The organism is Edaphobacter sp. FHG110511_03, assembly GCF_059115365.1.
Genome location: NZ_JBZYWL010000002.1, coordinates 1 through 57,671 on the forward strand (window position 1 = coordinate 1; position 57,671 = coordinate 57,671).

At 52.9% G+C, this 57,671-nt stretch carries 57 protein-coding genes, 1 tRNA gene and 2 pseudogenes (1 of these 60 running past the window's edge); 31 read left to right on the top strand and 29 right to left on the bottom strand.

Translation table 11 applies throughout. The annotated features are described in order from the left end of the window. Positions 1–231: 231 nt before the first annotated feature. On the top strand, positions 232–483 hold the full coding sequence (locus AC5S26_RS09385; RefSeq protein ID WP_494184635.1) for a hypothetical protein: 252 nt from the start codon (positions 232–234) through the stop codon (positions 481–483). Positions 484–668: 185 nt separating this feature from the next. Here AC5S26_RS09385 and AC5S26_RS09390 read toward each other — a convergent pair whose 3' ends face one another. From AC5S26_RS09390 to AC5S26_RS09400, 3 genes are read right to left on the bottom strand one after another with little or no spacing between them, the layout of a single operon-like run. Beyond that, complete coding sequence (locus AC5S26_RS09390) at positions 669–1,004, bottom strand: DUF3147 family protein (protein WP_494184636.1); 336 nt, start codon at positions 1,002–1,004, stop codon at positions 669–671. A 10-nt stretch (positions 1,005–1,014) separates the two neighbouring features. Beyond that, complete coding sequence (locus AC5S26_RS09395) at positions 1,015–1,353, bottom strand: DUF3147 family protein (protein ID WP_494184637.1); 339 nt, start codon at positions 1,351–1,353, stop codon at positions 1,015–1,017. Positions 1,354–1,358: 5 nt separating this feature from the next. After that, positions 1,359–1,889 carry an inorganic diphosphatase gene (locus AC5S26_RS09400; protein WP_494184638.1) on the bottom strand — a complete coding sequence of 177 codons (531 nt, stop codon included), beginning with the start codon at positions 1,887–1,889 and terminating at the stop codon, positions 1,359–1,361. A 488-nt stretch (positions 1,890–2,377) separates the two neighbouring features. Between AC5S26_RS09400 and ku the strand changes: the two genes are divergently transcribed. After that, positions 2,378–3,217, top strand: a complete 840-nt coding sequence (gene ku, locus AC5S26_RS09405) for a non-homologous end joining protein Ku (RefSeq protein WP_494184639.1) — start codon at positions 2,378–2,380, stop codon at positions 3,215–3,217. 24 nt (positions 3,218–3,241) lie between these two features. Next, positions 3,242–4,135 (top strand): SDR family oxidoreductase, encoded by an 894-nt coding sequence (locus tag AC5S26_RS09410; protein ID WP_494184640.1) that lies wholly within the window; start codon positions 3,242–3,244, stop codon positions 4,133–4,135. Between the two features lie 483 nt (positions 4,136–4,618). Here the strand turns inward: AC5S26_RS09410 and AC5S26_RS09415 are convergent, their stop codons facing one another. Further along, positions 4,619–4,774 (bottom strand): hypothetical protein, encoded by a 156-nt coding sequence (locus AC5S26_RS09415; protein ID WP_494184641.1) that lies wholly within the window; start codon positions 4,772–4,774, stop codon positions 4,619–4,621. A gap of 11 nt (positions 4,775–4,785) precedes the next feature. Next, positions 4,786–4,968 carry a DUF3606 domain-containing protein gene (locus tag AC5S26_RS09420; RefSeq protein WP_494184642.1) on the bottom strand — a complete coding sequence of 61 codons (183 nt, stop codon included), beginning with the start codon at positions 4,966–4,968 and terminating at the stop codon, positions 4,786–4,788. Positions 4,969–5,058: 90 nt separating this feature from the next. Here AC5S26_RS09420 and AC5S26_RS09425 point away from each other — a divergent pair, with 90 nt between their 5' ends. Both AC5S26_RS09425 and AC5S26_RS09430 read left to right on the top strand, forming a co-directional pair. After that, on the top strand, positions 5,059–5,652 hold the full coding sequence (locus tag AC5S26_RS09425; RefSeq protein WP_494184643.1) for an ATP-dependent DNA ligase: 594 nt from the start codon (positions 5,059–5,061) through the stop codon (positions 5,650–5,652). Further along, positions 5,649–6,020 (top strand): ATP dependent DNA ligase, encoded by a 372-nt coding sequence (locus AC5S26_RS09430; RefSeq protein WP_494184644.1) that lies wholly within the window; start codon positions 5,649–5,651, stop codon positions 6,018–6,020. Before AC5S26_RS09425 ends, AC5S26_RS09430 begins: the two co-directional genes overlap by 4 nt. A 61-nt stretch (positions 6,021–6,081) precedes the next feature. Here the strand turns inward: AC5S26_RS09430 and AC5S26_RS09435 are convergent, their stop codons facing one another. Beyond that, positions 6,082–6,852 carry a sensor histidine kinase gene (locus AC5S26_RS09435; protein WP_494184645.1) on the bottom strand — a complete coding sequence of 257 codons (771 nt, stop codon included), beginning with the start codon at positions 6,850–6,852 and terminating at the stop codon, positions 6,082–6,084. 111 nt (positions 6,853–6,963) lie between these two features. Here AC5S26_RS09435 and AC5S26_RS09440 point away from each other — a divergent pair, with 111 nt between their 5' ends. Beyond that, positions 6,964–7,275, top strand: coding sequence for a hypothetical protein (locus AC5S26_RS09440; RefSeq protein ID WP_494184646.1), 312 nt, complete (start codon positions 6,964–6,966; stop codon positions 7,273–7,275). On the opposite strand, the gene AC5S26_RS09445 is transcribed toward AC5S26_RS09440, so the two are convergent. The 14 genes from AC5S26_RS09445 to AC5S26_RS09510 form a co-directional block, all read right to left on the bottom strand. Continuing rightward, entirely contained in the window at positions 7,272–7,901 is a 630-nt protein-coding gene (locus AC5S26_RS09445; RefSeq protein ID WP_494184647.1) for an SOS response-associated peptidase, read from the bottom strand. The two genes, AC5S26_RS09440 and AC5S26_RS09445, sit on opposite strands and share 4 nt — an antisense overlap. After that, positions 7,901–8,110, bottom strand: coding sequence for a hypothetical protein (locus AC5S26_RS09450; protein ID WP_494184648.1), 210 nt, complete (start codon positions 8,108–8,110; stop codon positions 7,901–7,903). The genes AC5S26_RS09445 and AC5S26_RS09450 overlap by 1 nt, the downstream gene beginning before the upstream one ends. Before the next feature lie 112 nt (positions 8,111–8,222). Next, positions 8,223–8,690 carry a hypothetical protein gene (locus AC5S26_RS09455; RefSeq protein ID WP_494184649.1) on the bottom strand — a complete coding sequence of 156 codons (468 nt, stop codon included), beginning with the start codon at positions 8,688–8,690 and terminating at the stop codon, positions 8,223–8,225. Between the two features lie 685 nt (positions 8,691–9,375). After that, positions 9,376–10,260 (bottom strand): DUF2950 domain-containing protein, encoded by an 885-nt coding sequence (locus AC5S26_RS09460; protein ID WP_494184650.1) that lies wholly within the window; start codon positions 10,258–10,260, stop codon positions 9,376–9,378. A gap of 48 nt (positions 10,261–10,308) precedes the next feature. After that, positions 10,309–11,844 carry a DUF3300 domain-containing protein gene (locus AC5S26_RS09465; protein WP_494184651.1) on the bottom strand — a complete coding sequence of 512 codons (1,536 nt, stop codon included), beginning with the start codon at positions 11,842–11,844 and terminating at the stop codon, positions 10,309–10,311. 209 nt (positions 11,845–12,053) lie between these two features. Further along, positions 12,054–13,100, bottom strand: coding sequence for a BamA/TamA family outer membrane protein (locus tag AC5S26_RS09470; protein WP_494184652.1), 1,047 nt, complete (start codon positions 13,098–13,100; stop codon positions 12,054–12,056). Between the two features lie 235 nt (positions 13,101–13,335). After that, complete coding sequence (locus tag AC5S26_RS09475) at positions 13,336–13,698, bottom strand: YkvA family protein (protein ID WP_494184653.1); 363 nt, start codon at positions 13,696–13,698, stop codon at positions 13,336–13,338. Positions 13,699–13,770: 72 nt separating this feature from the next. Beyond that, positions 13,771–14,520: a bestrophin-like domain gene (locus tag AC5S26_RS09480; RefSeq protein ID WP_494184654.1), complete on the bottom strand. Its 750-nt coding sequence runs from the start codon at positions 14,518–14,520 to the stop codon at positions 13,771–13,773. 38 nt (positions 14,521–14,558) lie between these two features. Beyond that, entirely contained in the window at positions 14,559–15,536 is a 978-nt protein-coding gene (locus tag AC5S26_RS09485) for a formylglycine-generating enzyme family protein (RefSeq protein ID WP_494184655.1), read from the bottom strand. A 129-nt stretch (positions 15,537–15,665) separates the two neighbouring features. Then, complete coding sequence (locus tag AC5S26_RS09490; RefSeq protein WP_494184656.1) at positions 15,666–17,258, bottom strand: arylsulfatase; 1,593 nt, start codon at positions 17,256–17,258, stop codon at positions 15,666–15,668. 263 nt (positions 17,259–17,521) lie between these two features. Further along, a complete protein-coding gene (locus AC5S26_RS09495; RefSeq protein WP_494184657.1) occupies positions 17,522–17,902 on the bottom strand; it encodes a DUF1622 domain-containing protein in 381 nt (126 codons plus the stop codon). Positions 17,903–17,962: 60 nt separating this feature from the next. Beyond that, positions 17,963–18,817 (bottom strand): bile acid:sodium symporter family protein, encoded by an 855-nt coding sequence (locus tag AC5S26_RS09500; protein ID WP_494184658.1) that lies wholly within the window; start codon positions 18,815–18,817, stop codon positions 17,963–17,965. Positions 18,818–18,857: 40 nt separating this feature from the next. Beyond that, a complete protein-coding gene (locus AC5S26_RS09505) occupies positions 18,858–19,316 on the bottom strand; it encodes a YidH family protein (protein ID WP_494184659.1) in 459 nt (152 codons plus the stop codon). A 468-nt stretch (positions 19,317–19,784) separates the two neighbouring features. Further along, positions 19,785–20,201 (bottom strand): lipid-binding SYLF domain-containing protein, encoded by a 417-nt coding sequence (locus AC5S26_RS09510; protein ID WP_494184660.1) that lies wholly within the window; start codon positions 20,199–20,201, stop codon positions 19,785–19,787. A gap of 1,641 nt (positions 20,202–21,842) precedes the next feature. Here AC5S26_RS09510 and AC5S26_RS09515 point away from each other — a divergent pair. Genes AC5S26_RS09515 through AC5S26_RS09525 form a run of 3 tightly spaced genes read left to right on the top strand, consistent with a single transcriptional unit; the run spans position 21,843 to position 24,857 of the window. Further along, on the top strand, positions 21,843–23,459 hold the full coding sequence (locus AC5S26_RS09515; protein WP_494184661.1) for a sensor histidine kinase: 1,617 nt from the start codon (positions 21,843–21,845) through the stop codon (positions 23,457–23,459). Between the two features lie 8 nt (positions 23,460–23,467). Continuing rightward, positions 23,468–24,118, top strand: coding sequence for a response regulator (locus AC5S26_RS09520; protein ID WP_494184662.1), 651 nt, complete (start codon positions 23,468–23,470; stop codon positions 24,116–24,118). 34 nt (positions 24,119–24,152) lie between these two features. Continuing rightward, entirely contained in the window at positions 24,153–24,857 is a 705-nt protein-coding gene (locus AC5S26_RS09525; protein WP_494184663.1) for a hypothetical protein, read from the top strand. A 58-nt stretch (positions 24,858–24,915) separates the two neighbouring features. Here the strand turns inward: AC5S26_RS09525 and AC5S26_RS09530 are convergent, their stop codons facing one another. Beyond that, positions 24,916–25,863 (bottom strand): DUF481 domain-containing protein, encoded by a 948-nt coding sequence (locus AC5S26_RS09530; RefSeq protein WP_494184664.1) that lies wholly within the window; start codon positions 25,861–25,863, stop codon positions 24,916–24,918. Positions 25,864–26,951: 1,088 nt separating this feature from the next. On the opposite strand from AC5S26_RS09530, the gene AC5S26_RS09535 reads away from it, so the two are divergent. From AC5S26_RS09535 to AC5S26_RS09565, 7 genes are all read left to right on the top strand, one after another. Then, on the top strand, positions 26,952–28,388 hold the full coding sequence (locus AC5S26_RS09535; RefSeq protein WP_494184665.1) for a hypothetical protein: 1,437 nt from the start codon (positions 26,952–26,954) through the stop codon (positions 28,386–28,388). A gap of 9 nt (positions 28,389–28,397) precedes the next feature. Continuing rightward, a complete protein-coding gene (locus AC5S26_RS09540) occupies positions 28,398–28,784 on the top strand; it encodes a hypothetical protein (protein WP_494184666.1) in 387 nt (128 codons plus the stop codon). Between the two features lie 301 nt (positions 28,785–29,085). After that, the gene (locus AC5S26_RS09545; RefSeq protein ID WP_494184667.1) at positions 29,086–30,282 is read left to right on the top strand and encodes a hypothetical protein; all 1,197 of its coding nucleotides are present in this window, start codon (positions 29,086–29,088) and stop codon (positions 30,280–30,282) included. 172 nt (positions 30,283–30,454) lie between these two features. Continuing rightward, a complete protein-coding gene (locus tag AC5S26_RS09550; protein ID WP_494184668.1) occupies positions 30,455–31,078 on the top strand; it encodes a recombinase family protein in 624 nt (207 codons plus the stop codon). A 377-nt stretch (positions 31,079–31,455) separates the two neighbouring features. Beyond that, complete coding sequence (locus AC5S26_RS09555; protein WP_494184669.1) at positions 31,456–31,725, top strand: hypothetical protein; 270 nt, start codon at positions 31,456–31,458, stop codon at positions 31,723–31,725. Positions 31,726–31,925: 200 nt separating this feature from the next. Further along, positions 31,926–32,282: a hypothetical protein gene (locus AC5S26_RS09560; RefSeq protein WP_494184670.1), complete on the top strand. Its 357-nt coding sequence runs from the start codon at positions 31,926–31,928 to the stop codon at positions 32,280–32,282. 26 nt (positions 32,283–32,308) lie between these two features. Continuing rightward, positions 32,309–35,572 carry a hypothetical protein gene (locus tag AC5S26_RS09565; RefSeq protein ID WP_494184671.1) on the top strand — a complete coding sequence of 1,088 codons (3,264 nt, stop codon included), beginning with the start codon at positions 32,309–32,311 and terminating at the stop codon, positions 35,570–35,572. A 303-nt stretch (positions 35,573–35,875) separates the two neighbouring features. Here AC5S26_RS09565 and AC5S26_RS09570 read toward each other — a convergent pair whose 3' ends face one another. From AC5S26_RS09570 to AC5S26_RS09580, 3 genes and pseudogenes are all read right to left on the bottom strand, one after another. After that, the gene (locus AC5S26_RS09570) at positions 35,876–38,539 is read right to left on the bottom strand and encodes an ABC transporter permease (RefSeq protein ID WP_494184672.1); all 2,664 of its coding nucleotides are present in this window, start codon (positions 38,537–38,539) and stop codon (positions 35,876–35,878) included. 9 nt (positions 38,540–38,548) lie between these two features. Next, entirely contained in the window at positions 38,549–38,899 is a 351-nt protein-coding gene (locus tag AC5S26_RS09575) for a PadR family transcriptional regulator (protein ID WP_494184673.1), read from the bottom strand. A 279-nt stretch (positions 38,900–39,178) separates the two neighbouring features. Beyond that, positions 39,179–40,466: pseudogene (locus tag AC5S26_RS09580) on the bottom strand (ISNCY family transposase); the annotation flags it as partial. 216 nt (positions 40,467–40,682) lie between these two features. Here AC5S26_RS09580 and AC5S26_RS09585 point away from each other — a divergent pair. From AC5S26_RS09585 to AC5S26_RS09615, 7 genes are all read left to right on the top strand, one after another. Next, on the top strand, positions 40,683–42,299 hold the full coding sequence (locus tag AC5S26_RS09585; protein WP_494184674.1) for a carboxypeptidase-like regulatory domain-containing protein: 1,617 nt from the start codon (positions 40,683–40,685) through the stop codon (positions 42,297–42,299). Then, positions 42,296–44,002: a carboxypeptidase-like regulatory domain-containing protein gene (locus AC5S26_RS09590; RefSeq protein WP_494184675.1), complete on the top strand. Its 1,707-nt coding sequence runs from the start codon at positions 42,296–42,298 to the stop codon at positions 44,000–44,002. The genes AC5S26_RS09585 and AC5S26_RS09590 overlap by 4 nt, the downstream gene beginning before the upstream one ends. A 45-nt stretch (positions 44,003–44,047) precedes the next feature. After that, positions 44,048–44,135, top strand: a tRNA-Ser gene (locus AC5S26_RS09595). Positions 44,136–44,471: 336 nt separating this feature from the next. Continuing rightward, positions 44,472–45,521, top strand: a complete 1,050-nt coding sequence (locus tag AC5S26_RS09600; protein ID WP_494184676.1) for a RelA/SpoT domain-containing protein — start codon at positions 44,472–44,474, stop codon at positions 45,519–45,521. Between the two features lie 186 nt (positions 45,522–45,707). Continuing rightward, entirely contained in the window at positions 45,708–45,950 is a 243-nt protein-coding gene (locus tag AC5S26_RS09605; RefSeq protein ID WP_494184677.1) for a hypothetical protein, read from the top strand. 12 nt (positions 45,951–45,962) lie between these two features. After that, positions 45,963–46,637 (top strand): SOS response-associated peptidase, encoded by a 675-nt coding sequence (locus tag AC5S26_RS09610; protein WP_494184678.1) that lies wholly within the window; start codon positions 45,963–45,965, stop codon positions 46,635–46,637. Positions 46,638–47,506: 869 nt separating this feature from the next. Further along, positions 47,507–47,743, top strand: a complete 237-nt coding sequence (locus tag AC5S26_RS09615) for an alpha-amylase family glycosyl hydrolase (RefSeq protein ID WP_494185397.1) — start codon at positions 47,507–47,509, stop codon at positions 47,741–47,743. Here AC5S26_RS09615 and AC5S26_RS09620 read toward each other — a convergent pair. Beyond that, on the bottom strand, positions 47,629–47,892 hold the full coding sequence (locus AC5S26_RS09620) for a hypothetical protein (RefSeq protein WP_494184679.1): 264 nt from the start codon (positions 47,890–47,892) through the stop codon (positions 47,629–47,631). The genes AC5S26_RS09615 and AC5S26_RS09620 overlap by 115 nt on opposite strands. Before the next feature lie 236 nt (positions 47,893–48,128). Here AC5S26_RS09620 and AC5S26_RS09625 point away from each other — a divergent pair, with 236 nt between their 5' ends. Then, complete coding sequence (locus AC5S26_RS09625; protein ID WP_494184680.1) at positions 48,129–48,392, top strand: CopG family ribbon-helix-helix protein; 264 nt, start codon at positions 48,129–48,131, stop codon at positions 48,390–48,392. 38 nt (positions 48,393–48,430) lie between these two features. Here AC5S26_RS09625 and AC5S26_RS09630 read toward each other — a convergent pair whose 3' ends face one another. Beyond that, a complete protein-coding gene (locus tag AC5S26_RS09630) occupies positions 48,431–48,688 on the bottom strand; it encodes a hypothetical protein (RefSeq protein WP_494184681.1) in 258 nt (85 codons plus the stop codon). Positions 48,689–49,901: 1,213 nt separating this feature from the next. Here AC5S26_RS09630 and AC5S26_RS09635 point away from each other — a divergent pair. Next, entirely contained in the window at positions 49,902–50,171 is a 270-nt protein-coding gene (locus AC5S26_RS09635) for a hypothetical protein (RefSeq protein WP_494184682.1), read from the top strand. A gap of 431 nt (positions 50,172–50,602) precedes the next feature. Here the strand turns inward: AC5S26_RS09635 and AC5S26_RS09640 are convergent. The 3 genes and pseudogenes from AC5S26_RS09640 to AC5S26_RS09650 all read right to left on the bottom strand — a co-directional run. Continuing rightward, a pseudogene (locus AC5S26_RS09640) lies at positions 50,603–50,839 on the bottom strand (POTRA domain-containing protein); the annotation flags it as partial. 247 nt (positions 50,840–51,086) lie between these two features. Beyond that, positions 51,087–51,956 carry an alpha/beta fold hydrolase gene (locus AC5S26_RS09645; RefSeq protein ID WP_494184683.1) on the bottom strand — a complete coding sequence of 290 codons (870 nt, stop codon included), beginning with the start codon at positions 51,954–51,956 and terminating at the stop codon, positions 51,087–51,089. Between the two features lie 858 nt (positions 51,957–52,814). Then, positions 52,815–53,015, bottom strand: coding sequence for a hypothetical protein (locus tag AC5S26_RS09650; RefSeq protein WP_494184684.1), 201 nt, complete (start codon positions 53,013–53,015; stop codon positions 52,815–52,817). A 298-nt stretch (positions 53,016–53,313) separates the two neighbouring features. On the opposite strand from AC5S26_RS09650, the gene AC5S26_RS09655 reads away from it, so the two are divergent. The 6 genes from AC5S26_RS09655 to AC5S26_RS09680 form a co-directional block, all read left to right on the top strand. Beyond that, a complete protein-coding gene (locus AC5S26_RS09655; protein ID WP_494184685.1) occupies positions 53,314–53,634 on the top strand; it encodes a DMT family transporter in 321 nt (106 codons plus the stop codon). A 496-nt stretch (positions 53,635–54,130) separates the two neighbouring features. Then, the gene (locus AC5S26_RS09660) at positions 54,131–54,889 is read left to right on the top strand and encodes an SDR family NAD(P)-dependent oxidoreductase (protein WP_494184686.1); all 759 of its coding nucleotides are present in this window, start codon (positions 54,131–54,133) and stop codon (positions 54,887–54,889) included. Between the two features lie 903 nt (positions 54,890–55,792). Next, complete coding sequence (locus AC5S26_RS09665; RefSeq protein ID WP_494184687.1) at positions 55,793–56,263, top strand: nuclear transport factor 2 family protein; 471 nt, start codon at positions 55,793–55,795, stop codon at positions 56,261–56,263. Positions 56,264–56,571: 308 nt separating this feature from the next. Further along, positions 56,572–57,135 carry a TetR/AcrR family transcriptional regulator gene (locus AC5S26_RS09670; RefSeq protein ID WP_494184688.1) on the top strand — a complete coding sequence of 188 codons (564 nt, stop codon included), beginning with the start codon at positions 56,572–56,574 and terminating at the stop codon, positions 57,133–57,135. A gap of 269 nt (positions 57,136–57,404) precedes the next feature. Further along, entirely contained in the window at positions 57,405–57,599 is a 195-nt protein-coding gene (locus AC5S26_RS09675; protein WP_494184689.1) for a hypothetical protein, read from the top strand. Next, positions 57,548–57,671, top strand: the 5' portion of a protein-coding gene (locus AC5S26_RS09680; protein WP_494185398.1) for an SDR family NAD(P)-dependent oxidoreductase. Its footprint extends 314 nt past the window's final position; only the first 124 of its 438 coding nucleotides appear in the window; it begins with the start codon at positions 57,548–57,550; its stop codon lies beyond the right edge, outside the window. Before AC5S26_RS09675 ends, AC5S26_RS09680 begins: the two co-directional genes overlap by 52 nt.

The window sequence follows — 57,671 nt, forward strand, 5'->3', positions numbered from 1 at the left end:
AACAAGGATGCGACAAAGTCGCGGAAGGGAGGAGCAACTAACTGATTGAGTTGACCTACCCTTGAATAACCCCTGTTTTGGGATGCCATCTCCAGAAACTTGGTGGTCGCCGCTGTTAGGACCCCCGAGAGCGCTAAGACTCAAAGAGCTGCGCTCCGTTTCAAGGTCTCAGACCAGCCTAAGAAACTCCCAAATAGGTGCATGATTTCGATTCCCGGAGTATACGGCGGCTTGCTGGACAAAGTACCCTTTGGCGCAGCGTTCGGGAAAGGAATCACCATGAAGATGGGCCAGACCAACATGCATAACTACATGAAGCCCCTTCTAGAAAGGATCGAGAAAGGGCAGATCGATCCTAGTTACATCATCTCCCATCGAATTACTCTCGACGAAGCTCCAGAGATGTACAAAGTGTGGCGAGACAAGAAGGACCGCGTGACAAAGATCGTGATTGATCCATGGGCTGAGAAGGCCGTCGCATAGCCAGAAGTCCCACTCCGTAGCTCGTCGAATCAACAAAAAGTGGGTCCGCACTTCTGGTGCGGACCTCAATTACAAATGCCTCCGTACACTAGAAAGCCCTAAAGATTCGATATCGTCTTAGATTCCAAAGAAGGAGTGCCAATAACACCCACGCTAGCGTTGCGGCGGCTATTGCGAAGGTTGCGTCATAAGTCTTCAAATAACCACCACGAAGCGGCAGCAAATCCCATCAAGCCAAGGGCGCCGAGAGCTGCGCCTGCCGAATCCATGCTTGCGGCCAGGCGTCCACGGGCAGCACCGTCAGCGCCGATCTTCGCTTTCTTTTCCTTCTCATGACTTTCAATCAAACTGGCTCCGGCAGGAAAGATTGCCGGAAATGCAAGAAATAGCCCTCCAATGACGGGACCGAATCGTTTCCCGACGAGACCCGCAATAACCGTGCAAAGCCCGCCGATCAGAAACCTGATTGCATACTGGTGAGGCTTCGTTTGTTTCAACGCTGCTAAATGAACAGAAATCACAGATATATCCTTACTTCAATAGCCCATACAGACCGAGTGTGCCGAGAAACCAAATTGGCAGCAAAGCCAACGTCGTCATTAGCGTTGATAAAGGCAGCCGTCGCAAAACAAAACTCGATGCGGCCGCGTAGATGAAAAAGGCACACGCACCTACGATCATGGATCGCGATTCCAGTGCAGCATACGCATTACCGTGCTGATGGACCATTAGCCCAAGCGTCGCGAGAGCAATAGATGGGGCAGCGCCAAAGAGTCCGGCAAAGCTCTTCGGACGCAGAACCTCTCCCAATACAGCGAAGAGACTGACAACGGCGCCGCCGATCAAAAACCTAAACAGAATCTCGCCCATATCGGTTATGCAGCTTTCTTAGCCTGTTTGATCAAACGCATCGCCTGCTTGGTTCCTCGACATCCTAGGAGGCGATACTCCTTGCCTTCGAGATTGTGATAGTTGACGAAGAAGATCTGAAGCTCTTTGACCCATTTGCTGGGAAGATCCGACAGCTTCCGGATTGCCGCATACATATGCGTTGCTTCGGCAACGGCGACCAGTCTGTCATTCCGAATCTTTTTCTTGCCGTCGACTTGTTCGCCTTCTATAACTCCGATCAGTCGGGCTCTCACAGCCACACCGGGAAAAGCGGGTTGATCCATAAGAAGAAGGACGTCGATGGGATCGCCATCCGGGGCTAAGGTTTGAGGCAAGAAGCCGAAATCGTAAGGAAACACCATGCCTGCGGGTAAAACTTTCTTCAAGGCGAAGACGGACTGTTTGGGATCAAACGCAAACTTGTTCCGGCTCTGTGCAGGTGTTTCGATGATGACCTGAATAAGATCGTCATCCTCAATGGGCTTTAGTGTGGTGGGGTTCGCGAGCGACTTCATGAGAGATTCCTCTTATTTTTATGAGAAATGGCATCGTCTTCTATGGAGTTTTGATGCATCCTGGACACACGCACGTGGGCCAGTCGCATCTCATTTATCGAAGACACAGAGCAGGCTTCCTAACGATTGCATCATTTCTACGCCGCTTCCGAGGGAGGCGCTTTCTATCGTCAAGCACGCCTCGGATCGGGACTGCTGCTGCTCTTGCTTCAGCCGCCCTCAATCTCATGGACGGCCTGGGCATTCGCAGGTAACCCTGGGTGGATGGCGTTTGCTTTGTTCCTCTGGCGTGCATTGCCTGGGCATAACGCCTAGCTCGTGATTTCGGTCGCTACCAGCATTGTTGTCGGCCGGGCTTTGGACACTCCGAAGGAGACGGGTCTCCTACGGTCCTCGGCCCTAATAAGAGATGCAAGCGGATGTTCCGGGCACCTCAAGCTCATTTAAGGCATCGTAAAGACTGAGGTCGTTGTTTCCAAGGAGATACGATGCCCACACGTCCAACTTGGTCCGGTTCCATTCAGATTTCACTTGTTTCGATTGCGGTTAAGATCTTCCCCGCCACCAAGCCAGAGCGGCAGGTTGAATTTCATCAGATTGACCGGAAGACCCATAAACGAGTTCATCATCGCAATGTGGATGAAAGTGGCGATGTTAAAAAGGCCGACATCGTCAAGGGCTTTGAGTATTACCGTGACAAATACATCGAGATCGATCCAGACGAACTAAAAACCTTGCGGCTTCCGACGGCGACGACGATGCAGATCAAGCAGTTCGTCAATGCAGAGGAGCTCTCGTTAGCTCTATTCGAGCGACCCTACTACGTCGTACCGAAAGATGATGCTCAGGCCAAGGCGCTCGGCGTTATGCGGAAGGCACTGGCGCAGACCGAGACCTTGGGTATAGGAGAGATCGCCTTCAGTGGACGAGAGCACCTCGTGGCAATCGGAGCCCCTCTTGACCCCAAACAGAAAGGGCTGATGCTCTACATGCTTCGCTACGCGGACGAACTTCGCGATTCTAAGTCGGCTCTCTCGGGCATAAAGGAGGCTTCTGTCGATGCTGGCGAACTCTCATTGGCGAAGCAGTTGATCAGAGGGAGCACCTCCAAGTTCGATCTGTCTTTGTACACGAATGACTATGAAGCCGCCGTGAGGAAGCTGGTTGATGCGAAGCGGAAAGGCAAGCCGTTGCCGGAACCAGAGCCGGCAACGGTCGAGAGCAAGGTCGTCAATATTATGGATGCCCTGCGCAACAGCCTTGCAGAAGGCAAAAGACCTAAGAAATCAAACATCAAAAAGATGACCCGTAGAAAGAAAGCCGCCTAACCGCTTGGCTCTGAGGAGAGTTTTATGCCGGATTTATACACGTTACAGGATCCAACCAAACAGTATCCACGCCCAAAATTTAAACATCAGCCGCAACCCGTTCCAGGTCTGGCCAGGAAGATGGTGCCTCGACCTGACCATGGGGAAGAGAGCTATCGGGGCAGCGGCCGTCTTCCGAATCGTAAGGCGCTGGTAACGGGCGGAGACTCCGGAATCGGCCGAGCCGCGGCCATCGCTTTCGCGAGAGAGGGCGCGGATGTTGCCATCAATTATCTTCCGAGCGAAGAAGCCGATGCCAAAGAGGTCATCGCGCTGATCGAAAAAGAGGGTCGCAAGGCCTTTGCGATTCCGGGCGATTTGACTAATGAGAAGTTCTGCCAAAGACTGATCAAGCAAGCTCACAAGAAGCTCGGCGGCCTGGATGTACTGGCGTTGGTAGCAGGCAAGCAACACGCCGTCGATAAAATCGAAGACATTACGACTCAGCAGATGGAACAGACGTATCGAGTGAATGTCTTCTCTTTGTACTGGCTCTGTAAGGCCGCCCTGCCCCTCATGCCCGCCGGCGGATCGATCATTACTACCGCGTCGATTCAAGCGACGCATCCAAGCCCGTCGCTTTTGGACTACGCGCCGACAAAAGCCGCAATTTTGGCTTTCACGCGCGCACTCGCGAGGCAGGTCGCCGAAAAAGGGATCCGTATTAATTGTGTTGCACCGGGCCCGGTGTGGACTCCCCTGCAAACCAGCGGCGGCCAGCCCGACAAGAAGATTCCTGAGTTTGGATCGGAGACGGCGATGAAACGCCCCGGTCAGCCAGTGGAGATGGCACCCCTCTATGTTCTGCTCGCGTCTCAGGAGTCGAGTTATGTCACGGGAGAGGTCTATGGCGCAACGGGAGGCTTGGAAGTCTCCTGATTAGAACGATGAAATCGAACGACCTAGAGCCTCCAGATCTCGTTCCGCGTGGGATTGTCTCAGGTATATTCTAGCTCCTGATACCGTCGACACACTGATGCCCGTGGACCATAGGCGCGCGGCAATCTGCGCAGAATATCCGTGCAGGATTGCTCGACAAGATGTCGTACTGTGAGTGCCCGCGTCGTGGCGATCCTTCCTTCGTTAGGGAGGGCGTCGATCTCTTCGCCGGGGGGAATCGAAGTTAGACGAGAGTGCCCATACGGAAACATGCATTGCACATAGATGGGCGATCGTGTGTGAATCTTTCCCCGATTGGCGTTCCTGATTGATGAAGGTCACAACTTTGTCGAGGAAGTTCGCCTAGACGCATGCACCAAATAAGGTGATTCCCGGAATCATCTATTTACACAAGAAACGAACCTCGGTGAGGTCCCTATTCTTTCCGAGGCTTCTATGCGCCAAGCCTAAGCGATGCAATTGCTAATGGCTTTTGTTGTTTTTCAATTTTGGTGTGCGTTCCGGTAGTTTTAGACCCTTGCTGGATTGCTCCCATTCCTTTACATCGACACCCTGCTTCTCGAGTTTTGCCTTGTTTGCTTCGAAATAACGACGCTGCGCTTCGCTTTTGAATGGCATAGGAATTCCTCCTAATCAGTGTTGTCCAGGGCTCTCCGAACAACTGCGGCCATGACGCCATGTTTGGCGACAAGCTCTTTGAGCCGATTGGCGCTGATGCCCAGTTCCTTGGTCCAGTAGACGACCTCATAATCCTCGTTGACATTGATTCGGGCGCGATCCGCAGGCCCATGATTCGACTTGTCATCTGCCATGTGTAAGTCTCCCTGCGCTCATAGTTGAGCGTCAAAGGATGAGAGCACACAAAGACGGGCTAAGGTTGTCATGGATAACTAGGGTGGATCATGGCGAAAACGACGAAAGCGGTTGGTTTCATAGAGACAATGGATTGTTTGGCGGTTCCGAAGATCCCCGAGGGTCCGGAATGGACGTATGAAATCAAACTTGATGGCTTGCGCGTGGAAGCCGTCAAGCAGCACGGAAAAGTGACTCTCTACTCGCGGCGTGGGAATATCCTGAACACGAAGTTTCCGTACATCGCCACCGCGCTAAAAGAACTGCCAGACGAGACCATTCTGGATGGGGAACTGGTCGCCTTCGATTCGAAGGGACGTTCCGTCTTCAATCTGTTGCAAAATTTTCGCTCAGCAGAGGCTCAAATCCACTATTTCGCCTTCGACATTCTCGCCCTGAAAGGCAAGGATCTGACTCAGCTTCCGCTCGCGGAGCGCCGAGTGATTCTCAACAAAATAGCTCCTGTGAATGATCATGTGAGCCTATCTGCCGTTTCGCCTGGCTCCGCGCCCGATATCCTCGACTTTGTAAAAAGCACGGACTTGAGGGTGTTGTCGGGAAGCGAGCCGATAGCGTCTATCAGCCAGGGAAGCGCACAGGCTTATGGAGAAAGCATCGCATCAATCTTGGCCAGGAATTTGTGATCGGCGGATATACGCCGGGCACCCATGGCATCGACGCCTTAATCATTGGCTTCTATCGAGGCAAAGAACTCATCTATGCAGCCCGTGTTCGTGCTGGTTTTGTCCCAGCGACTCGGCGAGAGACTTTCTCCAAAATCAAGCATCTGAAGACATCGACCTGTCCATTTGCCAATTTGCCCGAGGCAACAGCGGGGCGGTGGGGGCAAGGTCTAACCGCGACAAAGATGAAGGATTGCGTTTGGCTATGTCCTGAGACAGTAGCAAGAATTGATTTCCTCGAGTGGACGGGAGCGGACCATTTGCGACACACCAAATTCGTCGCCCTCCGTGATGACAAAGATCCTCGCAAGGTGGTTAAGGAGACATAATTGTGCACCTGAACGGACAAAAACTTCTGAGCTTTTGGGACTTGTAGATGTCAGCGTGCCATTAGTTCTTCACGAGCTTCAACCCGCTGTCAGCCGTCTTGGAGGCCGGAAGAGTCAACCTGAACGTGGTGCCACTCTTTCCTGGGACCGCAGAACTGCGACAGCCAATACAGCCTCCGTGCTTCTCCGCTATTCCGCGCGAGAGCCAAAGCCCAAGCCCTGTTCCATGAGCCTTCGAAGTGTTGTGCGGAGTAAAGATGTTCTTGTAAACGCTATCTTCCATCCCGCGACCATTGTCTGCGATTGTGACGTGAATCCGGTTACCCACATTTTTGACTCGGACACATAATACTCCGCCCTCTGAGGGGGCAGCATCGAACGAGTTCAGGATGAAGTTGGAGAGTATTTGCAGGATTTCGCTAGCAAAGACAGGCGCGAATGCGGGCCCATCAGTCTTCATGTGGACACTGATGTGCTGCTTTCGTGCGCGTTCGGCGTGTATTTTCAAGGCGGATTCGGCGATGTCGACAAGATCGAAGTCCTTGAGTTCGGATTGATTTCGATAAAAGCTGAGAGTCTTTCGAGTGATATTTCCCAGATTTGCAAGCTGTTTGTCCGCGATCGCCATATTCTCGCGAACCAATTCGGGGTCATCGGCGACTTCGCGCGTCAGAAATACTAGATTGATGAGCGCTTCGAGGGGATTGTTCACCTCGTGCATGATGGCACCGGCGTAGCGGCTCGCAACGGCAAGCCGTTCGCACCTCTTCAGCGCTTCCTCCGCAGCCTGCAGCCTTAGCTGCAGTTGCTCAATAGTGTTTCGGTCATCCAAAACGGGGCCTTCTCGAAATAAAATAGGGCGTTCAGGGTTCTTGGCCTATGTGATGAAGGTAGGGTATTTACGGGTTGCCGCCTCTTATTTTAGAGTAGGAAGAGAGCGGTCATGCCTCAATCAAAATCAGCTCGGATCCTCGTATTCGGTCTCGATGCAGACCTCGAACTTACGAGAAAACTCCTCCTGAATCATGCAGGTTACATTGTTGACGCTGCTCAGGATTGGGCGGACTACGATGCGTTCCTTATGTCGGATTGGATCCATTACCGCCTTGTCGTCCTCTGTCACACGCTGTCGGAAGAGGATCGAAAGGTGAGCGCGGTGCGCGCCCGAGAGCGGCATATTGAGGTTCTGGAATTGAACGGTCCATTCCCACCTGAGGAGTTTCTTCGCCGTGTATCGCAACTGGCTGCCCTCTAGGCGCTGTTCAGTGGCAGCTGCATACTATGCGTCTGCATCAGCTCAATCTTCATCTCATCTGCCGGCACGATGCGAAGCAAATGCACGGGCGGCCTGTCGGACGGCATAAGGCACTCGGCATAATCTCTCGGCTCAAGAATGACCGGCTGCCTGTCGTGGATCTCCGCCATTGCCTCGTTTGGCTCAGAGGTGATGACTGATACTGTGGGCAGGGAATCGCCCGTCTTGTTATTCCACATGCTCCAGATTCCCGCGAGGGCAAAGGGATGACGGCCTTTGATGGTGATCTCGTATTTCGGATTGTTCTTCTCGTGCAGGCGCTTCCATTCAAAGAAGCTGTCCGCCGGCACGATGCAGCGACGATCTTCGAAAGACTTTTTCCAAAGGCCGGGCTTCAAAATGCTATCCGAGCGAGTATTGAAAGTGAGTCGCTTCGGAAAGGTGAAGCCCCAATACATCAGCTCGAGGTCGCGCTCTCCTTCGTCGTTCGAGAAGACGACAGGCTGCATGGTTCCAGGCGTGATGTCGTCGTTAGGCATGAAGTCGATCTCATCGAGATTGGCCTTCACGTGAAAGGCCTCAGCGATCTTCTGTTTGTCAGAGCGTCTTCCGTAGCGGCCGCACATTACTCGTTGGTCTCGTCGATCTTGATTGTGGTGTTCCGGTTAAGGTCAGCTCGGCGCTTGGCGATGTACTCTTCAGAGAAATCCTGCTTCCGGAACATGTCCGCGACCTGATCCCAGTTCTTAAAGCTGCCAAGGATGTCGCCAAAGTTATCTGTCACTTCAAAGCCATGACCGGTCTTCGTGATGATTGCTGTTTCCAGTTCGTCCATTTCAGTTCCTCACATCAGTGGATGGACGGGCGCGTCGATTTCGTTGCACTTCGGACATTCTGACCGATGACCGGTAAGAAACCCGCCCACACATCTGGTCGCGTCGACGACGTTAATTATCGTGGCGTGAGTTTAGGGTTGGCTGAGCAAAAGGCCTCGGCTCTGTTGATGGAGCTTTTTGTTCGATTCGTTTGAATATCAGATTAAGGTTGGCCCATTGTTGGCCAAATGGGAGGAGGAGAGATATCCAATCGACTTTCAATCTACGAAGCTCACCAGCGTGGACGTCGGTGCGAATTGCTCCAGCCAGGTCTTCATCAAGATAGACGACCACGCCTTTATTGTCCGGACCATTGACCGAGAAGGACACGATTCTCTTACCATCAAAATCTCTCACTTGAACGTGGACTGAATGATACTTCTTCAGCCGAGGTCCGAACTGATTCCTCAACCTTTGTACAAATGCGATCTTCTCTTCCTCCAGAAGAGCTAGCTCGTCGAGACTTATTTTGGAACCATTCTTGATTGACCTCGCTAACCCGCTCACTCTCTTAGGCTTAGAAGGATTTCTTAGGGACAAAATTATCTCCAGGGTTTGACATACTCATCCTGAATTGGGACCGTGTCAACTTGTATATTCAACTTGCATATATAGATGAATAGATAATTAGACGGAACTGTAATGCCAAAAGTCGGAAATCAATGTATACGGCCACTTACGCGACCTTTTCTTGTCTCGGTCAGATCTTGATTCCGGCAAAGGCGGTCCGATTTCTGCCATATCTCGGGATCGATGGGAAGGGGAACGGAACGACCGGACTGAGCATTGTAGAAAGTTCCGTGATGGTCCAGAGTTCCGTACCGAAGCTGCCGAATGATCATCGCAAGCGCGCTTGTGGCCAAGAAGTTGTTGATGAACGGCTCTTGTTTCTCCAAAGCGTCCGCCGCGGAAAACTTGGCAATGGACCTTCACCCTGGGACGTGTCCATGAGCGGAGGAAAGAGTTCGGTCACGTACGGAGGCGTTCTTTGGTGCGGCGATTGACGTTATTCAAAGGTTACAGAGAACAAACTGAACGTTGCTGGCGCCTGAGCAGACGGTTCATTAGGGTCCGCTTCGCTTTGCCCAATACCGTTTTGGTAGTCGTTCTGAGGGGCGCCGTTGCTAGGTTGGCAAACCTGACCAATCAAAGTTCCGCTCCGATCGCGTTGGCCAGAGTGGTCATCGATTCTATTAGATTCGGACGAGGAGCCTGGTTCGAGCTTTCAAGCAACCTGTTTCCAGGTATCGTCTATCTGGTATTGCCCTATTCGCTTCACAATCTCACCGGTTTGTGAGCCTAGATCCTTTTCGAGGATCACTCCATCCTGAGTCACGACAAACGTCATCACGCCGCTCGCACGATACTGCGCTGGATACGCGATGAACGCGAATCCGCCGGGATTTCTGAGCATCCGGTAGTAATAACCATGGTAGGGCGTCTCTTTGCCCGAGGTATCGTACCCTTCGCTGCTCGCTTGGGCTAGCATCCCTCCAGCCGGACTGGTCGGCTCACCAGGCTTAGTCGCCCAGTAAATTCCATTCTGCTTTCCGGGTTGGCTTACGATGCGTTCCGCATAGGTTCCCGTCGGACGACCGTCATGCGATGTCGCAGCATAATCGCGCTGGGCCGACACAACGCCTTTGCAAACCTCGATCGCTGACAGTTCGTTACTGCCAATGCGTCTATAAAGAATCTCCTGCTCCCCAGCCGCGGTGTCAAAGAACCACTTGCCATCCTTCTCGACCAGCGGAATTGGCGTCGGCCAGTCGTCCTCCCCAACATTGAGCGTCATCTGATGCGGCCCTGAACTCGTAAGGGAATGCTTCGCGTCGTACTTCGCCACAAAGCCCTCACGCGCTGCTTTGTCCGCCACGCTATCCCCAGAGGAGAGGATGGCCTCGCTCCCTGCGCCAAGAATGCTCTGCAATGCAGCAGTGTCCCCGGCGCGAACTGCCTGGATAAAAACGGTGACTGCATCCTTCGATGAGGGAAAAGTCTTTTGGTCGGGAACCTGTGCCACGATGCCCGCAGTGGTCAGGGTCGCGATTGCGACAAAAAATGCTGCACCCTTGAAATGTTCAGCACGAACGATTGTCCGAATCTTCATTGCGTCTCCTATCGAAGCAACAATTCCTGACAAAGATATTTTTCAAAGCTAGTGGCCACGTCTCCCGCCGCCGCGACCCCCACCGCCGCCGCCACCGCCCCTCCCGGGTGCGGAAACTCCCATGCTGGATCGGCCACGACTGCTTGCCGCCCTGTCGGCTCCTCCGCTATTGCCACCGCCAAACGCTCCTCCGCCGCTGCTCGGGCGATCTGGTGCCAGGGAACGAGTCTGCATGGCTGGTTGATTCGGCATCGTCGGCCTGCTTTGCACCGCTGCCCGGTTTTGTCCGGCTCCTGCGTTGCCGAATCCCCGGTCGCCGCCAGGTGCAGCTCCAGCTCTGTTCGCGGTGTTGTATCCCCCTGCACCGCCAGGTCTATTTGCACCGGGCGAAACATTCCTCGCTGACAGGTTGCCGGTGTTTTGACGAGCGGCATTCGCTCCTCCGTTCGCGATGCGAGGATTCGCACTTGCCATCGAGGCGCCGGGCCTCTGTCCCGTCTGCGGACGAGCACCAAGATAAGTCGACGACCCTCCGGCACCTGGCCGATTGGTCACAGCCGGGCGATTGTTGTTGTTGCGAGCTCCTAGGTAAGCGTTGTTATTGTTGCCAGCAATGGTCGTGCGATTGTTGTTATTGAATTTGTTGTAATAGTTGTTGTTGTTTACGTTGACGTTGACCTGCCGGTTGACTTGGTTCCAGTGATAGTTTCCCGGCGGATTGTAACCATACGCAGGCCTGTAGCCTCCATAAACAGGCGGGCGATAGGGTGGAGGATAGTAGGGCCGCCCTCCGTAATACATACCCCCGCCACCCCAGCCAGGATAGGGATAGTAGTTGTTATTGTTGAACGCCGACCCTACAGCCATGCCAACGCCGAAGGAAAGCAATCCGATACCGATAGCCGCTCCCGTGCTCACGCCGGATTTTTCTTCTACGACCGTAGTCTGAGCAGGAGGCGGTGTCGTGTACACAGTCGTAGTGTTGTACTGCGGAACATAGACGACTTGCGGATTTGCAGGCGCAATCTCTACAACCTGCTTTCCGTTGTCGGTCTTGGTATCGACCGTCATCTGTGGGCTCGATTTCAGATTCCCCACCTGTTGCGCCTGCATACGCTTGCGCTGAATGGCATCCATCACCCCTTTTTGATCGGCCTTGAATGCCTCCCCAAGCTCTTTCGTCCAGTCCAGCTGCTGGCACATGTTGTCGACTACTTGAGGGAACGCCGCTAGATACTGTGCGCTTGTGCTGAATCCCGCTGCCTTCGCCGCTGCAGGTGCCGCGTCCGGCTTGATGTTCTGGTTCTGGATAAGCCAGTTCCCAAGATCAAGAACCTCCTGCGAGTTAACCGCGGCGAGCAACAGTTGACCCAGTAGTTGGTCGGGATAAAGAGCGATCGGTGCGACAAGATCGTCAACGTTCATCTGCGTTGCAGGTTGATCCGGAGCCGTAGCCGGTTGCGTCGTCGAAGCAGGTGGTAGAGTCTGAGGAGAGGAACCTGATTTGCACCCGTCTGCTGTGACTGTCAGGACAAGCAGAAACGCTGTAAGAGAAGCCGTAGAACTACGCATTATTCGGTGCACGGTTCACTCCTCATGACATAATTGCGTCCTCGAAAGAACATAATGAGACGCCCACAAGCTCTAAATGTCAAATTTGCTACCAAATGTTCAAGGTCAGCTCGATCTCCGTGTTGGATGTAGCGGGAAGTCTATAACTGTTGTGTCAAACTCGTTCGCGTCTCATCGCGATCGCTCTTTTCTTACGACATCGAATCTGGACCCAGTGGTAGTCAAAATGCCTCACCGAGACTGATATAGGTGGCCCTGCTTCCATTGCCCCATGCATAGTCAGCGCGTAAATTAATATGGTTCCGTTTGGCTAGAACGAAGCGTAAACCAAAACCGCCTCCAGGTTGAGGATCACTGTTTCCAAAATCGCTCCATGTATGGGCGACCGCTCCAGCCCCCGCGAAGGCAACGGCTCCAAGTCGCCAGAAGAATTCACGACGATATTCAGCCTGACCGACGATCATGCGGTTGTCTCGATAGCGTCCCAGGGGATAACCGCGAAGATCCTTAGACCGGCCAAGTTCACAGTTGTCATAGAAGGGTGCCTCTTCCGTAACAAAACAGATCGACCCATGAATAGCAAAAATGTTCTTACTTCCGACACCTAGGTATTTGTCATAGCTGACCGTTACGTTCTGATACGTTTTCTGGCCCCCGACAGCCGAGCCATAGAAGTCGACGAGCGTATCGAAGATTGATCCAGCCTTGGGATAGAAAGGATTATCACTGGAATCGCGGAGAGTTCGAATTCCAACGGCTGCGGTGCGAAGCTTCAAATCGCCGGGAAGAGGCACCGGCAGTTGCGCAAGATTGAGCCTTGGACTGTTCAGAGAGACATCATTCGAAACGATGTGGTAGCGCGGGCCAAGATACCAGGCTCCGAAGATACGAATCTTGGGTTCGAACAAAAAGGCCTTCGACCGCTGCGACAGTGGAATGCTGAGACCTGCATTTCCAGCAGCATTCCCGGTGCCGAAATAGCTGTAGTTAAACTTGCCTCCGCCTCCCCCTATCGTTATGCGATACCGATCATTCCTAAGGTTCAGCCGAGCGCCGAGCCCCAATGCCCAACTCCCGCTTCCGGTCATAAATCCGCCGGCGCCGAAAGTTGAGGGGGGAGACGTATCTTCGTCTCCTCCCAGGTGGCGGGCATACATAACTGTCAGACCACCACCATTGCCGATCGAAGGGTTCACGAGAGGAATGGGTGCAAATGCGAACTCGCCCTTATGCTTCTTTTTCGAAGGCTTCTCTTTTTTTGCCGTCACGACACCAATTTCCGAGCCGTTTGTACTCCGTGCATCGAGAAGATTTGTATTAGTTCCGAAGACTACCGGGTTTGGTTGAGAAGAATTATTTGAGGGTGCCGTTACAGTCTGCGCCCGTGCATTAACGTTCAGATAGCTTGCCCAAACAAAGAGACAGCCAAGCATGGAAAGAGAGTTTTTGTTTATAACGCGCATAGTATCCCTAGATCGATAAGGCAGCGTCGGCAACTAGACTTCATGCGGCTGGTTTGCTCGCCAAGAATTTATCGCTAAGAGGATTGCCCTTAGGCAACCCCGCGGCTTCGCGGCACTCTCGAATTATTTCTTCGCTGACAAGACGTTTCAAAAGCCGGTTCGCGATCCACAGCACAAATAGATCATCCAGCTGACCAATGAACGGAATGAAGCTAGGAAGAAACTGAATCGGTGAGCATATATAGGCGACTGGTAAAAACAGCACCGCCCTTGCGCACCATGGAGTATCAGGATGTCTCAGAGCAAGGTACAGGCATTTGACGTCTCGGAACGCCCCGGCAATCGCTTGACCGCATTTCGACCAGAACTTACCTGGCACTACGGGCCCGATCTCAATCGTCATCACGTCTCCTTCATCATTGCCCTGGACTAGATATGTTCAACTGTTTGTCTCAGAAGGCGTGCGCTTACCACTTCATCGAGCAAGGGACTTGGATAGGCTGAGGAGATTTTGGGGATTCAGGCGTATAAGTCCGCCACGAGGGCTGTCAATGTCAGCGATGAGAAAAAATGAGATGGAGACGATGAGCGGCAAAACAAAGAGCAATCCTGCCTTCGCTCTTTCAGTTCGGACACTATATCCGACCAGTATGTTTGCTGCAATCGCGATGACCACCAATAAGCACCAGGCAGAAACTGGAATGCTGTTCCACCAGGATGCCTGTGTGTATCCTTGTGAGTTCAATACATCGTTCATCCCGGACGCAACCAGCGAAGCCAAAGGCGTGGGCTCAAGTAGACCTTGTTTGCTCACCGTTGCCCACATCTTCGTTTGAAGCGCTGCGGTCTCTGCATCAACACCGCGTAGCTTCTCCTGACTCCTGGTTTGATAGAAGATTATGCGGAGATCGGTGTATCGCTTGAGATCGCCTTTGACGGATGCTGAGATCGTAGGTATCAGATCCGTTCGGACATATTCTGTCCCGATCGCATTTGCTTCCTCCTCTTCATATGTCTTGCGTTGATCGTAACGACTGATTGCCATTGAAAAGCTAAACCCGATGATGAGGCCCAGTAACGTGAGTGTGGCTCCCTGGACGATAGCAAAATCATCACGCTCCTCGTCCTTGAGCGGACGACTTGAACGTATATACAGTCCGATTCGCCCTGCCAACCAAAGTACCAATAAGGAACATAGAAAAAATACAAGGGGAAAATTCAACATCTCTTCTCCTTCCATCTGCGTTCCTGCCGTAGTCCTTCTCAGTCGGACTCTATGTCATTCAGCGCGGTGACGCACCTAAACCCCACGTGGCTTGTCGAAGTATCGATGGGCTCTGCATGACGCGCCGCAGGACGATAGCGCTGGCAGTAGTTTGGTGCACAAAGATGCGAGCCTCCCTTCAAGACCTTGCGAGGAATTCGAATACTGGGATCACTTGGGTCATAGCTTGCCATTTCTGACCCTCCACGTGGGTTCTGAGGAATGCAACAAGCTTTTTTGGCATCAACCGTATGCTTCTCGGAATACCAGTCCGAAGTCCACTCCCAGACATTGCCGATCATGTCGTGGAGACCATAAGCATTTGCCGGAAATGCTGTCACCGGCGATGTGCGTTCGTAGCCGTCTAGAAGCTCATTCTTGTGAGGGAAGTTACCCTGCCATGTATTGGCCATCTGTCTCCCCTTAGGTGCGAACTCTTCTCCCCACGCAAATTCCAAGCCATCAAGCCCGCCTCGTGCTGCGAACTCCCACTGCGCCTCAGTCGGAAGATCCTTTCCGGCCCAGTGAGCATATGCAAGCGCATCGGAATATGCGATATGCACGACTGGATGATTATCGAGATTGGCTATGGTACTCGCCGGGCCATATGGATGTCGCCAGCTTGCTCCTTTAAGAAAACTCCACCACTGTGACCAATCGTTCAAGGCCACAGGGCGGTCAGGGGACTTGAAGACGAGCGATCCCGCGTAGAGCATGTGAGGCAACGCGCCAGGGTAGTCCTTGGGATTAGGAGGGATCTCCGCGAAGGTTACATGGCCGGTGGCTTCGACAAACTCGCGAAACTCGCGGTTTGTTACCGGTGTGCGATCCATCCAGAATGCCGAGACAGTGACGCGATGCGCTGGCGCCTCCTCGGGATAATGGTTGTCCGAGCCCATGCGAAACGTGCCGCCCGGAATGAGAACCATGTTCGATGTGGTTTGATGGATGACCTTTACTTCAGGCAAGCTCGCCATTTTCCCCTCCATTGGAATCTTCAAGTGCTAGTTCATTACTTCACGATTGGCCTGATCAAACAGGACAGCAGGGTATCCGTAAGAGTCCGGGATATCTTAGGACTCTTACGGATCTGTGTGGAGGCGTGCCTAGTTGCCCGTGGGTAGCCCGATGTGGAAGCCCTCCTTGTGTAGTTGATCTCTTAAATAGCTGAATCGCTGGAATTGCGTGAGAGTAATCGGGCCGTTGTAACCTTCGCCCTGCATCTTGCGGGGTGGGTGGTCCATGTAGGTCTTCATCAGTTCCTTGATCGCGCCGTTGATGGTGACCAGCGTCCAGGTGCGCTCGGTATAGTTATTCATGAAGATGTCGTAACGTTCCTGCGGATCCTGCCAGAGATCGAAGACTTGGGGAACCATTGCGACGTAGGACTCTGGACCTTTCCAGCCTAGGTTCGAGTCGACCGCCAGACCACCGGTGGTGGCGCCATCGTCACCTCGCAGATTGAAGACGGCCTTGTAGTTGCCAACCCGGGCGGCGCCTGGAGTGAGTTCGTTCTCAGTGAAGTAAAACCAACTCTTACGTTCAGATTTGCCCTTGCCGAACAAGACCGGAGACATATCGTGGCTATCGAAGATGATGGGTTTACCCTCACGATCGTTCTCGGGCAGCTTGACGCCAGCAAGCGACGCGAAGGTGGCCATGTAGTCGAGACCGCCGAGGATATCTGAGTTTTTGGATCCGCCTTTGATGCCAGGTCCCCACGCAAGTGAAGGAACACGGTTTCCACCCTCGCGCACCGTCCCTTTGGTTCCTCGGTAGGGCGTATAACCAGCATCAGGGTAGACGTCTTGCCAGGCACCATTGTCCGTCGTCCAAAACACATAGGTATTCTTGTCTAGGCCCAGCGAACGTATCTTGTCCATGATGCGGCCGATGCGCGTATCTGCCTCGCAGATCGAATCCGCAAATTTGCTCTTTGAAAGCGATTTGCCCTGAAACTCCGGTGCAGGCATGTTCGGTTGATGCACCTTCATAAAGCTGAAGCATCCAAAGAACGGTTCCGTCGATTTGGCATTGTCGTCGAGGAATTTAAGCGCAGCGTTTTCGACGTACTGGTCGAAGAACGGAATACCGACAACACCCTTTTCCGGTGTGTCCACGTACTGCCCGTTGATCTTGAAGTCCTCCGTCACTTCTCCGCCCGCTTTGCCAGAGAGTGCGCCCTTGGTCACCTTTTCGAACATCTTCCGGAGGTCGTCGCTCATGTCTGGAAACCAGGTCGGGTCGGCATAGGTGTAGGCGTTAAGGTGATAGAGGCCACAATATCTCATCTCGTCGAAGCCATGAGCTGTGGGAAGGGCGTAGTCGGATTCGCCGAGATGCCACTTGCCAGTGAAGAACGTTTTATAGCCGCCCGTCTTAAGTACCGACGCAAGTGTCCACTCTGCAGCAGGTAGACCACCGCCCTGTCCCTGGAAGGCGACAGTCGTCATGCCGCTGCGATTTGGAATGCGGCCCGTGAGCATGGCGGCACGACCAGGTGTGCAGCTTGGCTGCCCATAGAAGGAAAAAAACTGCAAGCCTTCTGCCGCCATTCGGTCGAGATTAGGGGTCGGCATACCGCGATTTTCGCCTCCGCCATATGCACCCGCATCTCCGTAGCCGAAATCGTCTGACATGATGAAGACGATGTTTGGTTTGCTGTTGTTACTCTTCTGCTGTTCGGTGGATTTTGCCATGACAATTCTCCTATAGTGTTGTTATCCGTCCGTTTTCGAATGCGTAATCGGTGTGCGATTGTCGTCAGTGTCCGGTAGCTCTCGGAGCTTATCCGGAGAAAAAATTAGGAGATTTGACAACATGCAATCCTGCATAAAGCATGTTAGGTAAGACGCCCAGATAGTCTTTGGTCGAGAAGCGTGTTTTGCTGGTTCTTTTGGATACGTTGCTCATGAAGATCTCCGGAAATTAGATGTGGGTGTTGATCGAACTTTTCTTCCAGCTATTCGCGTACTAAGTCCGCTTCAGTTATTTCCTTCGCTTTCCTATCCCGCTCTCTAATCTCGTCCACATCGTTGTCGAGAAAGTAATTCAAGAATGTCCTGATCACTGCAATGGCACCAAGTTTTCCAATTTCTTCCCAGCTGGGCGCTATGGAAGTCTCAAGGATGTCGGCGGCAAGTTGAATGGTGAGACCTGCAATCAGCCACTGCGAAAACTGAATCCAGACTTCACGCTTCTTGTGATTGGGAGTCGATGGAATAAGCATGACTCTGAGGCCGTTGATAAAGACCTGAACCGCCCCTATAAACAGGAACGTTGTTGCAATTCCATCAATAACGAGAATTGCAATCTTCGTAATGTAAGTCAGCGACTCTTCCATACTCTTCGCCTCAGTGATCTACATTCCTGTTCGGGCAAGTCATCCGATCCACTTCAGACCTCAATTTGAGTGCAGCTTCCTGCGCCATTTCATGTAAGGGATGGCGACGATCGTGCCGGCAATGAGATGGAATAAAACCACGATCAATACCGAACCTTTACGATCGGGAAAATTCAGCCCTGCTATCGCAATTGCTATCCCGGGGTGACGTGTGCTCGTCGCGAGAGCCAGAACACTGCGGTCATCTGGGTCGGGCCCTCCTAGCAGATGTCCTACTGTGATACCGACCAACGCAAATAGAACGATTGTTACGAGAACTCCATTGCCTACCATTGCCCACATCGCACCCGAACTGATGAAGAGAATAGGAAGGACGCCAATCACCAGTAACAATGTCGCGATGAGGGATACGGGGTGTGCCCAACGGTTCGCAAGACGTGGCGCAAGACGATGGACAAGAATGCCAATGAAAAGTGGAAGAAGAATCTTAATGAACACGACCCTCAGAATTTTGCTGAGCGCGAGGTTAGCCTCAAATCCGAAGAGAGCGCCGAGCACCCCAAGCCACGCCGGAATTAAAACAAGTGAGAATATCGAAGCTGCGACCAGTAGTGCGACCGCATACGAGTCTGTTGCACCCACCTTACTTTGTTTTTTCGGGAAGAAGGGAGGGACAGGTGAAATGGCCAAAGCGATGATCGCCGTCTCAATCGCGGGATTCAGATTGAATAGCTTGGCGGCGGCAATCGCCATTACGACCATGAGCACGTTCAAGGAAAGGATCGATTTGGCGAGCAAGCGCGGCTTTCGAAATAGCCAGACAGCATCCTTGAGGCTTGAATGCAGGCCAAGCGCAAAAACGGTTAAGAAGATGCTTATTGCAATTGCTAACGGAACTAGGTTGTTGATGGTCATTCGTTCCGGCTCCCGGGCAACAGGCTGCAATGAGATGAAATTAGCTAAATGGCCCAACGTGAAATGCCATGCTCATGATCGCCGTGCCACCCAGAATCAGGAGAAGTATTGCAATGATCAGAGTGAAGGAAACTGGAAACCCACTCTCTCCATGAATCAGCCCAGCGTCGGCTAGATCCTTTCTCTCGTTACGAAGGCCCAGCATGAACTGGACGTGGTATATGATCCCGACGATCAGTATGCCTACGCCAAGAAGTACAAGGCTGAGGCCAAAATTCCGCGGGGCCTTGTCGTGCGATATGACTAAATCGCCTTTCAACTTCTCAAAGAACTGGAAGATCGTAAAGCCAAAACCGATCAAGGAGAGCGAAGTACGCATAACCGACATCAGCGTACGGTCCGCACTCATTCGAGTCCGCTGAAACGAAAGGCCGGTTCGGCGAGCCGATAGTTCAGTGCTGATCTTCGACTGGTCGTCGCTGGAATTAACCTGTTCCATCGCGTCTATCCTGGTCTCCAATTCGAGATGCTACTTCCGTTTCTCTGGAAATACTCGTCATGAATCGAAATCCCTTGCCTGTTTCTCTAATAGAAAAATCATCGTCTATTTGAATCGCTGAGCTTAAGCTAATGACACTGGCGACTGGATCTGCGAGCTGCGTAGCTGACTTTTCACCGTCCATTGCGGGTCCGGATTGTTGCCGGAGTGATCGGCAATAATCCGCAAGGATGCAGACAAATTGCCAGGCTAATGGGCCTCTGAGCCTTTGGGCTGAATATGTCACGGTGGTTTTCCTCCGTTTGTGACGAACAACTGGTTAGCATCCCAACGTTGCACTCAATGATCCATCGCGTACCTAATGGCTAGGTCAGTTCTCCTCTGGCGTCTTTTCTCTATCGCGGAAGAATGATTCGACGGAGATGGCCGCAATGCTTCGATTCAAGGCACAATTGAGCCGTTTAATGACTAAGACTTTCCACGTGAGACGTTCGATGGGGACTTTTCCTGCAACGTAGAAAGCAGTTCTTCGGCCGATGCGGGAGGTTTTACGCTGCCGGAAAAAATCTGCTCGCCAGAAGCTTTCTTCCCATATATCTTCTCGTTCGCTCCGGAATCCGGGCCTAGTGAGGTCCCCGAAAGTGAAACTCCTCCGAAAACGCCTTGGGCTCGCGAATAAGAGAGCATCTCGGCGCTCATACCTGCATTAGTGGAAGCCTCGGCATCTCGGCCTACAGGGCCGGCCGCGACACTAGCGTCGGCACCTAGTTTCGCCTTTCCATGAAGGACAGCCCGTGCCCCCTTGTCGTTCATGACCAGGATGACAAAATCCGTTGCTTGTCCACCCGCCTGAAGGCCGAAGCTACCGCCGCTCGACTGCATCATAATCGGCGCGCTCCATGATCCGTCGAAGTTCTGGCCACTCCGGCATGTCATGATCCCACGGCCGTATTGTGCGGCAATGAGAAAACCGGCTTTCTTAACTGACGGAAGAACAATAACGCATTCCGATTTGTTCAAAAGATTCAACGGAATCCCATTGGGTCCATTGAGTAGCTCTTTCAGCACGTCGCCGGATGCCTTAACCCTCTCTTCCTCAGCATTGGTGTCTGCTGCCCGTCCTAATGGCGCCATTAGAAAGCAAGGGAGGAGAGCAAGGCTTGTCGGCAAAATGAGTTTTATCAAGCGATTTTGATTCAAACGCAAATTCACAGGAATCTCCAATCGTAGCGATTTACGCTCGTAAGATTTGATATGGGCCCGGTCTCCGCGGCTTGAGATTCCGCCGGGTCAGAGACATGATTCGCTGTAAGCATAGATATCGATATTGATTGAGGGAATACGTAGAAATACCTGATTCCGTATGAGAATCTACCTGCTTCGTCTTCCGACGTTCCAAGTCATACAAATTACTGAACGATGTGGTGCGGGATTTCGGCAGATCAGGACTCTGCGAAAGAAAGTCTTTAGAAATTGCCAATCAAAACAAATATTTATCAGCACTTTACGGAAGGTAGTCGCTTTAAAGTAAGACCAAGAGACTACTGGCGAAAAACAAGTAGAAATACGTGTAGACCGCGATGATCGGGAGGATCATTAATTGACAAAATTGTTCGTTCGGAAGCCGGCCATAGCGAACGTGTAACGACGGAAACGTAGGCTGTAGATGGCCTGCTACACAGGGACTGAAATTGACAATAGTTTTCTCAAGGTTATTGCGCTTCGAACATGCAGCTAATCGGCTAGAGAATAAAAAAGTCTCACCCGACAAGAGGCTCACGTGGAAGAGCTCGTAATCATTGGATTCGCCGATCATCTTCGCGCAGTTGAGGTCCTGCCACAGCTGCAACGGCTGAAATTCGACTGGAGTGTGGATCTGCGGAAGGCGATAGCAGTACAAGTTGAGAAAGATGGACGCTTACGTTTGCATCATAGCCAGCTCCTGGATCCGGCCAATGGCTTGGATGAATCGTTCCAATGGAAGGCTATCTTGAACGTGATCGTTCCACTACCTCACATGCCTTCGGAGAGTACCCCCGAAACGGCGTTCCAGGTCCGCAGGATTCATACTGAGGGGAGCAACTGGCTTAGGGACAAGTCCTTTAACGATAATTTCATTCGAGACGCTGCCGCTGTGCTCCGCCCCGGGAATTCCGCGATTCTTGCTGTCTTGCAAGAAGCTCATTTAGCCTTGCCGGTATTGGCCGGGTACAGCTCGATAGTGCTTCACGCCAGCTTTGCAAGGTTTGTTGAGAATACCGGTCGATCGCCTGAGAAGTAGAAGTGCCGAGTTCACAAATCAAGCCGATCATTTGCGGCTGACCCTCAGGCGAACTACAATCATTGGACATTTTGGGGCTCGGCAATCTTCGGGTGATCGCTATGCTTCGTCGGCGCGTGTTAAAACGGCCAGATGTAATCCTCCTGCTGGCATTCGTGTCGCTGTATAGCGCATGTGCCGACACGATTGGTCCTCGCAAACGAGTCCTCCTGATCTATCACACCAATGGAGCCATTCCATCCAATATGGCCTTCGAACAGGTATTGACGGAGGACCTTCGAGAGAAGTTCGGCCCGACCCTGGACTTCTATCGAGAACAACTTGATTCGGATCGTTTTCCCGGGCGCATGGCAGAAAAAATCGCAAGACTTCGTTCCAAATATGCTGACCTCAAGATCGATGTCGTCATTTTCTCGGGAAATGTTCCCACGGCGATTGTTGCCGGAGTCCCTGTTGTTCAGATAGACAATGGATTGCCCGAGCCAACCTTACAAAGCGTCTACGGGGATAATTCAGTCCACGTAAGATTCGACATTGACCCTCTAAGAATTGTCGAAGTAGCCAAGCGATTGCAACCAGAAGTACGGAAGGTACTTCTGATTAGCGGAGCTTCGGAGGCCGACCGTATCTACCTCAAACAGTTTCACGATCGACTGACAACAAGCTCAAATCTCGTTATAGAAGCTATGGACAACGCATCGATCCCAGAGCTAATTGCTGTTGTTTCCCATCTGCCTCGGGACGTCATGGTGTTACCCATTTCATACTTCACAGATCCACAAGGCCAAAGCTATGTTCCTCGAGAGGTATTGGGGCGGCTCGCAGCTGTCTCTACCGTTCCAATGTACGCCGTATCGGATACCTATATCGGAAAAGGACTCCTTGGCGGTTACGTTGTGAGTTGGGTCAAAACTGGTCACTTATCGGCAGATGCTGCTTCGCAGCTTCTGGAAGGTAAACCTGCCCAAGAAGTGGTTTTAAAGGCCTCTGGTACAGGGATGTATATCTTCGATTGGCGCCAATTAAAAAGATGGGGCTTTTCTGAGAACGACCTACCGGCTGACAGCATCGTCGAATATAAGACTTTATCGATTTGGGAACAATATCGTTGGCGAATCATTGGGATCGCGGCAGTGATCGTCCTTCAATCACTGCTAATTGTCGCTCTACTCATTCATCGATATAGAAGGAAGCAGGCGGAACAGTCGCTCCGCGACATGACGGGACGATTACTTCAATCACAGGACGACGAACGTCGCCGTATTGCGCGGGATCTTCACGATGGAACCGGCCAGCAGCTTTCCGGCATTGCACTTAGCGTTGGTCAGGTCCTCGCCGATTTTCCGCAAGGTCATGACCGTCTCCGACAACTGCTTCAGGATTCCCATATAGCAACTCGACAAGCACTTGAGGAGATCCGAGCGGTATCTTATGCTCTGCATCCGCCTATCCTGGATGGCGTAGGGCTACTGCCCGCGTTGCAATGGTACTTGGACGGATTGCAGAAACGTACGGAATTCAGCATTGATCTAGATATTTCGGAAACACGGATAAAAACTCCGCCTGACGTAGAGAGAACGCTGTTTCGCATCATACAGGAAAGCGTTGCAAATGCACTCCGTCATTCAGGCGGTTCTACCTTGAAAGTGAAACTGTATGACTGTTTCGACGGTATTCATCTCCAGGTAGAAGACAACGGGCGTGGCATGGATATCCTGCGGTCGCAACAACCCGACGACCCAGTCTCGATAGGAGTCGGGATCGCGGGAATGAAAGAACGCGTACGTCAGTTCGACGGAACGATCACAATCGATTCGACCCGTAGCGGAACACGAGTATTGGTGTTCGTGCCGCTTCCATGAGGAGCACTATGTTGCGCATTCTGCTGGCAGATGATCACGACCTGACCCGCGCGGGACTCCGTTACTTATTGGAAAAACAGCAAGGTTGGAACATCTGCGGGGAGGCGGCCAACGGGAACATGGCCGTGCGACTAACGGAAGAGTGCGCACCTGACATAGTCATTCTCGATATGAGTATGCCTGAGTTGAATGGTATCGAAGCCGCGCGGCATATTTTGAAACAATCACCTCGTATAAAGATTTTGATCTATACGATGCACGAAACGGAAAGGATAATCGTGGACGCACTAAATGCGGGCGTCAGCGGTATCGTTCTCAAATCGGACGCGGGCGAGAATATAGTGTGTGCCGTGGAAAGCATAGTCAAGGGGCATCGGTTTTTTTCTTCTCACGTCACAGAGACCGTGGTGAACGCCTGTTTTTCGAAGAAAAATGGGGCGATACATCATGCCGACACTCAAGTCGCCCTTACAACTCGAGAAAAAGAGGTAATTCAACTCTTAGCCCTCGGGAAAAGCAACAAGGAGATTGCAGATCGTCTCTGCATCGCCACAAGAACCGTTGAAGGGCATCGGGCGGAGATCATGAAAAGGTTGAGGCTTGGCTCACTTGCGGAATTGATCCTCTATGCGGTCCGAAACAATATCGTTTTCCCCTGACTGCAAGCATTGGACCGCAACTCCAGTGCCCCAAATGCTAAAGACAAACGGTCTATCTACTATGCTAAAAAACCTAACAATCGGTGCGGTCTTCTTCATTAGCCTGATATCCGCGCGTGTCATGTGGAGCCAAGGGGCATCCCTTGCCGATAACAATTCAAGTCAGTTCAAGGAGATTACAAAGTTACCCGAAATCGAGTTCGTGGCCTCTCCTTCGTTCCGCGCAGGGAGCTTGATCCAAAATCTTCATGGCCATATGAATTTCGAAGGTCATTACTTCGGAGGCAGCGAGAACAATGTGGGCTATACGGCAGCCAGTTGGAGCTTTGTGCACGAACATTGGAAGCTTATCCCAAGCGTTGGTGTTAATTTTGGCGATAGTGGATATAGAACAATGCCTGCGCTGGGGCTGCGATGGGAGTACGAGCATGATTGGTTTATAAGCGAGGGCCTCCTTCTCCAAGGATTATTGCGCACTAACTTCCGCCCTCAAGAATCCGAACATCTTATGTCGGTTGCGCCGTTCATCGCCGATGGAAACCATATGAGCGCTCAGTGGAAGCGTTTCACAGCAGGCGGTACGTGGGAACATATCCACTTCCGCGAAGGGAGAGAGTGGAAAGGAGGATTACGTTTAGCGTGTCGCATCGTTTCTTCTGTATCTCTTACGATGTTCGTGATGGGGCCGGGCAAAGAGGTCCGGGGTGGGATTCTATTTCGGCCCGAGATTTCGAAGTGAAATTTCTGGGCAAAGGAGGAGCGGAGTTAATTTGTTAAGCGATTATGAACCCGGTAGCTTAGTGAAACGACCACCCAACTGTTGTCGATCCTCCAACATTGTTCGTAGGTGCACCTACGGCGGGCTGGTTGTCGTAGTTGTCATAGAAGCTCATGCGGATATAGAAGTCGCCGAGAAACTTGTAATAGATGTCCTGGTTTAGCGTAAAGCGAACTCTACCCGGCGACGTAAGGCTGGGATAGAGCCAGAACGTCGTATCGAAGGTCGTGGAGTCGAAACGAAAAGTGGAGTAGTTGACAGCAAATGCAGAGTCGAGGGCCTTTGTCCGCGCCGTGCTTTGGGAACCCTCGGCGTCTCGCTCGATCGTCATCGCTAAGCCGCCTACCGCGTTGAGATTGGTACGGTTTGTGAAGATAAGGCGTTTGTTTAAGGTACCACCCAAGGTGGAGCGGAGAGCAATCTGCTGTTCCGTGGAAGAGAGGAAGTTGCCTATGCCGCCGTAGTACCAGTTAGACCGATGCAGTTCCTTATAGAAATCAGTCTTTACATTAGTTTCATTGGTGTCATTTGTCGCTTGCTGACTGGTGAACTGTGAATTCGAGGTAAGAGAGAAAAGATATTCTTTCGACTGATAGTCTAGTCCTCCTTGTACGGAGATATTTTTTTGACTATTGGATTGAGCGAAGTTGGTGCCGAAATCAATATTGCCGCGCAGCCGCTTCCAAAAGTTGTCACCGAGTTCCTCGATTTGAACTACGGACAGATTGGGTAATCGTGTTGTATCCGAACTGACGATCGTGAGGTCTTTCGTTCTGGGATCATGCTGAATGTTCCCGCTATAGAGGGTTCCCGCTGTATCGCTGACCACGAAGCCCTGCGAGCTCTCAATATGGTCAACTTGTGTCCAGTCAAGGACGATATTCGCGTTGCTATAGTCAGGCTTGACAGTGAGCTGCCCTTTTTCGAGAGACTTAATCTCACAGGTGATCTTATCGCCATTTTTCATATAGATAACATCTGTCTTGGGTCTGCCACTGGCGAACGCGCCGGGCGGGAAGAGCAACAGAACTGCGAACAAAACAGCCAATCGTTGCAAGCTTCGGCAAGCAAGCCTGCACTGCTGAAGAAACAGATGTGCAAATAGCATCATCAGATCCTTTGTCTCCTCCATATCAGAGGAGAAGCCTGGTTCAGCCTCATATTACTAAACGGAAATCGGTGATTTTGGGGGTCGAGTGATTGATATCGAAGGTGCGACGCAGTGTTTCACGTGGCTGCCATTCATATTCATCTGCCTAGCGTCAGCTTCAGCCCAACCAGCACGCCAGCCAGGTGTTGCCCCGAGACACTGCGGTTCGCCGGAAAGTAATTATCAATGGCCTTGCGTCAAAAACGACGGTTTATGAGTTCCTCTTAATCGCTCCATAAGCTATGTCACAAACAAACAGAGTGAGAGTCGAATGCCTTCACAGACGCTACGCAGACTCATGCTCATTCGAGCCTGCCGAAGGCAGATTTCGTGATCTCCGGCTATCTCCAGACAACGCGATTGACCACCTTCACCACTTGTTACCAGTTCCAGAAGCCTGCATCACCCCGGCCAAACCAACACAGAACCGGCTCACACCCTTCCAAATTCCATAACCCACCGCATCCACCACACGAGCGGCTTCCTTCAAACGGCCCTATCAAAACTGCCCCGGAAGATACGACCTCGGATCTCCCCTCGCCTCTCTGGCCGGGGCAGCCCTGATAGGATCCTATCGTTTATCGTTACCAAACCGCATCTTGTCTGACAATGCCGACTCGGCGTCCAAATGGCAACCATTTTGACCACATCGATTAGGAGTGTAACCAGCGCGTTCTTCAGCGGATCATCAACCATAGAGGAAACTGTCGTTGAATGAGTATGGAAGACCAAGCAAACAGCTGAGCTTGTCGGCCTCCCGATGATGCAACTGATCAATCTGGTTCTCCTTCGGAGTTGATCTATCGAGAATGTGTTTGGTAATAACGCTCGGTCTCATGCTAAATTGATCGCCTACCCGATCTTGGTGCTTCTCGATCCCCAAAATGCATTTGAGGTCCACCACTATGACCACAGCGTCGCGCAAGGTATTTGCGAAACAGCGTCAGTTTCTTTCTCTGGTCTTAATCTCAGCTTCGGTACTTCCTCTTTGCTCCTGTTCCCCGCCCGCAGCAATTGGTCTGATCGGCGCTGGTGTTGGTACCAAACTACTGCTCGATAATTTGGATGACAAGGCGACGCATGTTGTGCAGAACGCTGCCGCCTCAGGTTCACTCCTGACGTCAAAGATGGCCCGGGATGCTCAAATGCTCTTAGACGCCACGAAGCAAAGCCTGGACGGCGAGCTTGATAAACAGTGGAATCAGCTCGACAAGGAGAAAATCGATGTCCTTCGGTCGATAAACACGCAGCTCGACACGATTCAGAACATCTCGAACGGTTTCGGCACGCTTGAGGACAAAGCGTATCTCGATACAGATAACCTAGTCTCAAGACTGCCGTTTGCGGAGAAGATACCACGCATTCGTAAGGTCGAAGGTTCTTCGCAGTATTATAAGACGGACGGCGATTACCAAGTTGAGATCACTTCGAATGTATTCTCGCCTTATGACCCCAACACGCACGTCTCCCTGAACGGGAAAAGTCTGCAAGTCATCAGGACCGTCGACTACTCCGGTCGCCTTGCGATTCCGAACAACATGCTGCAGTTCGACGACTTCAACACTAAGATCATTTCGCTTACTGTCGTCGCTCCAAACCCAAAGAAGAAGGGTAAGAGCCTTACGCTCACAATTCCGCTAGAACTATTTCCCAGGTATGTCGCCTACTACCAAATGGATCAGACGGTAGATAAAGACGTTCCAGACCCGACAAGCACTCCTGCGAAGCAGGACGGTCCCGGAATGCTCATTCCCGGCTGTGGCGAATCGGGCTGCAACGCATACTGGAACGTCTGCACTCCAATGCCGTTCAATGCCACGTTCATATCAACGGTGAACGATTATGACTCTTTTACCGGTGGTTGGGGTGGCTTCGCGACCGCGGGGACACCGGCTACTGGAGACGTCGGACGTATATGCCGGACTTACTGGCAACATTCGCACAATGTCGCTCGGCTAGTGCATTTTGATGTAATGTACCATCCGGGCAAGAAGCAACCGGACCGTCAGGCGATTATTGTCAAGCCAGTAGTGGCCGGTAAAGCTGAAGATCCCAAATGCACCACAAACTCGGCAAGGAATGCACTAAACGTTCTTGGCCCAATCAACGGAGAGGTCGTCGGAAACGGTCCACAAGTTTGCTGGCTTCAGTTCAACGAAAAGTATGTAGCTGATTTGGCGCCTGATCATAAGGCCTATACTCTGGCAGTCCACATGTTCAATGGACAGAACTACACGTTGATTGATGGAAATACGGAATCTACCCATCCTGGCATCACTGTCGATCCATCCTCTAAAGCAGATCCCCGCGTTGCCTTTAGGCTCAATGTTCCGGCGTGGTGAGGAGTGACCTTGCGAAAAGCTTCTCGGCTCGTAGCTCTGATATTCGCTCTTTGCTTCATCGGCGACGCGAACGCTAACGGGCAAGCGCCGCAGATGATCAAAATCCCCAAGGGCCAAACCATGGATATCTGGTTCGGAGTAAATGTCACAGGCAAAGTTCATCTTGCCATTCGCACTCGTGACGGCCGGAACAAGATGAACATGTGGTGGTTGACGTGGGGTGTTGGATCGACGACAAATCTCGGAGAGCTCGGACCGAATAGTGATCTAGATGTTCCCATCACATGGTGGAGAGGCGTTGTCTCAGCGAAATTACGCGGGACGGCGGCAGACGACACTGTTGTCTACGTCTCCGATAAGGTGGCTATCGATTATTCAAAAACATTCAAATGGTAGCGAACGCCGGAACCCCGACAGAATCTTTGTCTTGTGATGATTCTGCTGGTCCACGTGACGAGAGGATCAATGCGGTGGAGGGTGCCGATAAGGAAAAACAGCCATCTTCGCAGAAGCGCGTTCCATCATTGTGCCGCGCCCGAATGGCCGAAGGTAAGCGTGAAGCCCGGTCACACATCCAGACATCTTGAAATCACGCTGCGGTCTGGCGACGTGCAACGATCTCAAAAATTATCTAGACATGTGCCTCAAACGGGAAGATACTAACCGGCACCCCGCCGCTCACTCGGAGAATGCACCCGTGAAAACCCGCTTGTTTGGAATACTCTGGTCAACTTTCATCGTTTTTCAGTGTGCCACTGTAACAGCACAAGACGATCACCAGGTTCATTTGGGTGCAGGGTTTTTCAATGAGAGACCATATGTCTCAGATGGAACGACGCTCCACAGAGTTTCTGCAGACCCGTCCAAACTACATCCAGATGAATGGCAAATCTGGTTATATCGGCGAGACCCATCGACTGCTTTGCAGGGTTTCTTCCCAAGGGCTACGCGATCACCGGCTGATCGGTGGGGCCAAATTTCGGGAAAAACTTCCGACGACGTAAAACGGAAACTAAAGGATGCTCAGACGTTTGAGGTTGACTATTGTCATTTTATTGGCAAACCGGACGACTGTGAACAAAACATGACCTACTTCAACCCCCTTGGACCCATCGCTATCACATACCCGCAACCCGTGCGTTACTTACCAAGAATTATTGAAATAGAAGAACAAGTTCGCGATCTCAAAGAGAAGTTCAAACAGCTTATGGATCTTCGGGCCACGTTAGAGCAACAATTCAGCTCCGCTCCTTACACAAAAGAAAATGTGCGAAACCCATTCGCTGGAGCTGGGAAACTGGTACTCGAATATGGCAAACAACTTGAACATAGTGTGAAAGCAGTGAAGGACTTGGATGGCACACTCGCTCAATTGACCGACAGATCCAGCGTTAATCTAGGAGAACTATTGGATCAAATTGGGTTGAAAGTGCAAAATGAAGAGCTGCAAGAAAGCAAGTATGCTTTGGAAATTACCCGTATCTATCAAAAGGCTATAGAGGAAGGCCGTGGAAAGAAAACGAATGCCGCTCCCGTTGCCGCGTCCATAGAGAAGAGAGCCCCATGGATGCACACGGAATATGACGACGGTGGAACACGCAATGTCACCCCCTTTTCTGGGGGGGTTGTAGTAGAGACGGTGACAAAGCAAGACAACGATAACGGAACGGAGACCGAGAAAACAACCCTCGTATTCAAGGAGATCCGATCCGTACAACCTAAAACTACGTCAATAAGCTCGATCAACTCGGATGGTGATGGTCACATTGGAAGCACAATTAACCAGAACTGGGGTGTTCGAGTTGTGACGTCGACTGCTTCGTACATCTTCTGGTTCGATGACGAGCAATCCGCCAAGGACTGCGAGGCTTTCTTCAATCAGAACAAGTCTTGACTGAATTTTGCTACGTGAAAGCCTTAGCCTTCAGCTTTAGGACGTCAAAGACGACGGTTTGTGGAACGTTTGAGAACCATCTTTTGACGCGAGTTCTGAATCCTCTAAAATCATACCACAACTCACGTCACAACCAAATAGAATATGACATGATTTGTGATATCTTTTTCTCATGGTTATTGGATACGCTCGCGTCTCGACGGACGACCAGACGAACGCGGCCCAGCTCAAAGAGCTGATGAAGGCCGGTTGCAAAAGAATCTACGAGGAGAAGATCAGCGGCCGGAATGTCGATCGACCTGAGCTGACCCGGTGCCTTGACCGGCTGGATGAAGGAGACACGCTCGTTGTGTGGCGTCTTGACCGTCTGGGGAGATCGTTAGCCGATTTATTAGAGATTGTGAATACTCTTCAGGGACGCAAGGTCGCTTTCGTCTCTCTGAAAGAAAAGTTCGATACGAGCCATGCTGCAGGACGTTTGATCTTTCACGTCTTCGCATCGCTGGCCGAGTTTGAGAGGGAACTGATCCGAGAGCGGACTATAGCGGGGCTGTCCGCCGCTAAAGCTCGCGGGCGTCTGGGTGGACGGAAGCCAAAGCTGGCAAAGGAGCAGATGAATAAGATTCGCTCACTGTGGGACGGTAATCAGTATTCGAAACACGAACTCGGAGCGATGTTTAATGTGTCGAAGTCCACCATTGACCGCATCGTTAGGCCGGGACCGGTGAAGCTAAAAATTACCGCGAAAGCGAGGAAGTCGAAAAGAACATCAATCAGGGCTAGGGGAGGGAAGTGATGCGAGTAATTTGCACTGGGTGTGGGTTCGACGTTGAGGGAGAAGTTATTGGCGGGGAAGACTTCGACCCAATCACCGGGATGTGCGATCTTGTTTCAACTTTCACTGTCCGCTGCGATGATGGAGCATTGTTCCAGGTCCACGGTTGGATGGTTGAGGTTGAGGCAGTTGAATCCCGACGTACTTGGGTCATGTAACCGATGAAGAAGAAGCCTATTCAACGTGCGATCTGTTGTCCCTGTGGGTGCGAGAAGATTCTGGCCTTGGGACTCTGCGCGACTTGCTACACCCTGAAAAGGCAGGATGAAGAATACTTCGCCGGCCATCGCGAGACCGTTCTGTCGCGAGATGGCCATCTATGTAGAATCCCCGGTTGTATGAGCCTCAAGCGCGGCAAGCGGTCCTTGGCGGTGCATCATCGCGTACCGGGAAACAATAATCCCGATCTGATGATTACGCTATGCCTGGGGCATCATGCTATGGTGACCCGAACGCAGATGTTGCGTAAGGAATGGCCGGAGCTACTTCGTGTACTATGGCGCGAACAGCATCCAGAAGCACATGAGACTATCTTGAATTTTCTGGTAAAACCGGTTGCAATGAAGCTCATTCCTCTCTTTCCTGAAGATCGAATGGTATGCAAATAGAAATGGAGGATAGAGATGAAGCGTGTATGTGTGCTGACAGTGCATTGATTTTGATGCAGGGTCTTTCAGTGACTGAGCTGTTCTCTTTAGTTTGAAAAATAGAATTAGGCGATACGCCTCAGAAGAAAGACTCAATGATTCGGATCGACGCTCAACATGTTCGATGGTTGCGAGATTCTACAGGGAAGCCCTTTAACGATTTGCTGAATCGTCTTATTCGTGCAACCGCGCCCATCCTTGGTATTCCGACAACAGCCGTGCTCGACAATAGTCGCGTGAATCTGCGAGATGGGGGCGTCGATGCTCAGGTCACCGTGGGGGCAACGTCCGATGTCTGGGAATATTTCACATTTCGTTCTGCGTGGCAGTACAAGGCGAGCCCGGTAACTGGCCTACCCGAGAGCAAAGTGAGAGAGGAGATCAGCGGCGCATCAAAGACGTATGTTCGCAGCCTCCTGAGTGAAGGCTATGCCTACCGGATGTGCATTGCCGACGATGAGTCTCCGGAAAAAAAAGTCAGCTCAAGAGTTGGCTGGATGATGAGATCGCGAAGGTAAATCCAGAAGCACCGAAGAGTATCGTTTTGTTCGCCTCCGACATCGCGGACTGGGTCAACAGATTCCCGACGATAGCTGCGGAACTGTTGGGTTCTTCGATGAAGGACTTTTCGCATTTCTCGACTTGGGGGAGCCAAGAACGAGCATTTACGAAAGAGTACGTCGAAACTCCGGAGTCCAGGGTGATCTTCGAAGCGGTTCGGAGCCATCTCGATTGGAACCACAAACCTGCATCTGTGAAGCTCACAATCTCCGGCGATGCCGGAGTTGGCAAGAGCAGGACTGTCTTCGAGGCGATCGCTGCTCTCCCAGAAATCTCACCATTGGTTCTTTATATAGAGGAGGAGCAGAGCGCCCTTGAGGTTGCTAAGGCAATGGCTAACCATAAGGGTCTTTATGCCGTTATTGTCGCTGACGAATGTCAAGATGGAATCGCGTTTCAGCTGGAGAAACGGCTGCAAGGAGAGTTGAACAGAATACGCGTTATCACGATCGACAACGCCTTGGATCGAACAGGTAGATCTGAGCTAAGACTTAGCCGAATGTCCACAGCCGACGTCGAAAAAGTAACAGCGATGAACTTCCCAAGTATCGATCCAACCCGCAGATATCGATATTGTCTAGTCGCGGACGGATACCTTCGTTTTGCGATTTCGTTGTGTGAGAATGATGCGCTGATCGTCGCGCAAGGACATCTTGGCGAGGTTTTGAGTCTTGTCAAAAGCTATCTGGCCACGCTTTTCGGACCTGCTGGTTCATTCGATAAAGAGGATTACCAAGCTCTAATGTTGATTTCTCTTGTAGAACGTTGCGGCGTTGTTGACAGCGTCTACCACGAGCTAGAACAACTTTGTGCTCATGTCCGTCTCGTTCCGAAGGATGTAAGGCAGCGATTACACGCCATGCAGAAGAGAAATGGGCTCGTCGCCCGAAGCGGTAGATATTTTTATGTGACGCCCACTCCAATCGCTTTGGTCTGTCTCCAAGATGCATGGTCTGAGTGGGCGGAGTTGGACCAAAGACCGTTTCTCGAGAAGTTTCCTCCGAGTCTGATCCCGTCGTTCCTTGCTCGTACGGCCCAAGGACCGAAACACATTGGTAAGGTCGTAAGCGCCTATTTTCGTAACAGGGAGCAATCCAGAGGTCCCGAGATTTTTCAGGACGCCGATGAAACGAAGCGTTTCCTGCTTCTTGTTCGAGCCTCTCCAGACGAGATGGTCTCGCAGCTGCACTATCTGGTGCGCGCAGCTACGCGGGAGCAAATCGCACAAGCTTACGGTGGTGGACGCCGTAACCTGGTGGTAGAAGCGGGCGAGCTAGGAGCCTACCCGCAGTGGTTCTCCTTCGCCGAAGAAATCCTATTTGTATTGGCGCTCCATGAGACCGAGCCAGACCTAGGCAATAATGCGACCAAGGTGTGGGCCGGATTGTTTCCAATCGTTTCCTATGTCGCTACACCGTTTCCGGATCGGTTGAAGATCATTCAACATAGATCCAGAACTGACGATCCAGCCACGAGGACACTCTGTGTGGAGGCGCTCAGGTGTGCTCTGGCTGGTCAAGCGATCCACATGATGAGTGGACGGCCATATGGAAATAGAATCCCTCCAAACTGCTGGCTCCCTGAGACATACAGCGAGCTACATCAGCACATCAGGTCCTGTCTTTCGGAGTTGTGTGTTCTAAGCTCAGACATCGATCACGGCGTTCAAGAAAAGGCCGCCGAGGCTTTGACGGGATCGGTCCGTAGCTTGGTATTTCAGGGATATGCAGCGCAGGCCAGAGAGGGAACGGCGGGGCTTCCCCGAGAGTTACGGCCCGTTCTACGTGCGGAATTGCGAGAATTCGTGCTGTTGAACAACTCGGAATATAACCCCCATACCGCAGAGGAGAAATCACAGCGCGCGACGATTGTCTACGAATGGATCGAAGAACTCAAGTCGAACAATATTCACGATCGCCTCGTCGAAGAAGTAGGGGCTGAGTCATGGGACTACCATTTAGAGCAAAAAGAATGGGAAGGTCGTACTCGGGATCTTGCGACCCACCTGCTCCAGCATACCGAAGAACTCGATAGGGAATTGCCATGGCTGAACAGCAGCAAGGCCCGTTCGTCGTTCGAGTTTGGAACTCAACTGGGGCGATTAGATGAATCGCTAATAATCGTGGACCGGTTGTTTGAGGCGAGCCGTACAAACCAGATTTCCAACTTGGGACGGGGTTATTTCGCGGGCGTTAGCGAAACTTTGGGACCTCGACTGCCATCCGAGGATGCTGCTCAAGCCCAGGTGAAGTTGAATCGTTTGCTTGACGAACTCTGGGAGCAAAATCCCGCACTCGCGTTCAATATCATGGCGCCATCTGGCGACTTTGTTCGCTCATTTGCACGCAGCGTTGTTGCCGTCAATGAAAAGAAAATTCCGGCTCGATTCATGCGTACCTTCACCGCATGGAATGGTCCCCGCCATACCTTGCCTGACGAAGCACGTATAGCCACTCAAGTGCTCCTGAATGCTGCCAAAGATGACGATGAGGATGCAGCGGATGTCGGCATTGAGTTTCTTGTGTTCCTGTTAATCCGGGCGAACAAGTCTATCGATAAGCTGAAGTGGCTTCAGGCAATCTATGAGGACGAGACTCTGGATGTTCCCTTCGGTCTCCTGGAAAAGGCCACAACAAGAACAAAAAAACTTTCCCACTGGTTCTCACAAATTTTTGCGCGTGTGATGCCTGCAAATCTGGACCGCGCAGTTTCGATACTGATCGAGATGATGAAAGTCGAGGATTACGATGTTGCCGAGGCTGCTGCCGGGCTGTTTTCGACCGTTGCGTCGGTGCGGCCCCAGGAACTGATGGACGGTATCGGCGCTTTGATGCTGTCCGGCTGCACGAACTACAACTTCCTATTTAGGAAATATCCGGTCATCTCTTTGCCGGAAGACGTAATCATTCGCTGGATTGAGAAACATGGCCTAGAGGGTGCCCGAATGTTGGCCCGCCACGTCCCTGGGCCCTTCATCAGCGATAAGGGGCCAGACCTGCATCGAGTAACACGCTACATTCTCGAACATCATGGGAACGATGAACGTGTATTCGGGAATTGGCATGCTGGGATGCATCATGGGCGTGTTTTTACAGGATCGATTGCCGACCACACTGAATCTCAAGCTGATCGCGCGAAGCCATTTCTCCATTTCCCAATAGAGGCTGTCAGGCGGTGGGCACAAGGCCAGATTAGCTTCGCCCAAGAGTACGTAGATAGATTCAGGTTGGAAGAGGAAGAACGTTGACTTCTGTAGCATTGCAACCCGTGTTGGGACAAAGTTGAAATGTCGTTGAGCTTGCAAAGTAGAAATGTCAGTATAACGCCGTAGTCGTCGTGCGGTGGGAATGTGCGAAATCGCCATTCTCTGGCGATTTCCACATTTCCATCCGCCGCGTGCCGCCGCGAAAGTTTTTGCGCCGCGACGACGATTACTACCCATAAGGCGACCCGATACTAATAGGGCCACAAAGAATGACTCGGCGATTTTGCATTCTCGCACCCATGAGTCAGCGAATAGCTTCACTCTATGAATGCAAACGTCCGTCGGCTATTCGAAACGCAGCGCCGTCATCGGGTCCACCCTGGTGGCGCGTAGGGCCGGAATCCATGTGGCTGCCAAAGCAACAATGCTGAGCAACAACGGCGTCAGTACAAATGCGAGAGGATCCCATGCCTTGACCCCGAAGAGGAAGCTGGTGAGGAATCGAGTCAGTAAGAAGGCTGAAACGACACCAATCACCACACCGATAGCAGTAAGCACCATTCCATGGCCGAGAACCATATTGCGAAGGTGCGATGCCTGCGCTCCCATCGCCATCCGTATCCCTAGTTCCTGCGTCCGCTGCTCCACAGAAAAAGCCATCAGCCCGTAAATACCCACCGCAGCCAGCAACAAACCCGATGCGCCGAAGACCGTCAGGAGCAGCATGTTGAACCGCTGTCGCGAAAGGTTCAGGCGGTCAATCTCGTCCATGGTTCGGATGTGCGCCACGGGGAGTCCACCAGTAGTCTCTCGCAATGCGGATGTGACTTGTGTGACCACCGTGTGCGGTGCGCTTTGAGTGCGCACAACCCACCAGAGCGGAGCGACTCGAGAATTGAGCGCGGTCTCGCCATCCGGCATCTGTGCCAGCGGGATATACATGGTAGGAAAGGGATCGCGATTCGGCGCATCGCGAGTGTCGCCGACGACACCGACGATCTCACGAGGCGGCTCAGCGAAAGGCCCACCGACGCCCGGCGCCTTCTGCAATCGGTCCCGCAGCGGGTCTCCCTTTGGCCAGTACTGCTTCGCCATGGCCTCATTAATCAGAATGACTCCGGGAGCGGAGGCATCGTCGCGATCAGTAAACGCGCGGCCGCGAAGAAGCGGAATCTTTAAGGCTTCGAAGTAGCTCCATGAGACCGAGTAATATTGAGCACCTCCGGTGAATGGAGCGTTGCCTTTGGGCCGTCCCACAATATCGAACGGCATTCCGAAGGCGCCTTGAAGCGGCAGTCCATTACCCGCGGCGGCTTCGACTACACCAGGGATGGTCTTGAGACGTTCCGTGCCCTGGCGAATAATCTGAGCCACGGGAGCGCTGGTCTGGAAGCGGTTGCCGCTGATCGACATGGCCATGGTCAGCGTGTTGTGCGTATCAAACCCGGGATTAACCGCCTGCAATTTGAGATAGGTGCGGATCAGCAGCGTTGAGCCAATCACCAGAACCAGCGCCAACGCGATCTCCGTGACGACGAGAACTGACCGGAAGTTTGCGCTGCGAAAACCAGTACCCGTGCGACTGCCGCTCTCATTCAGACTCGCCAACAAGTTGGACCGTGACGCGCCTACGGCAGGAACAAGGCCGAAGAGAATCCCCGTCAGCATCGAAAGGCCGAGAGTGAAGAGCAGGACACGCATATCCAGGGAGACTGCCGACCCATTCTCACCCAACCGGGGAAGGCCACCAAGATTCACGGTCAGCAAAAGTCGAACGCTGGCATAGCCGAGCAGCAGTCCAAGCAGGCCGCCCGAGACCGACAGAAGCAGGCTCTCCGACAGAAGCTGGCGGACGATCTGCGTGCGGCCCGCGCCGAGTGCCGCACGCGTCGCAAACTCGCGTTTGCGGACTGAAGCCCTTGCCAGCAGCAGATTGGCCACATTCGCACACGCAATCAGCAGGACGAAACCAACCGCACTCAGCAACACCATCAGCGGTTTGCGCGTATCGCCGATCATCCATTCTTTCAGCGGAACGGCCCCATAATAATTGTTTGGTCCGATGGCATTAGGAAACGTATGCCGAAACTCATCGGAGGCAAGTTTGAGCTGCGCGTTCGCCTTTTCCAAGGTAACGCCCGGCTGTAGACGCGCCGACACCCAGAAATAGTGCGCCAAGTCCCGAGAACTCAAATCGAATTGATATGGAATCCACAGGTCCGCCGGATTGTCGGTCACAAAGTTTCGGCCGAGGACTCCCACGACAAGATAAGGCGTGTTGTCCAGCGGAATGGTCCGCCCCACAATGTGGACGTCGCCACCGAAGCGCTGTTTCCAGAGGCCGTAGCTAAGCACCACCACGTTTTCGCCATGAAGACGATCCTCCTGCTCCGTGAAGGTTCGCCCCGCAATCACCGGCGCACCGAAGAGAGGGAAGTAGTCATGCGTAACGTGGACCGCCTGCACCTGTATGGGATGGTCGCCGCCGGTCAGATTCATTCCCGCCCCGCCGGTATCAAAACCTGCCACGTCGCGAAGCACCCCGGTCTGCTGACGCCAGAGATTGAACTCGGGCACGCTCGCGACATCGCCCGTTCGCTGCGGAGTAAACAAAACCAGCCTCACCAGGGACTGCGGATCGGCATAGGGCAGCGGCTGCAGCAGTACAGTGTTCACCACCGAGAACACCGCCGTATTCACTCCGATACCAAGCGCGATGACAAGAACAGCGACGATCGTGAATCCGGGTGTCTTCCGAAGCGAACGCCAAGCATAGCGCAGGTCGCGCCAGATGCTTTCCAACATCGGGAACGAACGATAGCTCCATACGCGCTCCCGCACAACCACAGGGTTGCCGAACTTCAACCGTGCCTGCCGCCGTGACTCGGCATCCGAGAGACCCCGCGCAAGGTTGGCATCCGTTTCATGGGCCAGGTGCGACTGGATCTCGTCGGACAGGTCTTTGTCTTTGCTTTCGCGGTTGAGGAAGCGCTGGAAGCCCATCGTCATAACCCCCTGTTATCTGCTGGATTCCCCGAGAATGAGCCCGATGGCGTGCGTCATCCGACGCCAGCGACTGGTCGCGGCCACTAGTTCTTTACGGCCCTTCGTCGTCAGCCGGTAGAACTTCGCTCTTCGGTTGTTGTCGCTTACGCCCCACTCAGAAGAGAGCAGCCCGCGATCCTCAAGCCGGTGCAGCGCCGGGTAGAGCGAACCCTGCTCAACGTCAAGAGCGTTTTCCGATGTTCTTTCGATAGAGTGCGAAATGGTGTGCCCGTGCGCAGGACCTAGGATCAGCGTGCGCAGTATGAGCAGATCAAGCGTTCCTTGGAGAATATCGGCGGCGTCCGGTTGTCTGTTCTTGGCCATATGCTTGCTCCACTCGGATGCCTATGGGAGACGAGTATACTCCACTCGGATGCCTATGTGAAGAACTTCCGGGATTAAAGCGCAACCGACCTGGCTATCGGTAAAGACTTGTGAAGCGTGGATTGGCGATAACAGACCAATCCACTCATCCAGCGCCAGTCTTGTCAACGAATACATTTGCAAGAGGGCGCGAATCGAACGTTATGCTTCCTTAGCGGTTGTTTCGGACGCTGTTTCTGCTTGGGCGGGGACTTTGGGAACATAGTCCGGCCCGTATATCTGGCGCCCGCGTTTCTGATACTCGCCCTTCTCGCTGTTGGTCTTCACCTTCGCTTCAAAATGGCTGTCTTGCCGTGCCTTAATCAGGGCCAGCGCGTGTCCGAGACGCTTGTTCTCGACAATCGCTGTGTGGCTGCCCCTTTGATCCTTGCTGAAAATGCGGTAGGGAAGCAGAAGGCTGTTTGAGCGCACCTCCAACCTGCCATCCGGGAAGTCGTACACGTCGACGTACTTGCCGCTCAGATCCTCCGACGAGGCGTTCTGTTCCAGGATGATTCGCTTTCGGTCATAGATCAAAGTCAGTTGGCTACCTACGTAGCGCCGCTCGCGATGGCACAGGATATCGGTAAGCTTGGCGACGGTGATCGAGAGGGGGCGGTGCATGTCATCGGAGCGGAGGGGAGTGACTGAAAACCGCTCGTTGTGAGCCAGCATGAAGCTCGGCAGGAAGGCGTTACCGGCGTCAATGTCTGAGATATTTGCAAGTCTGAGTTCTTTGACTAAGCGGTCCTGAAGCGTGCGATTTACTCGTTCCACGCGGCCCTTCGCCTGGCTTGAGTTCGCACAGATGATTTCGATGTTCAGCTCAGCCAAGGCGCGACCGAACTGAGTCATACCAGTGCCTCCTGGAGCGCACGATCGGTTGATACGAAAGACCGTGTGCTTGTCCGAATAAAAGGGCCACTGGGCACCCGTAGGCGGTGACGTAGGCATGGACCGCGCTGAGATAACTGTCCGTGCTCTCGCTTCGGACGAATTGCAGATGCACCAGCCGACTGGTCGCATCATCGATGAAGACCAGCAGCGTGCAGGCATAACCTCGATCCTCGAACCAACGGTGGTCGCTGCCATCAATCTGGATCAGCTCTCCGAACGCTTCACGGCGCAGTCGAGGCTGATGGAAGCTGCGGCGCTGCTTGCGGGATCGCCATAGCCCATCGGCCATCATCCACTTGCGCAACGTCTCACGCGAGATCTTGACGTCGTGCTTCGACAAGAGCATCTCCGCAGCGAGAGACGGGCCGAAATCAGCGTAGTTGGATCGCACCAGTTCAATGGCGTACTCCCGGATGCCTTCCAGCGTCTTGTTGTTCGACGCGCGGCCACGGCCCTTATGAATAACGCTCGCGCCGCCACCGGTTCGGTAAGCCACGATCAGGCGACGTGTCTGTCTCGTGCTCAGACCCAGAATCGCAGCCGCAGAGACCTCGGTGCGTCTGCCGGACAAAACCTCGGCAAGAACCTCAATGCGTTGGAGCTCGTTTCCCTCATCGTCAAAAACACCAATCTTCGCCTCCGCCAGATGGCGGAAGGGTAGTTTGGACATTTCAACTTTGCAGAAACCGGACACTTCTACTTTGCAGCTACAAGTTAACTATACATAATATGTGTTATCGGACATAGCCTATCTAACTCCTGACCGCTCTCCGCTGGCACTTTTGTCCAACGTTTGGTATCTCACTATTTATGCCTCTGAACCGTCTCACTCGCGAGAGTGCCTCTTTTGCTGCCTAACCGGACTGCCTTCGCGAAGTCTCTTCTGGCTCTGTCCCTCGCCGGGATTTTCCTGCCGTTGGCGGCGCAGACGGGCTCTCCCTCAGGTTCGTCAACGATGACGAGTTCCTCGTCCGCTCCTTCCATTGTGCGAGGAACGGTTCTGAGCGCGACCACGGGGATGCCTGTCTCGCGTGCTCTGGTTCGATTGAATGATCGGGCAATGCTTACTGATCACGAAGGCAAGTTTGAGTTCGATCAATTTCCCGCCACAGGTTCAGCCGTGCTTGAGGCACGTAAGCCTGGCTTCTACTTCAGCCCGGAGACAGGAATAAACACCATGACGCTCCGCGGCGAACAGCTTGCGGATCCCATTGTGGTCAGGCTCTACCCGGAAGCGCTGATGACCGGGACTCTCATCGCCTCTGACGGAACGCCGCTCCCTCGGGTCTTTGTGACCGCGCAGCGGAGCAGCTTTAACGAGACAGGACATCAGTGGCTCCCAACCGCCCATAGCATGACCAACTCTCGAGGCGAGTTTCGCTTGGCAGTCTCGCCTGGCGACTATCGCATCGAGACAAACTTTTCTCTTCAATCAGGAGGATTCTCCAAAGCCGTGCTACCTCTGGTGATTCCTGCGCCCGGCTCTGCAGGGGCGGACGGAACAATTCACATGAGCAGCGGCTCCGAGGAACGGTTCGACCTCCATCCTGCCGTCAGTCCGACCTACATGGTCACGCTTCGGTTGGAGTCTTCTCAGGAACATGGGTTCCCGATGCTGTTGGCACGATCGAGTGATGGATCTGTTCTTCCTGTAAGTGTCATTCGTAGCGGCCCTGGTGGAGGCGGTATGGACGACGTGCGAATCGCACTTCCGAGTGGGACATATACCCTCACAGGCACTTCAAACCGGGGAGAAACTATGGAATATGGCGAGACGACAGTGACGGTCACAGACCGGGATCTCACCGGAGGAACCTTACGGCTGGCGCCTGTCGCTCCGATCTCGATCCAGATCATTACCGATTCGGAGTCTACGTCTGATAAAACTCCCCCAACCGCACAGCAACTTGGCCTGATGATGCAGAATGTCCAGGACGTTCATATTGGATTCCCTATGTTTGCGGTTACAAGTGGAGGAGATAAAGACCCTTCTATCAGGCCGACGCCTGGAGTCTATCGGTTCAGCGCTCGCAACACTGGCCAATGGTTCGTAAAATCGGCAACGTATGGCACAACCGACCTGTTGCAACAGAACATGACCGTTGCCGCAGGTGCAGGAAGCTCTTCTGTAATTGTGACGATAAGCAATCAGACCGGAAGCTTACTCGGAACGACCAAACGAAACGGTATTCCCGGGCCATCCTGGATTAGTGTGGTTCCTGCTGCGGCAAGCGCAGTTCCCTTCTACAACATGCGTAGCAATACGGACGGGAGTTTTAATTTCTCTTTCCTGCCGCCCGGCACCTATCAGGTCATTTCGTTTGAAAGCCGTCACTCATTGGATTATCGCGATCCGAAGGCGCTTGCCCCTTTCAGTACTTACGTTCGCAGCGCAACGATTACCTCTGGGAACAAGGCGACTCTTGACCTTGACGCAGTTCCAGACGCGGAGCTGAATCCGTGATTCGCTTCATTATTCATTTATCGCTGTTTTTAATAGCAGCTCCGTGCTGGGTTGCGCGAGCGGGTGAGCCGGCGCCAGCTTCCGCTTCGGTCTATCGAATTACGGGGACTGTAGTCAGCAGCGTGGATGAATCCCCTGTTGCCCATGCGCATCTCAACGCCACCATTGCGCCGCGCGACCGATCGTCTCGGTTTTCAGGAAACGGGCCAGCCTCAGGAGTAAGCATTGACGCGGACGAGCATGGAAGATTTGTGCTGACACTTCCCTCTCCAGGATCTTGGCATCTGACGGCGAGCGCCACGGGCTTCGTAACCGAAGCCTATGAGGAACACGATAACTATTCCTCTGCCGTCGTGCTCCGTGCGTCGGAACCATCGATCGATCTCCGGTTCAAACTCTCGCCCGAGGCAGAGATTACAGGGACGGTGCTTGATGAAGCCGGCGAAGCCGTGAGGGCTGCCCTCGTCACATTGCAGCGTCGCGGATCTACCCTGCCGGATCAGGAGGATCAGCCGTTTCGAAACCGCATGAACACGCAGACCGATGATAGAGGCGTCTTTGAGTTTGTAGGCCTCACTGCTGGAGATTACCGGGTTCTGGTAGATGCGAAACCCTGGTACAGCTCCACTAACCAGGCGCGCTCGCAAGGCAATACTCCCTCCGACCCTGCGCTTGACTTGACCTACCAGCTGACATGGTTTCCGGGTGTCGACGATCCCGCGCAGGCCGAGATACTATTCCTGCGCCCCGCAGACATCCGGAGAACCGATTTCCATATGGTGCCGATCCCGGCAGTCCATCTGCAACTCACCGTTCCTGCATCGTCAGAGCCGGTCGCGGGCCGTTCCATTCCCTTCTTTCCTGTTCTTGAGCGAATTGACAATGGCGGGAATGGGCCTGGCCTCGGGCAATCGACCTTTGGCAGAACCGGGTCAGGTCAGATTGATATCGGAGGGCTTGCTCCGGGAGTTTATCGGATGCGCCTTCCGGGACAGGAACAGCAGGCTCATGCAACCGTTATCGAAATCGCTCCAGGATCGTCGCGAGTGGTCGATGCCGCAGCCGCATCGGCCGAGATGGCCCATATTGCTGTCGACCTTAGCGATGGGGAGGAACGCCCCGTGGGGGTTGAGTTGAGAAACACGGAAAACGATCGGCGCTTCACTTCTTTTCAGACGAACATGTTCTTGTTAGCCCGGACGCGTGGTGATTCTCAGCAAACACCACGAAACATCAGCCTTGATGTTCCTCCCGGCCACTATGAAGTCAGCCTTATGGGGAGAGGAGAGGCTTATCTGACCGGAATCGCAGCTAAAAGAGCAGAAGTCTCAGGACGATTTATTACGGTGCGCCCGGGAGACACAACCTTGATCCTGCACACCGCCAAAGGACATGCCTCGGCTAGCGGCATTGCTTCAATAGCAGGCAAGCCGGTGGTGGGAGCGATGGTGCTTCTCGTTCCGGCAGGACTGAATGATCCTGGCTCTTTCACACGGATGGTTCAAGACCAGAGCAATACGGACGGGAGCTTTGATCTGAACAACATTATCCCGGGTCAATATATATTGATCGCGATTGACCAGGGCTGGAAAAGCAACTGGAAAGACGCCACTACGCTTCAGCGGTATCTAACCCAGGGCATTCCTCTTGATCTTCACGCAGACATGAAGATCAAGCAGGACATCTCAGCCCAGGAACCGTGAATTCCACCCAAACGATGTGTTAGAGTCAAGTAAGCCGCCTAACGCGGAGAGATGGCCGAGTGGCTGAAGGCGCACGCTTGGAAAGCGTGTATACCGCAAGGTATCCAGGGTTCGAATCCCTGTCTCTCCGCCATTTGTCTTTAAGGACCCCAAAAAAACAACACTATAGCCTGTAAGTGGCGTCGTTACTTCACTTGCGGCATGAGCCAACTTGCGGCAGATTTCGCCCTAGTCGGTAATTTTGGTTGAATTGGACCCCGTTTTGGATACATGGATACACGGGGTGGATACAAACTCACCGACCTCGCTTCCCGCCTAACAACGCCTTACAAGCCCCGGGTTCAGCCCAACGCGGACGGTAAGGACGGACGCGCCATCGAGATTCCTAGGGTCCATGTCGACTGTCGTCTTATGCTAGAGAAATGGCTTTCGTAAAACCCGCGTATTCCAAGGGTAAGTAAATCGCGCAGTGGCTCGACTGGCTTCTTTGGAGCCCGATTTCGGAATTGAATATTTTGACGCGATTGAGGTTCTCGCAAACTGGAGAGGCGCTCATGCTTACCCCATCAACACGTTTCAGTCCACGCTGCGATCAAAGTTGAAAACTATCGATTCCGAAGCCCTCGTAGCGCAGCGGCTCAAACGAACCCCGTCGATCATTGCGAAATTACGACGCTTCGGGGGTATGGAACTGGCCCGGATGCAGGACATCGGCGGTCTGAGAGCAGTAGTGTCTGATATGTCCAAACTACGCGGCCTTCTCTCTGCCTATCAAAATTCGCGGTTCAGCCACACACAACAACCGGCAAAAGACTATATTTCATCGCCGAAGCCTGACGGCTATCGAAGCGTCCATCTTATTTATCGCTATTCCAACGATCTAGCGAAGGAGTACAACGGCTTATCAGTTGAACTTCAGATACGCACGAAACTTCAACACGCTTGGGCAACGGGGGTTGAGACTATGGGTACGTTCCTCGGGCAAGCGCTCAAATCTGGGCAGGGAGAAATGGAATGGAGGGAGTTCTTCAAAGCCGCAAGCGCAGCATTTGCAATTATGGAGAAAACTGCGCCCGTACCCGGATTTGAGGACAAATCAAGAACCGAAATATACGAAGAGGTCTACCGATTAGAGCAGAGTCTAAATGTTCTCAATAAGCTTCGAGGTTTTGCAGTAGCAGCAGATCGAATCAAAACGGAAACGGGAGCAGGCTCATATCACCTGATCGTGCTCAACTCTAAAGATAAATCGGTGACTTTGAGACCCTTTGCAACAACTCGACTTGACGAGGCGAATAAAGAGTATGCGGCGATCGAAGAACAGGCCAAGAAAGGTGCGCCTCTCGAAGCCGTGCTCGTGTCGGCAGGTCCTGTTGACGCGCTAAGGAAGGCGTATCCGAACTACTTCTTGGACACAGAGGCGTTCATCGCACATATTCAACGTATCAACACTGCTTATTCCAGAACAAAACGGCAAGAGAACCTGAGCCTGTTTGATGCGGAATTGGACAATCCATAAATCCTCGTTAGTCAATGGTCAAAGCATCACATGAGGCAAGTGGACTAAAGTATTGATAACGCCGGGTCATCTCCCAGAGCGGCTAAAAACAGCAAAACCCCTGGCGTAACAGGGGGCTTGCGCGTGATATTGAGTATCCACAGCATTTTCGCCTATTCTTCTCCCATGAGGGGACACCAGGTCATCATGTCTTTCGCCTACTCAAAGGGCTGGAAAGCGACCTTCTTCGACGCCGACCGAAGACGAACCTTGTTACCGCGAACCGCCTTCTTCAATAGCGACGAGGCGATGGTAGAGTTCATTAGCCGGGCTGGCGGTGCGAAGACCCTTGAAGATCGCAACATTCTTGAGATGGTAATGAGACGCAACTTCGGCGATGTGGCACTCGACCTGACGACGGAGCAGTATCGCAAGCTTCGAGAAAAGTAAGCTAGGAAGCATATGTGTGGCCGTTACTACCGACGCGCCGATAAGCAAAAGATCGCTGAAGCCTTCCACGCCACCCAGGTAGATGGCGTCCCGCTGCCCCCGTGGGACTATAACGTCGCCCCCACCTCCGTGCAGCCGATCATCCGTCAGAGCCGGGACACCGGCGAACGCGAACTCGTCTCGCTGCGCTGGGGGCTCGTGCCGTTCTTCGCGAAGAGCCTAGCCGATTTCAAGGGCTTCTCCACTATCAATGCTCGCGCTGAGACGGTCACGAAATCTCAAACCTACCGCCAGCCATTCCAGAAACGCCGCTGCGTTATCCCCGCCTCCGGCCACTACGAGTGGAAGAAGCTTGACGCCAAGAATAAGCAGCCCTTCGCCTTCGACCTTACCAATGGCCAGATGATGGGCTTCGCCGGACTGTGGGACGCATGGAAGGATCCGGCCAACGGGCAATGGTTACAGAGTTACACCATCATCACCACCGACGCGAATGAGCTTATGGCTCCTGTGCACGATAGGATGCCAGTTATCCTGCACCCCGCTGACTTTGATCGTTGGCTCGACCGGCAGGAGACCGAGCGACTTCCTATCGACCTGCTGAGACCGTTCCCTGCTGAGGAAATCGAGACCTTCGAGGTCTCTAAAGACGTCGGGAACGTAAAGAACAACTCCGCCGAGCTCTGAATAGTAAATAGGTACCTGTAAGCGAAACGCCAGAGCAGCTCACTCTGCGAGCCAATTCCCTTCTCAACGACGCGCTACGCCTTTCGATCCAGAACAGCGGAGACCACTCAGCATTTGAACGGTGCATGGGAGAAGCCAAGAGGAAACGGATGACCTGGGTAGAGGGGTTGGAGCGCACAGTCAGCTCTCTGCGTGCAGAGAAGAACTAGATGTGCGGGCCGTTATTGCTAAGTGGCGTGGCGGGCTAGTTACGCTATGCAGAGGGCGTCTTCTTCTGGATCACGAACTCGGCCAACGGAGTAGCCTTTGTTGGTGGCCGCATCTCATACCCTCTCGTTAGCGTTCCCTGCTCACCGATTCGATACAACTTCTCTGCCGTTAGGTTTGTTGTGAAGCAGCCAAGACCATGTGTATCGACTCTCGAACGTGGTCGACGGTTTCGTGACTTATGCCATGAGCGCCACATCATTTTTGCTGGAGATAATTTTGCCCTTGCGCAGAATGATTGGCCGGTGACCCTGGAAGACGCCACATCGGTGTTGCCTGTTTCATCTGTATTTCAGCTAAGGAACAGATTTTTTCACCGACTCCCTACCTCATTTCACGTCGGTGTGGCTGTGATAAGTGCCTGCCTTCGCCAAGATTACGCCACTACAACAAAGAGAAATTGATCGAACGAAAGCACAGAAGATAACAAGGTTTAGCGCGATATACGTTTAGGGCTGGCAATGAACGATGCTTTTTATTCGGAGGTCTGCAGCGAGCGATTCCGTATATGATCTCGACGTCAGCGTCCACCCCGGTCGCAAATATTTTAACTGCAAGCCGGAATGGCGTGAAGAGTTCATCCATTTCCTGCTTGTCGACCGATTCGACGATGCCACGCCCCGTCGGTCCGCTGGCGCACCGCCCGCGCGTCTGGAAATGGCACGGCAGCGCAGCTCGGCCAATTCTGCGGCGGCAAAATACGGGGCGTCATCAACCACCTCGATTACGTGAACGGCCTCGGCTGCTCCGCTATCTGGCTCTCGCCCATCTTCGAGAATAATGATGCCCTTCGCCCGCCTCCGGCAACTACCATGGCTACTCCATCCAGAACTACATGAACGTCGACCCACGCTTCGGCACGACGCAGGGTCTCATCGACCTCGTCACAATGGCTCACCAGCGCGACATGCGCGTTTTCCTGGATGTTGTTCAACCACTCCGGCGACAACTGGCAGTCTCCCCTCCATGCAGCCTTTAAATACTCCAACAGTCGGCAGTTTCTCTTGAACGCGTTCCGTCTGCCCAACCGTCCGCTGCCTATCGAACTCCGCGACCAGAACCTCTATCATCGCCACGGCCAGATCCAAAACTAGGACGTTTTTCCCGAGTCTTGTCACTTGGCACCGGTTTGTTGGCTACACCTTACTACCCGGCGGCAAGCCGACTTGTTTGGCCATTCTCTCTGCTACTCGCGTAAAATCAAATAATAACGGGGGTTGCGACATGAGTAGAAAGTCTGTCAGCTTCATGGTTTCCTCCGAGAAGGTTGGAAGGCTCGATGCTTTGGCGTCGACGAAGGAAAGAGACCGCTCCTTCGTTCTGAACGAGGCTATCGATCTGTACCTCGACCTGAACGAACACCATGGCCGTCTGATCGAGCAAGGCATCGCCGATGCCGATGCGGGTCGTGTCACATCGCACGAAGACATTGGACGTGCACTCGATGAACGCGTCGGCAACGCATCGCACGAGTTGCCTCGTAGATGATTGTTTGGACGAACACAGCCAAGGCACATATGCTGCACCTAGACAGGCGCCCACTGGATCTCACCATCGACAGCGTCCGCATCACGGCACAGGCGGATGTTCAGTGACGTAACCGTATGTTCCCGGTGCGCCATTAGGACGGTTGCCGGAAAACGCCTCACCGCGGCATTTTCGGCGCCAACTTCCGAGGAGATCACTCGAATGGTGGACAAGTTGAAGCCGAAGCTGGCCCGCGTATTGCCAACTCCAGACTCTGTAGCAACGTGTTCATGAACACGTTGGCGTTGGCGCTCCAACAATCACATCCGGAATGATTCACTGCTACCGTACAGCCGGGCAGAACCTGTTCGCAGAACACACCAAAGAGCCCTCGCAAGGCCAGCGCCGAACTGAAGCGGGAGCGGCCATCCGGCAATAAGTCAACGGTCACCGAAGCTCACGATGACGTTGCGGAAGTGGCTAATGCAGATCTTCGTTCGTATCCTTGCTCCGTATATCTTCCAGGAACTCCGACGGGTTCTGTGCACTCGAGATAAGTAGTCGGTCGCGGGCTCTCGTGCTGGAGGCAAATAATTAATCCGCCTACTGAACAATAGATTTGCCTACTAGGCAAATATTCCGCCTACTGAAGGCGGCGGTCGCATGCTTGACCAGGAATTCGGGCGAGTCAAAGGACCTGATTGAGATACCGTTTGGTGGTTGGGTCCAATTGGGTGAGGTACGCCTGAAGAATTCAAAAGACGCGCAGTCGATACGTCAGATGCGCCCAGAAAGATGGACCCGACGTTTACAAGTACCGCTACATCATCATGCCCATGCCTAATGGGCTAGTATCACTCCCGCAAAAGCGCGTTATCGCAACTTCGATGCTGAATCTGCCAAAGACCCCGTTTTTCGGCAGATACCTGAGCCACGTGTCCGAAATGCCGACTATACAGACACGTGGTCCACTTTTCGCATCCTGCGGCCCCCCTCTTAGAGCGATTTGAGTTGTCGGCGTATATCGACACTAATCCGGACATGACTTCCAATTAGTACCGGGAAGTCGGCTTGTCGGTAGTGATCTCGGACGAATCGATCATTGATGCTGGAAAACGGAGTTAGGGCAACTTCAAATCGTAAACCCGACTTTCAGGGAGGTAGACTGGCAGCGCATATGGAAGGGTGAATTTAGGACGCCAATGATGAAGCTGACGTTCGACGAACGAAGCTGCTCACCCAAGCGGCAATTCCAAGAGACGCAGCCAGAGTTAGCTGCCATAGGGCGGTCGTCGAGAACTCGATTGACGGGAAGGGCGCTAATCATGATCGTCCGATGCGTTTCCAGCTTTTTTATAACAGAGCACTCTACGTGGGTGGCCGAATGGGCATGGGGGCTGCTATTGATCGTGCTGACTGTCCTCATCCACAGTCGGGCCTATGGATGGTAAGGCAGACGGCGCCTCGGGCTCTCAGCCATCCCGTTCTTCGGCGCCACCACGGACCATAATCCTCACGATCACCTCTGGCATGACCTTGTCGGCGGCGGCCCTGCACGGAATGGAGGCCGCTCTCTGGGCGCTTGTGTATCAATTTCTCAAAGCCTTGCCCGATTATCAGGTAGCAATGCTTTACTCGCTGAACGCGATTACAAGCTATGGCCACGCGAACCTGCAGCTGGAAGACCGTTGGCACCTCATGGGCGCAATGGAGGCGCTGAACGGGTGGCTCTTATTCGGGCTGAGCGTAGCCTTCCTGTTCGCGACGATGCATAGGCTTTGGTCATTAGATAGCGAGTGAGAACACGGCCCCGGACAGCTTACAAGTCTGGCGCCAGTGACACTGCAAAAGTTGCGGACGCGCTGGACGACGATCAGACCAACACCATGAACCGAGTTGACATCTTGCGATATGGTTGCACCACGTCCAGAGGCGGCGTGTGATGGGTTGTGTATAACCAGAGACGTTGGCCGCGAACTTGTCGAAAAACCGACTTTGTCGGGAGTTAATGTAGGCAAATTTGCGCGGGGTAAAAAAGAGTCTGCCTACCGATTCATTCGGTTGACCCACTGTGTCAGTGTCACATTGACTACAAGGGAGAACGCATCCTGGACCATCTTTATTGAGTCTGAAGTTCGTGGGCCAACCCTCCAATCGGAGTGATTTGCCTGGAGCCAATGCTCCAACTCGATCGATTTGTAACCGTTTGCCTTCCAACGACTTCCACGAATTCAACAGTGTCTTGCTGGCGCTGGGATAAAGCTCAACTCCAGATTCAATTTGCCGAAGTCGAATGGTCGCCTCTCGTCCACATCCAGAACCAAATCGATAGTGCGGTGTGACTCATCAATCGACGCCATAGGAGTTACAACACAGTTGACATACCCTCGTGTCGCATAGAGTTTTCTCAAATTTTCTGAGCCTTTGCCGAATTTACTTGTATTGAAGACTTCACCGCTTCGCAGTGAAAAGAGGGCACGGTGTGGTTTGTGACATTATTTGTCGTAGCTTTGAAATGGTTTGGCGCAGGGTGAGGCTTTTCGGGGTCAGTGCCTGCTATGTACTGGAGGTCAGGCCCTACCGACCGCAGCCGCTTATAGACGTCGAGGGATAGATCGCGAAATGGAGTTATTGGTAATCGCCAAACGGCCACTCAGTGCTAGACGACTGTAACGCATAGATAGGTGAATTGAATTGACGAGGGCGAACTTTTTGCTACGCGTCTGCGGGAATGTTCGGATTGTCTTTCTCGCGGCCTTCCACCTGGCTCAGGAAACGTTCCAGAAGAGGGTTGAAAGTGTCTGGTCCCTGCCAGAACGGAACATGCCCCAATCCCTGGAGTCGGTGGGAGCGTCCTCCCCATAGGTTGCGGAACGCGACCGTATCGAAGTAGTCGAGCTTGATTACGGGGTCAGCTGCACCGTTGATCACGGCGATGGGGATGGTAGCTCCCTCGACGGCACGCCGCTGGTCGGTTCCGGCACCCTCACGTGCAGCCTCGAAGAGTCGCTTGCGAAAGCGGCCGTCCGCACGTGCCGCGGCTTCGAAGAGAAATGGCTCAGCAGAGTGGCCGAAGAGACCGCCAATGAAGGACTGGATCTCCGCCTCGGAGAGCACTTCCTTCCCTGCGAGGCTGCCATTCGGCGAAGTATTGAAACCCTGCACCATGTTGTTCACCCCGTTCACCTTCGCGACAGGCGGAGAGCCGGAGAGCAGCAGACTGCGCATACCAGTAAAACGGGACAGCATCTCAATGGCGACGTGTCCGCCGAGCGACCAGCCGAAGACGACCGCCTCAGAGAGGCCAAGCTTACCGAGCAACTCCACGGAAGCATCGGCGAAGCCGGGTAGCGTATAGCTTCGCTGAGGATCGGGCGCGTTGGTAGACTCGCCATGACCTGGAAGGTCGAAGGCGATCAACCGGTACTTCTCCGTGAGCGAAGACTCTAGTTGATGGCGGAAGACACCGCGGCAGGAGGAATTGCCATGGATCAGTAGCAGAGAAACCTTGCCTTCACCTCGCTCCTCGACTGCGAGCGTGCCGTGCGATGTAACGATGCTGTGCTGTTGAATCAAACCCTTCATGCGTAAAGCTCCTCCTGCTGAACTACTTTTGTGAGTTGTTTCCAAATCCGCTTGTTAGATGAGTCACATCGACAGAAGTTTCATCAGAACGGATCCATCAACTCAAGGCTTTTTCGTAACAGAAGTCGCTAACGAACTAGTGTCTGCGGCGCCCCAGGTTAGAAAATTCCGCGTGCGGGGCGGCGCCCGATGAGATCTCGTAGCTTAGTACCAGATTACCCGGACTAGATACATCCTCTTCGGGGATCGCCAGCATCGACCTTCGCATTGCCTCCGCCGCGTACGGTTTGGAAGATACGCAGCATGGAACTGGCCTGCCCGTCATTTTGTACCACTGAGATTGTTAGTGTCGCGCAAGGGTTGATGCGACGGGAGGCCCTTACAATCCGCGGTCCACATATATGTGCCGACAGCAACAATTGAAGCACTTTTTGAGTTGATTCTTAGTTCAACGCCGCCATATTATCTTCATGAACCGTGAAGAGTTTCTGGACCAGTCAGCAAGAATTCTTGTTGATCTGCGATTTGAGGAGCCCGACGCCGAGACCACGGATGACGATATCCCGTTTTAGCGTCGGTAACTTCTCATAAACGCCGTTTTCGAAGAGAGCCAACGGCGCTGATAAGCCACTTGGGAGATACAAATTCGGTCTTGCCGAGTTGCCTCGACTACCGGCATCAATATGCCCCACCGGCCTCACAGAGGCTAACGTGTATCAGGATCCCTCTTCGGGCTTACTACTCCTTCGTCTTCCGTTCCAATATCAAGCGATATTTCAGGCCGACTTCCTTCTCGACGCTAGCCTCGTTTTGTTGGAGGTTCGAGCGTCTGAATGGGGTTATAGAGGGTCTCGCGGACTAATGTTTCCGACGCTTCGGGTTGCCGGAGGATGACGGGTCTGCCATATCGTTCTCCGGCACGAGTGTGAACCCCGGGAGGATGCGCATTTCGCCTTGGAAGAGGTGGTAGTGATCGAAGGTGAACTCGCTAATTTGCGTATCAAATGGACCCCAGATCTGAAAGCTCGTGTTCCAATCTTCCTGCTTCTGCGCGAGCATTGTTGGGCCATCGATGGATGGATATGCTCCGCAGGGGAACCATGTGGACTTTATCTCCCATCGCAATGGGACCGTATTCCGCCATCACATCGGAGCGATTCGCACTCTGGTGGAAGTGGACCAGTTGCTATTCGTATTATGGACCTTTTTCCAATCCATATTTGGCCTAACGTTAGTTACAAGGGGTACCCAAGAGTTATGAAATGTTCCGCAATGCTGAGTTTCTTGCCAATCGAAGAGTTCCACCGAACCGTGCATGGACGCAAACCCTTGACGAATCAACAGACGGAGCTGTCGCATGGCATGGGTACTACTTAGCATTGCTGGTATTTTCGAAATCGCGTTCGCTTTCGGAATGAAGTGGTCTCAAGGTTTCACGCGCTTGATCCCTGCACTCTTCACGGTTGCTACTGGCTTGTCGAGTGTGATTCTTCTTTCACGTTCGCTACGTACTCTTCCCGTGGGGACGGCCTACGCGGTCTGGACCGGCATCGGCGCGGCGGGCACTGCGATTCTCGGAATGGCGATGCTCGGCGAATCAGCAGCGCCGATGAGGGTGCTCTGCATTGCCTTTATTGTGACAGGCGTTATCGGACTCAAGCTGTTTTCGGGGAGCTGAGAGTGATCTCTCATAAGAGGGCACACAATGATCGCGGTTACTGAAGCGAATGGATATTCAAGGCAACTTGTAATCGAGGGACTAGTAGAGCGGGTGCCTGCGAAGCAGGTAATTGCGGCGGTATTTAGCCCTGAGAAGCCTCCGAGCTTTGGAGCGCTTGACTTCCAGGTGTGCGAAGCTGATTACACCCGCCCGGGCCCCAGGCTTCTATTTACATGTCGGAGGTCTCCATCGTGATGGAGACCAAGGCCGAAAGAAACAGGTTAGTGAGGACCACAGCTTCATAAAATACTGACTACATTCAGGTCGTTAATGGGAATTAAATTATACAAACCCTACAAACCTCCTTGTGTCCTGATTCACAAATGCAGGCCCCGCTGATGGACCGAAAACGTTGACCCGTTGGTGGGCTCCCCACCGAAACGACATCGTCAAAGGCCGCGTTGACACAATTGACGCAAGATGTCCCAAAAGAACGTTCGATGAGGTATTAACAATGGACAGACTGAAAAACAAATGTGCTCTTCTGATGGGAGCTACAAGTGGGATAGGCCAACATTGCGCCGTGATGTTCGCTCGGGAAGGAGCTCGCATCGTGTTGACGGGTCGGCGGGTCGCCCAAGGTGAAGCGGTAGCACGGAGCATTATCGAAGCGGGCGGCGATGCGATGTTTCAGAGGTGTGATGTCACCGAACCAGCTTCGGTCGAGGAGGCGGTCCAATGCGCTGTCGGCCGGTTGGGCCGACTTGATATCCTCCTCAATAATGCAGGCGGCTCGGGCAACACGGATGGCCCAGCGACAACCGCAGCTCTTGACGAATTTTGGAATAAGATCCGTGTGGATTATTTCGGAACGTTTCTCGCCCTTCGTTTCGCAATCCCCGAACTAGTCAAAAGCGGAGGTGGCTCAGTAATCAACATGGTATCTATGGCAGGTTTTGGAAATTTGACCGGCGGACGGTCTGCATATGCCTCTTCGAAGGCGGCAGTGATGAATCTGACTAGAACTACGGCGCACACCTTTGCCAAGGATCGCGTCCGGGTCAACGCGGTCGCGCCCGCTGCAGTCGGCACCGATCGGGTCAAGAAAATGCTTGCGGACCGACCTGAGGCCATGGCCGCCCTAGCATCTCAACAATTTGGCCTCATCGAGCCCGATGACATCGCATATACGGCTGTCTTTTTAGCATCTGAAGAGTCGCGCATGATCACCGGCCATACAATCCCGGTAGATGCAGGGTCCTTCGCCGATTAAGCACAGCAGAGGGACAAGTTGTACTCAGCTCGCCAGAGCCGCTCGGCAGCCTCCTTGCTCAGTAATGTATCAGTAGCCATTTCTCGGCCACTGAATGGCCTACCGATGCAAAAGAACAGAAAATCTGGTGGCGCCGGTTTAGCGGTGCGGTATTTCTCCGACGGAGAAGCCGGTATCACCGTCCAAGAATTGGTTATTTTAAATAGATTATTTTCCGTAAAGAAAGGCGATCGATGCCAAGTTTGCGCCAGATAGGCGCTTTACGTTGGATATATGAATCAGTCGATGGATGAAGTATCTACTCGCCTTGAACACCGGCCAAGCAAGCAAAGAGTTGAGACTGGTGCGCCGGAGTTTGCAGGACGTGTGCGTGTTGATCAAACGAACCTCCCTTCTGGTCTCTCTTGTTGGTTGTTGCCATCGACACGCTTCACCTCGAGGTCCCAACTTCTATGTTCGCGGTGGCTGCGTAGATACGTATTTGTCAGGCATACGAATGCCTACTGCGGCGCTATGTAAGCGGTTCATCGACCTTTCTGCTTGAGATAACTGGACCAGTCCATTTGGTCATTATGGCCCTTCTCTCCCCTCCACAGGTGGCCTAGTGTTGATTTAGGCAGAAACTTCGATGGAAGCAAGATCTGAGACGTACGAGAACCTATCAACCAATCGAGACGGGAGGACTGCCACCATTGCATTTTGCTGGATGGGGGGCTGAGCGGATCCTCCCTATTTCAGCGATATGTGAGTACGACTGCCGCGACGATAACGGGATCAAAGTGAAAGGAGTCGACACGCGCAATATTGCGGAAGCCTTCTCATGTTTACGGATCGCAATAAGTGACGACAACTCACTGAGCCGATCACCCGAACCGCACAACAACTGAATTGGGGAAAATTTCAATGACAACAACAACCAGCACTCTGAAAATGCAACCAAGTCAAATGGACCTAGGCGTAGCGATTGTGTCCTCCGTCGTGGCTGCCCTCAACCAGGGGAACGTTACCCATGCTCTCGACCTGTTTGGTCGGGATGTGAAATTCACCGACCATGCACTCGGGCTCGAATTCAATGGCAAAGCACGGCTGGAGGAGTTTTTCCGAAAGGTTAGAGAGCTCTTCCCCGATGCTCACTTGGACGTGACAAATGTAATCGCAAGCAAGAATCAGATCGTTGCAGAATGGACTTTCACTGCGACACATACTGAGTTCGCTTGGCCCGGGCGCGAAGGCCGAGTGTCAAGATCCCTCCGAGGTGTTTCTACCGTGAGAATGACGGACGGCCGAATCGGCGAGTGGTCAGAATACTATGACGAGCTAACTGCGCGGCGCAGCAAACTCGCCGATTTCTTTACGGAATGGATAGAACTCTAACAGTCACCGCGTTCCATTGTTATGGTCGGCGAGTTTCTCAGCTGATCTGCGAATCCGCCGCGTTGGTTGGACCGGCTCGTGTGGAGAGAACTAGCGTAGGCGTGTCGGTTACCTGACCGAGTCATGGAGTTTATACACTGGTTTGTTGTTTTGGTCCTTTTATTTGTGACTTACCTTGTGAGAAGAATAGAACGACTCAAAACCGGGCTTAGTATTTGGAGTTCAGTATTCGTGACGTTTTTCTTTAGCCCGATCGGTCACTCGGAAATCGATCTAATCATGAAAGTGCAATTGGGAGAGATCAGTCGATGGTAAGAGTCAGGAAGGCGGGAGCAACCCAGGTTGTCAGCTCACTCATCTCCGTTTTTCGCGATCATGGATTTGAGGCGGCGAGCCTGAGCTTGCTCACTGAATCGTCGGGCCTCATCAAAGCGAGCTTGTACCATCGCTTTCCCGGAGGGAAGAAAGAGATGGCGCTTGCGGCCCTCACCGAAACAGATCGTATCTTCGCGACGTATGTATTGGCTCCGGTCGATGCCGACGGTGAGCCTTCTCGGAGATTGAAACTCATAAGAGAGCGATTGGACGAGTTCTACGAGGGTGGAGCTCAAGCTTGTCTCCTTGAGACCTTGAGTATCGCTAGTACACCCGAATCCGTGCGAGCTCATGTGAAGAACACACTTAGCTTTTGGATCGATAAGTTCACGCAGTTATCCGTGGAAGCAGGTTTCCCGACAAAAGAGGCGCGGATACGCGCTGAAGGTGCAGTCGCCGCCATTGAGGGTGCTCTAATCGTTTCTCGAGCCCAGGCAAGCAAAGGGGAGTTTAGACGAAGCCTGGAGTCGCTTGCTGATCGCCTTCTGAATCAATAACCAAGAATAATCAGGATATCTACTATAGCCCAATAATTTTATCCCGTCGATGCCGGGAACCCGACCTAGATTTCGGACACAACAGAATCGGCCAAGGCACAATGTCACGATCATTTACTGACTCATGCAAACATTTGTTTGCATCAACAGGTGAAGCCGTGGGAAGACTTACATCGTCTCCAGTTCCCACCAATCGGTGCACGATCGTCGGTGACGGGCACCTCAAGCGACATTGGCCGAGCTACTTGCCTACCTTTGGCACGGCATGGATGAAAAGTTTTCGCCGCGTTCGTAAAGATGAAGATGCAGACGCACTTGTTAGCGCAGCACGAGGCATTGTTGAGCCGCTTAGAATCGATGTCGAAGATCAGCAGTCAATCTCCGCGCGGCAGCAAAAGACGTTGCGGAACGGCTGGGTGATCGTGGCCTCGATGCTCTATTTAATGATGCCGGGATTGGAATGACATCTCCTGTCGAGCACACTCCCTTGGACAAAACTCGTGAAATCTTTGAGATCAATCTGTTCGGTCAGGTAG

Excerpts from the sequence above, each read along its gene's own strand:
- AC5S26_RS09395 (WP_494184637.1), bottom strand. The coding sequence starts at position 1,353 with ATGGGCGAGATTCTGTTTAGGTTTTTGATCGGCGGCGCCGTTGTCAGT.
- AC5S26_RS09400 (WP_494184638.1), bottom strand. The coding sequence starts at position 1,889 with ATGAAGTCGCTCGCGAACCCCACCACACTAAAGCCCATTGAGGATGAC.
- ku (WP_494184639.1), top strand. The coding sequence starts at position 2,378 with ATGCCCACACGTCCAACTTGGTCCGGTTCCATTCAGATTTCACTTGTT.
- AC5S26_RS09410 (WP_494184640.1), top strand. The coding sequence starts at position 3,242 with ATGCCGGATTTATACACGTTACAGGATCCAACCAAACAGTATCCACGC.
- AC5S26_RS09415 (WP_494184641.1), bottom strand. The coding sequence starts at position 4,774 with ATGCCATTCAAAAGCGAAGCGCAGCGTCGTTATTTCGAAGCAAACAAG.
- AC5S26_RS09420 (WP_494184642.1), bottom strand. The coding sequence starts at position 4,968 with ATGGCAGATGACAAGTCGAATCATGGGCCTGCGGATCGCGCCCGAATC.
- AC5S26_RS09425 (WP_494184643.1), top strand. The coding sequence starts at position 5,059 with ATGGCGAAAACGACGAAAGCGGTTGGTTTCATAGAGACAATGGATTGT.
- AC5S26_RS09440 (WP_494184646.1), top strand. The coding sequence starts at position 6,964 with ATGCCTCAATCAAAATCAGCTCGGATCCTCGTATTCGGTCTCGATGCA.
- AC5S26_RS09445 (WP_494184647.1), bottom strand. The coding sequence starts at position 7,901 with ATGTGCGGCCGCTACGGAAGACGCTCTGACAAACAGAAGATCGCTGAG.
- AC5S26_RS09450 (WP_494184648.1), bottom strand. The coding sequence starts at position 8,110 with ATGGACGAACTGGAAACAGCAATCATCACGAAGACCGGTCATGGCTTT.
- AC5S26_RS09460 (WP_494184650.1), bottom strand. The coding sequence starts at position 10,260 with ATGAAGATTCGGACAATCGTTCGTGCTGAACATTTCAAGGGTGCAGCA.
- AC5S26_RS09475 (WP_494184653.1), bottom strand. The coding sequence starts at position 13,698 with ATGACGATTGAGATCGGGCCCGTAGTGCCAGGTAAGTTCTGGTCGAAA.
- AC5S26_RS09480 (WP_494184654.1), bottom strand. The coding sequence starts at position 14,520 with ATGTTGAATTTTCCCCTTGTATTTTTTCTATGTTCCTTATTGGTACTT.
- AC5S26_RS09485 (WP_494184655.1), bottom strand. The coding sequence starts at position 15,536 with ATGGCGAGCTTGCCTGAAGTAAAGGTCATCCATCAAACCACATCGAAC.
- AC5S26_RS09490 (WP_494184656.1), bottom strand. The coding sequence starts at position 17,258 with ATGGCAAAATCCACCGAACAGCAGAAGAGTAACAACAGCAAACCAAAC.
- AC5S26_RS09495 (WP_494184657.1), bottom strand. The coding sequence starts at position 17,902 with ATGGAAGAGTCGCTGACTTACATTACGAAGATTGCAATTCTCGTTATT.
- AC5S26_RS09500 (WP_494184658.1), bottom strand. The coding sequence starts at position 18,817 with ATGACCATCAACAACCTAGTTCCGTTAGCAATTGCAATAAGCATCTTC.
- AC5S26_RS09505 (WP_494184659.1), bottom strand. The coding sequence starts at position 19,316 with ATGGAACAGGTTAATTCCAGCGACGACCAGTCGAAGATCAGCACTGAA.
- AC5S26_RS09510 (WP_494184660.1), bottom strand. The coding sequence starts at position 20,201 with ATGATGCAGTCGAGCGGCGGTAGCTTCGGCCTTCAGGCGGGTGGACAA.
- AC5S26_RS09515 (WP_494184661.1), top strand. The coding sequence starts at position 21,843 with ATGGCCTTCGAACAGGTATTGACGGAGGACCTTCGAGAGAAGTTCGGC.
- AC5S26_RS09520 (WP_494184662.1), top strand. The coding sequence starts at position 23,468 with ATGTTGCGCATTCTGCTGGCAGATGATCACGACCTGACCCGCGCGGGA.
- AC5S26_RS09525 (WP_494184663.1), top strand. The coding sequence starts at position 24,153 with ATGCTAAAGACAAACGGTCTATCTACTATGCTAAAAAACCTAACAATC.
- AC5S26_RS09530 (WP_494184664.1), bottom strand. The coding sequence starts at position 25,863 with ATGAAAAATGGCGATAAGATCACCTGTGAGATTAAGTCTCTCGAAAAA.
- AC5S26_RS09535 (WP_494184665.1), top strand. The coding sequence starts at position 26,952 with ATGACCACAGCGTCGCGCAAGGTATTTGCGAAACAGCGTCAGTTTCTT.
- AC5S26_RS09550 (WP_494184668.1), top strand. The coding sequence starts at position 30,455 with ATGGTTATTGGATACGCTCGCGTCTCGACGGACGACCAGACGAACGCG.
- AC5S26_RS09555 (WP_494184669.1), top strand. The coding sequence starts at position 31,456 with ATGAGCCTCAAGCGCGGCAAGCGGTCCTTGGCGGTGCATCATCGCGTA.
- AC5S26_RS09570 (WP_494184672.1), bottom strand. The coding sequence starts at position 38,539 with ATGACGATGGGCTTCCAGCGCTTCCTCAACCGCGAAAGCAAAGACAAA.
- AC5S26_RS09575 (WP_494184673.1), bottom strand. The coding sequence starts at position 38,899 with ATGGCCAAGAACAGACAACCGGACGCCGCCGATATTCTCCAAGGAACG.
- AC5S26_RS09605 (WP_494184677.1), top strand. The coding sequence starts at position 45,708 with ATGTCTTTCGCCTACTCAAAGGGCTGGAAAGCGACCTTCTTCGACGCC.
- AC5S26_RS09610 (WP_494184678.1), top strand. The coding sequence starts at position 45,963 with ATGTGTGGCCGTTACTACCGACGCGCCGATAAGCAAAAGATCGCTGAA.
- AC5S26_RS09625 (WP_494184680.1), top strand. The coding sequence starts at position 48,129 with ATGAGTAGAAAGTCTGTCAGCTTCATGGTTTCCTCCGAGAAGGTTGGA.
- AC5S26_RS09635 (WP_494184682.1), top strand. The coding sequence starts at position 49,902 with ATGACCTTGTCGGCGGCGGCCCTGCACGGAATGGAGGCCGCTCTCTGG.
- AC5S26_RS09645 (WP_494184683.1), bottom strand. The coding sequence starts at position 51,956 with ATGAAGGGTTTGATTCAACAGCACAGCATCGTTACATCGCACGGCACG.
- AC5S26_RS09650 (WP_494184684.1), bottom strand. The coding sequence starts at position 53,015 with ATGCTCGCGCAGAAGCAGGAAGATTGGAACACGAGCTTTCAGATCTGG.
- AC5S26_RS09655 (WP_494184685.1), top strand. The coding sequence starts at position 53,314 with ATGGCATGGGTACTACTTAGCATTGCTGGTATTTTCGAAATCGCGTTC.
- AC5S26_RS09660 (WP_494184686.1), top strand. The coding sequence starts at position 54,131 with ATGGACAGACTGAAAAACAAATGTGCTCTTCTGATGGGAGCTACAAGT.
- AC5S26_RS09665 (WP_494184687.1), top strand. The coding sequence starts at position 55,793 with ATGACAACAACAACCAGCACTCTGAAAATGCAACCAAGTCAAATGGAC.
- AC5S26_RS09670 (WP_494184688.1), top strand. The coding sequence starts at position 56,572 with ATGGTAAGAGTCAGGAAGGCGGGAGCAACCCAGGTTGTCAGCTCACTC.
- AC5S26_RS09675 (WP_494184689.1), top strand. The coding sequence starts at position 57,405 with ATGAAAAGTTTTCGCCGCGTTCGTAAAGATGAAGATGCAGACGCACTT.